Consider the following 57671-nt stretch of genomic DNA (forward strand, 5'->3'; position numbering starts at 1 on the left):
CTTATTAACCCCAGCAGAACATGATACATTACCAATAGATAGTGTAAAGTGCATATGGACAAAGGCAGAGAGAGCGGATTGGTATAAAATATATAGCCATTCCTATGCATTAGATTCTTCTGGGTGTTGGGCAGGCACCATACGTAATATTGATACATTTCTTTTTGATACCACTTTCACAATTCCACTCAGTTATTTTTCTGTGCCGAATGCAATCTATTACCAAATACAATTAATGGTTGAACCTTATGCCGGTCCCCAAATGATACCCAATTCAGAAGGCAATATTTCCGGCGATATCAAAGGATTTTTATATGGCATAGGAAATGCTGGCGGTAGTAATTTTTGTGTGGACACACGATTAAAAATGTTAAGATTAAACGGTTCTAATATAAATAATAAGGAGACAAATAATGTTAACCAAAAGTAAACATTTAATTTTAACACTTCTATTTATGGTCCTTGCAGGATGCGTTAATGATAAGGCCTTGAATAAAAGCAATGATCCCATTATAAATAATAATGGGAAAGCAGGATTAACTGCTACGGGTATGACGGTAGATGTGCCTGGGCCATTGCTTAGATCTGAGATAATACTTGACGAAATGCCCGAGTTAGATAAATGGACCAAAGTAACGATAAAGGTAAAACTAAACCGCGATGCTAAGACATATTATACAGAGCCACATACCGAAGATTTTCCGGAGGGGCCCGAAATAATTCTTACTGGTAGTGAAGGAGTTGAATTAAATACTGTAAGCAAGGATAGAATAAATAATGGCATAAAAGGTCAGGAATACCGTGCCAGTTTTAAAATACGGCCATTTATGGTGGGCGGATTAGAAATCAATTCTAACGGAGCAAGTATAAAGTTTACCTTAGATGACAATGGAAAAACTGTTTTTATGAAAAGCCGGGAAGAATGGGAAGTGATGATAGGACCAAAGCATGCTGCCGTGAAGAATATGGGCGAGGGCATAGATACTATGACGATATATCGCTATACGCCAGAACAGAATGAAATGATTAATAAATTATGGCCTCCAAAGTATCTTGCCCCAAAGAACAAACCTATTATTATTGTTACTCCAGAACGGATACAATTGGGTGAAATAGAAATAGTACCCGCTCCAGCCATAGGACACGTTTCCAAGGTTATCTGGACGTTGAAGGCAAAGGATAGAGGAGAACTTCCTAAAGTTGAACAGTTAATGTCCTTTAAAAGTGTAGTCCACGCTAAGCCTGGCCAGGAATATGTTACCAAGGATCAGATTGAGGAATACAGAGACGCTTTTAAGTGTTCGGATATATCAGCTTGGGAAATAATGAATGATAGTACGTATGCCTTATCATTTACCATAGAGCCTTTGATGATTATAAAAAATAGTGAAAATGGACGTCTAAGGATTTCATGGTGGTATGGTATGCCGCCTGAAAACAAATATGGAAGATATAAATCAATTTACTTTGTTATCGGCGAAGATGGTAAATTAAAAACAATAGACGGCCATGAGATGAAGGAAACGGAAAAATGAAGACGATCAGATTTATTAATCTTTGCCTTTTCTCTTTGGCGATATTTACTGGTTTTGCCATTGCAGAGAAAAAGGAAATAGAAGCTAAGAGAACCGCTACATCTAAGGTATTTAGAAACGACGACGGCACGCATACATTTCAGATTTATACAGAACCAAAGCATTATTATGAAGGGGGCAAATGGAAGGAGATAGATACCAAAATAGTCCCATACGGCAAAGATGGGTATGATTATGCCTGTTTGACAAGTGATATAAAAACATATTTCAAAGGCAACGAAGGCCTATTTGGAGTAACTGATAAAAAATATAAATGGAACTTGATTGAAATAACTGATAATGATAAACATAACTTTAGATATATAAAAGCTGACCTCAAGCAGAATAAAGACAACAGTATAATATATAAATACGGGCAGAATGGGGCTTTAACTTGGATCACTACAGCTAAAGGATTGAGTTGGATATATAAGGGTTCAAATCTTAAAAAAATAATATATCGTTTGAGCATACCAAGGGAATATTCTTTATATCAAGGGAAAGAGAGAATAAATTCTAGAATAAAAATTAAAAACAACCTAACAGCTTGCGATTCTTTAAGCGCATTTATGGCTGGGATTTCAATCCCTTTTGCTTTTCGGGAAAATAACGAAAAGATGGGGTTGGTTCTAGAAAATACAGTGGAGATGATAAATGCTGGCGAATATGAGTTTATATCGGAAATCACTGACAGCAAGACCGATGATTCAATATCAGTAAAATCTCAATCATGGTTATTCACAGCCGGTAATGACGCTTTCATTGCATCTGGATATCCGGACAGCTATAATAACACTTATAATTTATGGGTGGGATACGATTCAACCTATGGATTCAAAAAGGAGCGAAGTTTATTAAGATTTGATGTGAGTCCGCTTGCCGGTGGAGCCAGTGTGACTTCAGCAACATTTAGCGCCAGGGTAAAAGGTTATACCGGTCCGGCAAATACTACATGCAATGTTACCGCCTACCGAGCGACTTCGTCATGGACTGAAGGTGGAGCTACTTGGAATAATATGTCAAGTTATTATTCAGAAAGCTATGGCACGCAGTCTGTCGGAGATACGGGTCGTTACAACTGGGATGTAAAAAACCTATCTCAATATTGGATAAGTGGAACTTACAATAATTATGGCTTAATGTTGATCGCTGCCAATGAAAGCGGCGGGGATAAGGAGCGTTACTTTTATTCGGACGAAAGTGGGACGTATGTGCCGTCACTTAATATTACATGCAATCTTCCCGATTTGATAACCTATACTCCATCGGGTTGGGACGATAAGATTGTTGCTTCATCTGTTACCGGCACTAATACTACCAATACGTTGTATGCCCAAAAACCAACTTATATTGATTTAGCCATAATGAACAATACTTCGGTTTCAGTTATTAAGGGGTTCTATGTTAAAATATATTTGGACGGTAGTGAAATAAATACGCAATATTGTAGTAGCTTAAGCGGCAATACCAGTAAAACATGGTCAGATATAAATTACACCGTATATACACCCGGATGGCATAAGATTAAAATTGTAATTGATACTACCGGCGATATAACAGAAGAAAGCGAAACAAACAATTCGTATGAAAAGTTATTCTATTGGAAACGGCTACCGGATTTGTGGCCAGGTGTTATTACCACTTCCTCGCCACTTATTACAAACGAACCTTGCACTATTTACTGGAGCGTGTGGAATACCGGCGATACAATTTCAGGTGGATTTTATACCGGGCTTTATGTTGACGGGAATAAAAAAGATAATCAATATTTAAGCAGTTTAGCGGCCGGCGGCTATCAACCGTTTACTACAACTTATACCGCAACGACTGGCGGAAATCATACCATAAAAGTTATTTGCGATTCTTCTAATCAGGTTATGGAAATTGACGACAGTCCCTCGGATAACATACTTACATATACTGCCAGTTGGAATACAAGGCCCAATGCGTGTACAAATCCTTCGCCTGTCAATGGTGTTACAGGAGTTGATTTAAGCGTTATCCTTCAATGGTATTGCACTGATCCTGATGGTCAGGCAATTACAAAATACCGTCTTCAATTATCCACAGATTCAACATTTACCTCTACAGTGTTTGACGGTGAAGTTACCGCAAATTCTTATCAAGCCACCAACCTGTGGCGCGCTACTAAATATTATTGGCGGGTTAAAGGTTATGACGGTAGCCTTTGGTGCAATACCTGGAATACTTGGCGATTTACCACGGCGGATAATCAGTTTTGGGTTAGCGGCCATGTTAAGTATAAAAACCTTGATGATAATACTATAAAAGGCATACCCCAGGCTTGGGTGGTATTGTATGACACAAACGATGCAACACCAAGATATATAGATTCTGTAAAAACATTAAGTGACGGTAGCTTCAATTTTGGTTTTGTTACCGCTGCTTCATTTGACCCAAAATTTATAATCCATACCAAACTAATAAACGAAATTTGTGTTGTAAAAGATACAGTTCCAAGTATATATACCGATATTTCAGATACATCAAGTTGCCAAATATATCCCTCCGGTATTACCACGATATATCGGGGAATAAATGAAACTGGTAAAGACAGCATTTTTAACCAAGCATGCCATATCTTTGATGCCATTAACCAAACGTATAATTGGGTGGATAACAACACCAGTCCAAACTGGAAAAGGTCACAGATAACCGTATCGTACAATTATACGAATACCGATAGCACCAGCAGGTTCAGACCTGTCCCGGTTGGAATCGGTAGTATCATTATTACAGGCAAACCTCAAGTATTGTTGAGATCGGGTTTAATAGTGCCCGGTTACAGATCGGAGAGGCCCTATCACGAATATGCCCATGCTATAATGTACAAAGTTTATGGAGATACTTTCCCACCGGGCTATGGCGTTTCTGAACATTACCCATATAAGGTAACTAACCCTGGCAATGCCACAACCGAGGGCTTTGCCGAGTTTCTTCCTTGTGCAGTAAAGAACAACAAGGACTATCTGGTTTATTACAAGAGCTCTTATAACACCACGATGCAAGATGTCGAAACCAACCAGTGGCATTATACCGGTGATGCAGTAAGCATTGAGGGTGCAGTGGCTTCAATCTGGTGGGATATGCAGGACACCTTTACCGACTCCGACGAAGATTCTGGAGGACTATCAAACAAGTTCAGTAATATATTTAGTATTTTGAAAGATAATAAAATAAGAAACATAAGTCAGTTTTACAGTTATTACCGTTCTAATCCCGCTTTAGCAGGGGATACTTCAAAATTAAAGAGGATATATTATAAGCACGGTATAGATTATTACAAGGCAGTTTTAGGATTTGAAGTATGGCAATCACCGCCAATAAACAATCCAGTGCCGAATCAAAGCGGTTGCGTGAATATCAATAGCGATACTACTGGAATAGAAAACGGCGTATATCCACACAACGGCGATTACATGTATAGATTATCAGGCACAGATGCCAGCAGTGATAACAGTTATGCCTTTGTTAATTTATTTGACGTTAATATACCACTAATACCAGGCCCCAACTATGCTGCAAAATATTTATCATTTTGGGTATATATTGTAGAATCACCTGGCGCTGGTTGCATAAGCCTCGAACTTGTTACAGCTAAAAAAGGTGCTATACGGGATTACAACTATAAAGGAATGTATATTTCTGATCAATTCGGCCAAAGATTGCATCCAGCCGGCCGCAATGTCCCGAAAGGTCAATGGGTAAACTATATATGTGACCTTTCGATCCTAAACCCATCAATATACGCTGACGATACACTTAGACAAATACAGGTGGCATATGATGATGGGAATTCAGCCGAAACAGGTGATTATTTGGCATATATAGATGATATTGAAATAAGTGAGTTTTCATATCCGACATTTGCCTGGGGTTACGTGGAGGATCCCACAACAGTTAAAGTAAGTTGGAATGATAATAATATTGACGAAGATGGTTTCCATGTGTGGTGGAAAAACCAAAGTGACAGCACATTTATCAATCCGCCACTTTGGGTTGATTCGGTTTCAGGTATGGGAGGGAAAGGATATTGTACAATAACCGGGCTTTCAACGGGGAGTAGCTACAATTTTATGGTTCGCTCCAAACGAGGTGAACAGGTATCCGCATACGAATGGAGATACGCAACATCAAAAATAGCGGCTCCCGAAACACCAGCTCCACCAAGTGCGAAATTCCATACTCCCTCTTTAGAAATAAATGATACTATTCCATCTATTAATGTAAATAACGCACACTACGACTATAGTTCCAATATATTTGAATGGGAAAGGAAGATTGACTCGACAGGCGTATGGACAAAAATAAAGGAAACGCCTTCTTGGTATGTTGTCGGCCATACTGATGCAACAAATATTATTGATTCAAACATTATTTTTAATCATGATTATTATTATCGCTTGAGAGCCTATAATGGTTGTGGCAAATCAGAATATTCGGTAGAAACAAAAATACCGATATATTTTAAACCCCCAACAAACACAAATGCTATTGCATATGAAGCAGTAGATCCTTTATCCGGAACACATACATTGAAAATTGATTTATCATGGGGGGATAATTCAACCATCGAAGCAGGGACATTAGTCTTTATAAAAAAAGCAGGGGGTGATTCATTTGTGGTTGCATTAGGCCCAAATATCACTAGTGCTTCAATAAGTGGTTATTGGGATGGTCAATGGCATTCCATTGAACCACTTTCCACCTATTATATTAAAGTAGCTCAGTATTGGATGTATTATAATGGATATAGAAGGACCGAATATTCCAATACGGTTGAGGTATTTGTTCCCAAGATCGGCTATACCAATAATAACAACGCCCGCAAGCTGTTCCGTGGTGGCGATGACAAACTGAACGCAACATTCTATGATGGAACACAGATTTATTGGGCCTCGTCAATCAACAATGGTTTATCGTGGTCTGTAACGGCGCCAAAAACCGGCGGCAATCCGACCGTTGCCGAGAAGAAAAGCAACAGCGCAATCTACTCGGTGCGGGTGAAGAAAGACAGCCTGTTGTTGGACAGCCTGGGCGTAACTTCGGGCTTTGGCAAGGTCATAAAAACCGGCGCTAAGATGTTCAACCCGGCCATTGCCACCGATAGTCTGGGTAACCTATATTGCGCTTGGGCGGAAACGGTATTGGCTATTGAAACAAGGTATGATCCTTTTGGTAGGTTTATAGAACACCGTTGGACATATACAATGAAGGTTCAATATGCAAAAAGAACAGGAGGTGTTTGGTCTTCACCGTCCGTGCTTCAGCCAATATCTGTATCTACGACGGGGTGGCAAGATTTCCCACCTTCGCCTTTCGATGAATTTATTGACATATCAAGTCCATCAATAGCGGTAAATAAATCAGGCAATAGTATTTTACCCCATATAACCTGGGAACATAAACATGGAAGTTACAATATGTTTTCCGGGTGGTCCTTGGATACTTCAATAATATATCATTATAATGCTGGAACATCTATTGGCATGACAGTAAGCGCCACAGGCGTTCTGGCAAGCTCTCCCTGCTTGGGAGTGAATAACGATGGCGCATTGGTTTTAGCATGGCAGCAAAATGGTGACATTTACCGAAGCACCAACAACGGAAGTGCCTGGAGCACGCCTTACAACGTTAGCAACAATACCGGGGCTTCGCAGATGCCGACAGTGGCCTGCGACAAGGGCGGCACGTTGCATTTTCTCTGGTATGACGACAGTGACAGCGGTTTTGTGCAAAAGATATCAACCTTGCCTGTCGGAACCGACGCAAAATTGGCTATAGCAAAACTTACCGAACTACCGCAAGGTGAGGAGTCGATAGTTTGGGAAGATGTACAAAAAGTAGAGATTGATAGTCTGAACCAAGCATTAACAAAGGCTGCGGCGGCAGAAGACCTGACCGGGACAATCAATGAGAATCAGATATTCTACCGTAGGTATAAAAACAACGCTTGGTCGCCCATTTACAGGCTGACAGCCAGCGAAGATATTTCAGTTTACCCGGCATTGCCGCTTACCGATGACCCGGCTCAGATGGGCTTTTTATGGACCGAGGGCAATTATGTAAAATACAAACGTCTTCCCGATTTAGATGGACCAACTGTGGCGGTAACATACCCCAACGGCGGAGAAGTGCTTTATTCCGGCAGGAGGTATAATATAACTTGGTCCAGCACCGATAACCGGGGTATAAAATCGTACGTTTTGTATTACACCACTAACTATATTGCACAAGACGATCCAACAAGCACGGATGCAGTTACACTTTGGCGTTCTGTGGCGACCATAGTGGGCGGACTTAATTACTACTCCTGGCGGGTGCCGTATAATGTGGCTTCAACCAACTGCCGGTTCAAGGTCGTGGCTTACGATTCCAGCGGCAACACCGCAACAGACATCAGCGACAAAAACTTTACCATCAAAAGCCGTGATATTATAGTGGTGGAAACGGACAAAGCCATAGCCTACAATAACGCCGGGAAAATAGCCCGATCCAGCGACGGATTGTTGCATGTTTGCTATAACAGCATAGATAGTGTGCACTATCTCTCCTCGTCGAACGATGGACAAACCTGGGCAACCCCGCTTAACTTAGGTAAAGGATCTTTACCGACGATTGTAACTGACAGTAAGAACATGCCTGCCCTGGCCTGGATAAAACAATGGGACCATGATACTGGTGGCGGAGTATTCTTTAGCCGTCAGACCGCAACCGGCTGGTCTGTACCCGAAACCTTGGCTTATATGCAAGGTGTTCCCTGGGATTATATAGGAGGGTATTCACCCCCGGCTATGACCATAAAGAACGACACCATCTCGCTGGTCTTTGAATACTCCTATGGTGGGGGCATACCGCCGCATATCGCAAAAGGATGGGCTTTGCACCATACCCGGTTTGCCATAAATAACATTTCTGGCAAAAAAGATACTATCCTTGACGCATACACCGAAACAATAGATCCCCCGATCTGGCAAGCTCCAGCCTCAGCATCAATTGCCACCGACTATAAAGGCTATGATCATATCAGCTGGCACCGAAAAGACAAGGTCTATTACCGGATGAGAAAACCGGATGGCAACTACGGCAACATTCTCCAACTCTCTGGTTCAGGAATAGCCCAAAACCCCTGTATCAGCATTTCCGGGGTAGCTTCAGCCGTTTGGGTGGAAGATGGCGACATTTACCAGCGTACCGGATTTGATCAGAAGTGGGAAACAGCCGTAAACATCAGCGCATCCGGGGCAAGCTCCATGATGCCATATATCTGTGGTAGCGATGTGCTTTGGACCGAGGATGTTTTAAGTGATTACGAGGTATATTTATCGTCCTATTCTACAGCCAAGATGACCTACGATGTGTCCGAAAACCTGTCTTGCACCGATTACGCTTCGATCTTCCCCCACGAAACTAAACTGCAAACCAATGAGGGGACGAAAACCTATCGCATTTGGGCGGAGGAAATTGAGCCAGAATTACTGTGGGGGCTAACCTTTATGGCAGATACCACGGAATTGGAGCCCACCTACGCCTTAGATGCCGGGTTAGCGGAGCCGTCAATATTTACTGTGCAAAGAGATGGGTATATAACTTACGGCACGGCAGCCAAAGCCAAAAACACAGTTACCGAACCCTTTAAAACCGTGGATTATGACACTACTGCCCTGATATACAGCTTTGACAACTTTGATCCGGACAAGAAGTATAAAATCACTTTGAGCTTTTATCAGGAAACCGGGCAGGAGATCAAACTTAAGCCAATCGTCAATAAGCTGCCTTTGGGTGAGATAAAGGTAACTTCAGGCGAAGAAGCGATTTTGGACAAGCCTTTGCCCGAAGCCAGTTATAAAGACGGGCAGATCACGCTAACCATAGAAAAAACAAAAGGTCCGATTGCAGTTTGTGGCAAGATACTTATTTACGAAAATCCGACAGGCCAGGGACACGGTGGGACGCAATCGGAAGAGATAACCAGTATTACACCCAATTACATTAACAAACTTTACCAGAACTGCCCAAATCCCTTCAGCCATAAAACGAGTTTCATGTACCAAATCAAAAACCAGGGCCAGGTAACGTTTAAAGTGTATAATGCCCTGGGGCAGTTGGTAAGAACCTTGGTTAATGAAATTAAACCGGCCGGGACTTATCAGGTGGAATGGGACGGGAAAGACGGGTGCGGTAGGCAGGTATCTTCGGGAGTTTATCTTTACAATATTAGTACCGGAGCCTTTGAATCAACCAAGAAGCTCATAGTTCTTAAATAGTTTTACAAACCAAATTAAAAAGCCCTGACTTAGGTCAGGGCTTCTGGTGATATCGCATAATCTATAATTATAGTAATTAAACTATAAATAAAGGAGATATTCCCATGAACATTATAAAATATTCTATGATGCTTGCTTTAATTGCGTTGCTTATGTCTGGTTGTGCAACTGTTAAAATTTACAGCGACCAATCTTTGAAAACAGAAACTGGTCTGAAGTTTTATTCTGCAAAACCATATCTCTTGGTTGAACATAAGGCCAGCAACGACACATCATTCCGTATCGTTTATCTGCCTGATCTATCCCGTCCACAATATGCCAAGATTATACCCGGCTTGGGGACCAGCGATTTAAATATAACTTTAAATAACAGCATACTTACAACGTATGGCTCGAAAACCGATTCAAAGATTCCCGAGACAATAGCTTCTACCGCCGAGTTACTAAAGGAAGTATCTTCATTTAAAATGTTGGGAAACGCAAATGAAGCGGAAAGCAAACCAAAGCTAAAATATACCTTTGAACTATACGAGATTATCATGAATGCAAGTGGCACAAAATTAGTGAGAGTCACTGAATGAATAATTGATAAGGACGAGGGCGATAGATATTTATAACATACTATTCATAAAAGGCGGCATTTGTTATGCCGCCTTTTCTTTTTGCCTACAACCCTTTAAAACCCTCTTTAGCATTCTTCTTAATGGATTCCCTTCAACGGCCTAATTATCCCGACCTCGAGAACACCGTTCTATCTATTCTTTCCTCCGACGACAAACCTGCATCAGCTCTCGAAAGTATTTTCACCAATAAAACCAAAGTCCTTAAATCGACGATAAAACAGCTTTTTAACGAGATAAATTTGAGATTACAGACAGACAAGGACATTTTTCAAGACATCACCGACGATATCTGTGCCTGTTATACCTTTCTCGAGGAGATCAAACTGCATATCGGGAGGGGCTATGATATGGAAATGGTTTTGGCCCTGCTGCCACGACGGAGCCAACTGGAGACCCAGATATTCGATCTCAAAAAGCAGAAGAGGACGGAGGCTTTGGAATGCTGGCGGGATATGATGTTTCTTAAGAAGTATATGATGAGCGCCCTGTCGGAATACTGGCTATTGAGCAAAAGACAACAGCTTTTGTCCTCGGATCTAACCATTGACGAAAATGAACAGCATTGAAGTATTCAAGATTTGCCAGAAACTAAAGCCCCTTATCGGGACTAATGCCGAAAGGCTCTGGCATATGTACTTGGCCGAGGACGAATACGGTAGGAAGGACATCGCTCTGGATATAGAAATTCTGGCCGAAAAACTGCTTAGAAAAGAGCCGTTGCAGACCGAGCCGATATGCTTAACCCCGCCCTCGCCAAGCAAGGCGGAGGGCGACATCCTATTGGGAGATATCGTCTATAACGACACCAAGATGGACAAACTCCATATCAGGAAAGAAGACTTTATCAAACAATTGGGAATATTCAGCATCACCGGCGAGGGAAAGACCAATCTGGCCACTTTATTGGCCCTACAATTATTGAGACAAAAGATCCCTTTTATCGTGGTGGACTGGAAGAGAACCTGGCGAAACATCCTTTCCCTGTCAGACCAGTATCCAGAGCTCAAGGAACTTCAGGTTTATACCGTTGGTAGGGACATTTCTCCCTTTTTCTGGAATCCTTTCAGAGCTCCGCCCAATATCCATTATAAAAGTTGGATTAACGTAGTAACGGAGGTCCTTGAAAAGTCACACCTGGCCGGAATGGGTGTGGCTGATTTTTTTATCAGGATATACGAGAAACTGTTTCGGGATTTCGGATTCAAGGAAGGACATCACGGGAACATGTACCCCAATTTCTTCGACGGGGTGTACGAGTTAAGCAAGCTGAAGGTATATGCCAGGGAGCTTCTTTGGAAACAATCGGCCGGCAGGGTTTTTAAAAGTTTTACTTTCGGTCCCAGTAGCAAGGCCTTTAACGCCCGGCAACCGGTAAAGCTTGAGGATCTTCTTGAAAAACCTATAATATTAGAACTGGACCAGGAAATGAGCAAGCCACTGAGAACCTTCTTTACCGAGATGATATTGAGGTTCATCCATCTTTACCGTTTGGGCCAGGGCGAGACGGATAGTTTAAGGCATGTCTTATTCCTCGAGGAGATTCACAACCTTTTTCCAAAAACCAGGATAGAACAGGAGAATTCCAGCAGCTTGGAATATGTCTATAGGGAGATCAGGTCATTCGGCCAGGGGCTGGTCAGCATCACCCAGCACCCGTCGCTGCTGCCCATATATATCCTCGGGAACTGTCATACCCAGATATTTTTGGGGTTACAGCATGAAAGGGATGTCAGAGCGGCCAGGGAGTCATTATTTATAAAACCTGAAGAGGAGAACTACCTCGACCGGCTTAAAGTGGGTGAGGGCATCGTCAAGGTCAAGGGCAGGATTTCGCCTTGTTTGGTGAAATTCCCACTGGTGCCGATGGAGAAGGGGATTATCACAGATGACAGCATCAGATTAAGGTTGGGACTTTCCACGCTTTCCCAGCCTGAATACCGTATAAAACCCGTAATCAGACACTTTCCAGAGAGGGAAGATAAGCAGGTGGGCAGGGAGATTTTAAGGTTTTTAGAGGATATTTTGGCCTTGCCTTTTTCGCCTTTGGTTCAGCGTTACAAGAGGTTATCATTAAGTATGAGAAATGGCAATGATATCAAACAAAAGTCTTTTTCCGAGGGCTTTATAATTCAGCGAAACATCATTACTAAGAAAACACAACTTGTATTACTGGAGCTTACCGGTAAAGCCAAGGCTGTTTTACGTCAGGAAGGGCATATTGTCACGGATACCAACGAGGGGGTGGAACATCTCTTCTGGAAAGAGAGAATAGCGGAGTATTACCGGAAAAAGGGATTTAACGTCGAGGTCGAGAAACAGATCAATGGGAAACCGGATATAACAATTAAGGCCGAAAACAAACTGGTTGCCGTGGAGATAGAGACTGGTAATTCTGATGCTGTGGCCAATATTCAAAAGTCTTTAAAGGCTAACTTTTCGGCGATAATAACCGTAGCCACCAATATCGAGGCTAAAGAGAAAATAATGAAGCAATTCCGGGAGGAAGGTTTTGATAAGGACGATAGGATCAAAGTAGTCTTAGCCCAGGAATATGATACCGCAGAAATATAATTCCGATTGCTGACAAACTATATTAATAAGGGAATATAGTCAATATTACATAATAACACACGTAGATTTACATTAATAACAATTGCTTTTTAAGCACTTTCCATCATCAGAATGATAGGACTATTCATACATCTAAAACAATTCTTTAACTAAATAATACGTATCGTCAATAAGGGAAGCAGTCTCTTTTTCGCTTTTTATCTTTTGGGGGATTTGGGCGAGATTGAGTTTGCTTTCCTTTTTTATTTTTAACAAAGAAAGGAGTCAAAATGGAAACAGCACTATTGTTCAAATCATCACCGATCAGATTATTGAAGCATTGGAGAAAGGCGCCATTCCCTGGAAGAAACCCTAGAAAACAGAACTACCTATGAACCTTATCTCCAAACGCACTTATCGGGGCATCAACCTGATAGTGCTCTCAATGTCTCCCAAATATGTCAGCCCTTATTATCTTACTTTCAGGCAGCTGGCATATTTGGGAGGCTCGGTCAAACCGGGTTCAAAGGGTTTTAAGGTTGTTTACTGGAAAGCATTTGAATCAAGTGGTGAAGATACGTCCGAAAGAGAGATTTTGGAAAAGCCATTGCTCAGGTATTACACAGTATTTAACAGCGAGCAATGCATCAATATCCCTAAAGATATTTTTCCCGACGTAAACAACAGCTTGAATCCCATTGCCGCCTGCGAAAAGATAATAGACAACATGCAGAATATCCCGAAAATCAAAGTGACCAAGAATGCCTTTTACGACATGAAATCAGATATCATCGGTTTGCCGCCCCGGAAAAACTTCATATCCCAGGAGGAATTTTACTCGACTGCCTTTCATGAACTGACTCACTCGACCGGACATCCTGACAGGCTTAACAGGAAAAATTCCTCCGGGGGATCTGATTTCAATGAGAATTACTCCAAGGAGGAACTGGTGGCCGAGATCGGCAGCTCATTCTTATGCGCCCATGCCCGTATCGCCCCAAAAACTATAGATAACCAGGCCGGGTATATCGCCAACTGGCTTTCGGTGCTCAAAGGGGACAAGAGGTTTATATTTTCTTCTTCTTCGCTGGCTCAGAAAGCGGTTGATTATATTCTGGGGAATCTTTCTCCCGCTACGGAGAACTACGTTTCCAATGGTGACGGCCATGAATGATTCTGAAGAATTAGGAGAATGCCCGATTTGCGGGCATGTGGCTGTGATCCTGATGGATAAATACAGCCGGGAGAAAACGATCCTCTGTCCCGATAAATACTGTGCAAACAATCATGATAAACCTTAAACCACAAAAGAGCTGCTCCTATGACGGGCGGCTCTTTTTTATTTGCAGAAAGGAGTTATATGGGCAAATACAGGAAATATCCTCTAAAAATACTGAAGGTATCGGAATCGATCCACGGAATTCCCATGACCAGCCCAGACAAAGTATATGAATACATGAAGGCCGAGGCCATGGCGGACCGGGAGATATTTTGGGTGTTGCACCTGAATACCAAGAATAAAATAGTCCGCAAAGAAATGGCCGCTATGGGGGCAGTGGATCATTGCGCGATAGTCCCCGGTATCGTATTACGGTCGGCAGTGGCTTGCGGAGCGCCCAATATAATGACCGTCCATAACCACCCTTCGGGGGATACCACTCCATCACAGGAAGATCGTGTTCTTTGGGAGGTATTAAAGTCAGGGTGCAAATTGCTGGGGATCAGAATTCTTGACAACATCATCATCGGAACCAGCAGTTATTATTCGGAAACCGCAAACAGGGAAAGGAGTTAACATGGAACCAATTTCAATCATTTTAGTGAGCATCTCATTGATGGCGTATTCCTTTTTGATCATGCTGTCGATGCTGACTGTGAAGCAACGGCAGAGAAGGGAAATAATGCCCGATATCATTCTGATTCCAGGCAGGGTTTATTTCTACTGGAATTATAAAAACGGGTTCCTGTTTCCCGATCTGTGGACCGCCAACCCTAAGGAAAGATTTGAGCCTGACAACAGGTTGCTGAAGGGCATCAATATCGGAAAAGGGCCGGCAAAGAACATCCATATCCGGTGGGATTTCGATATTATGGGATTCGCCAATCTGATAATGGAAAACGACAAGGATAGGTTATTGCGAATAAAGCATAGCAAGGATCATATTGGCATAGATTTTCTGTTTCCCAAGGATAAATACCCCGCTTTTCCGGAAAAGTATTCGATGGCCTTTAGTGAAAAGCCGGATGGGGAAATAGCCTATCTTTTACCCGTCAATATCATGAAAAACCAGGAGAAAATATTCGTGCCGAAAATGTACCTGACCCTGATAGCCCTTTTATTCTATCTGCGGCATTTAAACCAAGCTTTCGGAGATTTTAACCATGCCAAAATCCCGGTATGCAAATTGTTTCTGGACTATGGCGATATAGAGGGCGGGTTTTATCAGACCAGGTATTCAGTTGGCTTGCGCGAAATCGAGCATTTTTCGGGAGATACAGGACCCAACACCCTGTTTTTCAGCGCCACGTTTAACGTTAATCAGGAATAAAGGAGATGACCATGGACAGATTAATTGAAGGTCTTGAGCAAATCACCATTCTCTTAACCTGCCCGCACTGCCAGGCTGAGGAGTATTATCCCACCTATATTCAACCACAATCGTTCGAATGCGTTCATGTCTCTCCGGGCGGAACCATTCACGCCTGGCTCTGCAGAAAATGCCAAAAACACTTTTACACTAAAAACGAATAAATATTATGAAAGGAAAATATCATGGGAAGAACGATTCACTATGAGATCACCGGGGCTATTAGCGACGATCAATGGGACAAAATCGATGCTTTGCAGGATCGATATAACATTGACCACCGCTGGACCTGCGAGTGCTTGTCGTTGACCAGGATTCCTTTTTGGTATCCCCGGTGGCCAAATCAGTTCAAAGATTCGAAGCTCGATAAGGGTATCACGGCAAACGAAGCCTGGAAGATCATAAACAGGCAATTGGACGGCTTGAGCGGGGTAGCCCTGGAGAAGAAGGTGTTTGACCTGGTCGACGAAAAAATCCTTGTCTTAGGAGATCGTAGCAAGAAGGATATAACAGCCTCCGGGTTCACCAAGGTGGCGGATAACGAATGGAACGCCCAATTGGTAATCGATTTCCTGACGGAAACAAGCAAAATCGCCAAGGATTCCGTGGTCAAAATATACGATGAAGGCGATTATAGCCTGTGCCATTATGTCATCATCAGGAACGGGGTGGTAAGCCTGGACCATGAGCGGATCAGGAATTACCTGGCTGGCTTGAAAGAGAGACAGAAGGATTCAGGAATGGAAGACTATTTTAAGGAAGAGATCAACACCATGAGAGAAAATCTTGTCCTGTCAGGGAAAGGCATTTTCTTCGCGAAAGTCGATCCAAGGGAATACCAGGACCATCCCCAATTCAGGACCTTAACCCTAAATCTGGAGCAAGTTTCATGATAGACCACATATTCATTAAGGCCAAGCAGGAGATCAAATGCCCCTGGCTTTCGGTCGTGGACAGCGGGGCCGGGGGATACCTTGACTGTCTTGGCGGGATCTTCGATAAAAAGGATATTATCAGCTACTGCGGGGGCTGGGCGTTGGAGAAATGCTTTGCCTGCAAGTTCGGATCTCCCAGGATTGACCCCTTCGGTCTGGAAAAATATCAAAAGAAAATTATGGAGGATAACTATGACTGAAAAACAAAAAAATACGACGGCCGTTTATCTTTCAGCAGGTGTTCGGGATCTGGCGCAGAAGGACAGGGATTTCGCGACCTTCCTGTTTGGGATCTTAAGAAAGCACTATGGAGGCAACAAAGGCGATTTGGATCTTTGTGATGAGAAGGAAAAAGAATTATACCTGGCTAATTGCGACCGGATGGTTTCCGCCTACATCTACAAAGCTGGGAAAATATGGATGGTTACAGAATCCGACCGCTCGGTAACCATAGTGCTTCTGCCCAGGGAACATATCAAATCATCAAGTATAGGTGTTTTATGAACTCAAAAGAAAACAGGCTGGTAGTAGCGGATGCAGGCTGGGCCGAAACCATTCCTTCGTGGTTGCTGGACGAGATTCGGAGCGAGAGGCTTACCCTGGGTCTTTTAAACATCCTCGATCCCGGATCCAGCAGCGTCGGAGACGCCGAGCTTTGCGCCTATCTCTATACCCTGAGTTTAAGGCAGCCTTTGACCACGGACTATACAGGGATATACATCTATCTGACGGCCACCCTGATGAAACGAAAAGACAAAAGCCTGGTGGATTTCATGGAGGAGAAACTAAAGCAGGGTTTGACCAGAGAGGAAGTCCGGAAACTCGACGAGCTTCGCAATACCATCCACAGGATCAGGGGCGAGATCAATCATCCGGTGCTCGATGTCTTGAGGAAACTCAAAAAGGGTTTTAATGACCAGGAAGAAACGGAAAGCACAAATCAATTAACCATTTTGTGAAAGGAGGTTAATATGGCCAAGGGGCTTCCAATGACCAACCTTTTTCTTACAGCCAGGGTTTCTGAAGTAATGAAACAGGACAATGAGTTTCAGGAGTTTGTCACCGCTTCCATCGAAAGGCATTTTGCAGGCGATTGGGGCGAGGTCAGCGAGAATTCCAAGAGGGAGAACGATATCGCGCTTTCAGACGGATCAAGGCTGCTTTCGGCCTACAGCAAAAACGAAAGAAGAATCTGGATAATCACCGAGGCTGACAGGTCCGCCACCACGGTGTTGTTTCCCGAGGAATATTAAAACAACACTTAAAAAAGGAGAGACCCATGAAAATAACCATACCACGACAAAAAATAGCCGAGGCGCTTTCATTAGTTTGCCGGGCTATTTCCAAGAGTGCTATTCCCATACTGCAATATGTCCATCTGACTATCGAGGATAATATCCTCCGCCTCCGGGCCACCAACCTGGACCTGACCCTTATCAGGACGATAAAACTCTACAATTCCCCGGAAATTATGTCTGAAAATGTCAGCAAATTGCTTCCAGGCCCCTACGTTTTGTCCCTTTTAGCCAAATGCACCGAGGATAGGGTCACTTTCAGCTGGGAAAAGGGGGATAACGGCGAAACCTTTCATCTCCAGTTCGGGAATCATAAAAGCCAGATCAACAATATTCCGGCTATGGATGATTTTCCAATGATCCCGGAGGTGGGCCTGCACGATATCTTCATAAGTGGCATGGACTTGGGAAAACTGCTAAACCTGACACTGCCTTTTACCTCCAATGAGACCCCGGAGAACGTATTCAACGGCGTTTTTTTGAGGTTTATTGAGGACAAAATCACAGCTACCGGTACCGACCGGCACAGATTGGCTATGATAGCCCTAAATATGGACAATGCAACAGGTAATCAGGAAGCTGAAAGGGGCTGTATAATACCCAAAAATGCCCTTAAAACTGCCATGGCAGGGCTGGAAGGCGATAAAGTGGAGATTTACCTTAATGACCAGCTTATAAGCTTTAAGGGGCAGGATTGGCAGACGATAATCAGGCTTATTCAGGACAAATATCCCGATATTTCCAGGATTATACCGGAATCCCACCTGCTAAAGGTCGAATGCGAGCGGGAATCCCTTATGACCGCCTTGAAACTGTGCTCCCAAGTCTCTGATTTCGATCAGGGGGTGGATCTCCACATCGGTGAGCAGTTCTCAGTTTCCAGCCGGGGGACATTAGGGGATGCTTCCCAGCCATTCGAAGGAGCTGTTATCGAGGGGGAAAACCTGACTGAGAACAGATTGGACACCATCAGGCTAAACTGGCGGTATTTGTATGATCTCTTGAAGCAGGTGTTCTCGAGGTACATTGTGCTGGAAACTGGTGGCTATGCCCAGGCGGTTATCATCTATGGTAAGACCCAGCCGGCCAATTGGAATGAAACCTATTTGTTGATGTCCTTGAGAAGGGAAGAGATTGAAGAGGCAAAAGGCGATGTTTCGGCCGAAGCCGAGCCCGGATCGGAAAGCCAGGTGGCGCCGGAAGAGTCTCCCGAGATGGAATATGTCTGCGGCAACTGCGACTTTTACGAGTCGGATCTGTGCTTTGGGAATAGCCCCCAGCCGGACGAGCCCTGCTGCGAGAATTTTCACCAGAAAACAGGGCCAACAATTGCAATGCCGCAGGAGGTGTCTATCCCGAGTGCACCTGAGGCTGTTATCCCGCCAAACAGCGAAGAAGAACATTTTTGTGGGGATTGCGCTTTGTTTGGCACAGAGCAATGCGAGAGCAAGATGGAATATGATGAAGCTCCGGCTTGCGACGGGTTCAAGGTGGTCAAGGTGCTGGAAACGGTTTCTTAAGATCAAATGTTCAACCAAAATCAAAAAGAGAGCTGGGTGCAAACACCCGGCTCTCTTTGTTTAAACGAAAGGAAAAACCATGAAACGCGTGATACTTTTCATTCTGTTGGCTCTTATCATGATCTCATGCTATGAGTATATCGAGACAAAACCAGAAATTGAGCCAGAACCAAAGGCGATTGATGTACCGGTAATAATTCCACGCGACCTGATAAATGAAGCTATCAGGACCAAAGGAGAAATAATAGGGGTTACAATCTCTTTGCAGGATCCAACAGTCTCTCAGGCAATTGTAAATTCAATTATAAGGCATTTTAGGAATGAAGGCATTAATATGGCCAGAGTATCAAAGAAGACCATTTATCGGATATTAAGCACAATACCACGTCGGGCATTCAGAAGTAATAATCGAAACATAGTCTCGGTAGGAGAAACTTTCACCTATAAGCTGCCGAGGGTGATATATGTAAAAAAGAGGGTAGACGATTATTACTTGGTTCGCGATAGAGTATACGGTCTGGAGAATTTAAAAAAGGCTTTAGCCATCAAGTGGCTGAAGCCTTACGAAGCACATGTCTTCGACTGCTCAGAAATGAGCGCTTTTATGGAATATTGGCTGGAAAGAAACGGTTTCAACGCCGACATAGTTTTGGATTCAGCACACAGCTGGAATTTGGTTGAGGTCGAACCAGGTAATTGGATCCATGTTGAAGTTACTGGCAACAGCCCGAGTATTATGCCTCGTAGGAAATACACCTACCGTTTTAAGGACATCTATGAGGCTTTGGAATATTTTAAGGCAGAATATGATTGGTGGAAGGAAATAAAACCGGGAGAGGGGGTGATTGGGGGGTGAAGTATATAATGGAAAATGTATGTAATAACAAAAAGGCGATGATATAAGCCCAATTTGGTCATTGCCTTTTTGAATAGTCTAATTTAGTTATGGGGTACTGAAGGGAATTCTTTACTACGCTCATCTGATAGCCATTTGGGGAAGTATTTAAAAAAACTATAGATTAATATGCAGAATACGATAGTTTCTATAGCAAGTAAAGAATAACAAATAATATTACAAATGGGTGCATATTTACAATCAATTATTTTTGGTAATAATAATGTCAATGTGTAAAAAATAAAGATTGTAAAAACCAACATAACAAATAAGCGCACACATTTATACCAATCAAAATCACATTTAGGTGACTCATAGTTGATTGCATCAAAAAGTTTTTTGTCTTTCAGCGCGTTTAATCTAATCGTAAAGGTAGTTCTTGTTTTATTCTCTGGGTATAGATGTGGTATCACAAATACGTATATAGCAACGAGAATTGCAACATAACCAAGGGAAAGCATTGCAACGGGAATTAGTTTATTAAAAAGAATATCCACTTCAATGTCCTTGTTGTTTTTCTTGTCTTTGCTTCATTTCATTGATGCTAACATATTTTATGTATTTTGATGCATCAGCGGCTGAAGGGTTCCACAGTATTGCTTCTTTGGATTTTACTAAAAAATAAAAACGTTCACGCAAGTCTGAATATATTGTAGCACTATCATTTTCTATAAATACTGGGGATTTCTGCAATTCGGGGTGCCCTTTTTCAATAACTGATGAGGCCGATTCATTGTCAGAACAAAAACAATGTAATTTTTCTCTATCTGTTGTTTGCTTAATATATAGCTTTATATTGTTTGGAAAGGCATGAGCTAAGTCCACATATGGGTGTGCTTTCCAGTATTCATCACTATTTACACCATTTTTTACATACTTTTCGTAGTCTGCATCTTCAACAAGAATATGAGGTCCGCCCAGGAAAATGCATTGACCATTATTAATGGCTAAATCGTGTAATTTATCTCTAATAGATCGATAAAAATCAGGACTGAACTCTCCAGCTAAACCCCATAAAGTTCCATGTTTGCTTTTATCTATAATATCACTGATAGTATCCCAAACCGCGTGTCTATCTTCGTACACCTCGTATTCTTTTGGGGTTGGTTTACTAAGAATGTTATATATCTCGCGGGATAATATACCACCTATAAGGAGTAGACTAATCCCCCCCGATATAATTTCAAGATTTTTCATATTTTAAGCCTTAATTATTAAGGAATGTTTTCCTTATAAAGCTTGCTCCTATTCGTTTGTGGTTTAGTTGTTTTGGTGCATATATTAACAATAGAATAACATAAATGTCCTTGTCCGGTCAATATTGTCAAGAGAAAAATTCAAATAAAATAAAAATATTTATATTTTTTAATTAACCTATAATTATAGCACAATATATTAAATAAGCAAGCATTATTTTTAATATTATTTGCTTACAACCCTTTTATAAATTCCCTTCCAGAATATTGTATGGCACCACAATATCTAAACAACAACAGAAAAGACAGATCACCGATAATACAAACACGAATAAACAAAAGCAAAGACGGGAAATGGTTCATCATTAGAACAGAAATCGTCGAGATAAAACCAGTCAGTTACATCCAGGAGATCCTTCGGTCTGAAAATAAAGGGGGTACAGAATGGCAGGAAGAAGACCAGGTTTAAATAAATGCGAAAGATCTCTACGGCGATGTGAAAAAAGGCTGGCGACGATTTCAGATGTTCTACGCGATATCGACATGAAACTCAATCATGTTATCGAGCGGATGAAGAACCATAGCAATCAAGTTGGTATGGATTATCGATAAAATGGCAATAGATGACCGTGTATTGTCAAATGAATGCAAGGATAGCGACACGCCTAAAAAAGAAAGACCAAAAGATATATACCGTTTGCTTGATTTATTCGAAGAATTATATGACGAAGCGAAAAAGAATTATAGCGACAGTAACATTTATTAATTATGATACCCTGATTATATAGAATAGGCCTTTCCGATGGGGTTGAGTTGTTTCCTGAAAACGAACAAAATTGTTCGGGGTTTTCCAGGGGCGTTGAACAGATTTGTTCGAAAATTGGAAACATTCACAAAAATAATTGTTTCCAAAAAGTGAACAGACTTACCTGGATTCTTCCAGGGGCGTTGAACAGATTTGTTCGAAAATTGGAAACATTTATATATGTGTGATTAATAGTTTATACTATGACAGCATCTATACCCGTCGGAAAAATTGATATCCATGATAGCATTCATAAATATGAAGTTGCGTTACGAACTCTGGCTAAAGACAAATATATTATTCCAGAAAACAAAAAACTCATTTTGGCATTTCTCCGAGATTGCGAAGCCGGGAAAACTGTAAAAAACAGGAGTAAGAAAAAACTTTGCCCCAGTCGGTGTAACAGACTTCTTGATATGTTGAAATTGTTTTCTCATTTGATGAATAAACGCTTTGATAAAATAACACAGGATGAATTTGAAACATTTGTCCTTGCATTTGACAAGGACAAATATCGGAAAAGGGATGGTAGGAAATACAGCGATTCTACCAAAGTATATTATAAAAAGGGTTTTAGAAAATATGGCAACTGGATGAAAGGAAAAGGTCTCAGCAATCTTGATTATTCTTTCATGGAAACAATTGATCCGGTAAAAGAGGTGCCCGCGCTTACCCGGGAAGAAATCGACAGGATGGTCAATAAGGCGGCATTGATCAGGGACCGGGCGCTGGTTATGTTACTGTTTGATTCCGGTGCCAGGATTGAGGAATTCCTGAACATACGGTTGAAACACCTAATCAAGCGTGACAATTATTATCAAGTAAGAATAGAATTCTCTAAAACCAAGCCACGAACAGTTAGTCTTCCTATGTGTACGAAGATATTGGAAGAGTGGCTTCTGGAGCATCCTGAGAAAAACAATCCCGAGGCGCAGCTTTTCCCTATAAGCTACGATGGCGTGAGGATGGTGATCAAAAGACTCGCCAGAAAAGTGTTGAAGAAAGGTGTGCATGTCCACCAGTTAAGGCATTCTTCGGCCACTTATTACTGCCACAAATTATCGTCCTATCAATTGTGTTATCGTTATGGATGGAGCATGTCGAGCGATCAACCCGCCAGATATATTGACAGGGAGGGCATTAATGAGGAGGAAACGGCCGAATTGGTTGCTACGGATGAAGTGCTTAAAATTAAAAAAGAAAACCAGGAGATCAAAGAAACCATGACCAGACTTAAGGACGAAAATAGCAGCATCTGGAAACTTATTGATAAATTGAATATCACCAGTAAAATCACCCAGGAGGTGATAGAGAATCACCCGGAAGTAAAGAAGGAAATTATAAAGGTAATGAAAAAGATGATATCGAAGTCTGATATGCCATTGAATATCTCTTTTAAAACTGACTAAACTGATAAAAGCTCGCTTATATTTTCCCCTGTCTCGGTCAACTTATATCTAACTCCTCTTTTCCCATCGGGAATTCTTATCAACAATCTTTTATTAAAAAATTGTTTTATCGCCCTGTAGACTTCGGTCCGCGGGGTGCTTTTTATTCCCTCGTATCTGAATCTGGTAAAAATATGACTTGCTTTGAATGTTCCGTCTTTGATCTTAGAGTAATTATTCATTATTTTCAGATATTCCTTTCGACCCTTGCCGGCCAGTACCCAACCATATAAATTCCAATTGATTCTTCCTGGAATTAAATAGTCATTTGGAATGTGATCATCCTTTTCTTCCGATAGAATCAATTCCTTTCTTAATGCTATTCCCGTTGGAGAGAGTCCGTAGATCCTGCCTGTTTTGGCAGAAGGAATGAAACATTGAACCAGTTTATGCTGTGTTAATACACGCAAGCAATAACTGATATAATTCTTTTCAAAGGCACATTGCTTGTTCAGTTCGGATGGGCTCATCGGCTTATAGAAACAAAGAATCAATTTCTTTTGCTTCACCCCTACAATACCATTAGCTGCCACATTTTAGGGCCTCTTTTGCTATTTATTGGAGTTGTAAGCAATCAGTATAGTGATTGCCCAGAAAAGAGAGATAATGGTCAAATAAAAACCTTTTGTTTTTTCGTCACTTTAGAGTGAAAACACAATTAGTGGGATGCAAGGGCCTATTTTGGGCATTAGATACTATATCTTGTTCTTCCACTATCCCACATTAGAATATATAGTATCAGCATACTATTCAACAGGTTACAAAAAAGAAACAGAAAACAAATAAAAGAAACAAAAAGGCGCCCATCAGGGCGACCTCCTGCCGAGCTGGAAGCCGATCTTGATTGCCCAGAACATGGTATCGGGCAATCAGAGCCGGAAGGCTGACCTCGGCGAGCGGAGCAGCTAATAACAGAAACATAATATGGTTTTCATATTGCAGTATGAAAAAAATAACACGGGTTAAAATCTATTATTTCAAAGGAAATAATATTAAAATTGTAATTGACACAGATATGGTAATTTGCTACTATTCTCTTATAAGAAGCCATGCGCTATGCCAAGTCTCTTCTTTATCTTTGATAAAGCTACAATCTGGGAAAACGCCACTCTTACGTTAAATAACGTGAAAAGGTTATTGTAGTATTTTGTGTCGCGAAAAAACCAGTTATTACGGTACAGGTAGTATAAACACAAAAGACAGTGAGAATATTATGGACTATAATATACTGACAACAGATGGAAATATCGCCTTTTATAAGAGTTCTGAAGTGACTGAAATATTCTTGTACAGAAAGGGAGATGGGGCTATTTTTAATTTTTTTACGTTAGTCGTATTGGAGGAAAAACCATTTGATAAAACCAATCATCATTATCTCTGCAAGCCCATACCAATTAACGATGAGTATTCTTTAGGTATTCATAGATATTGGTATACTAAAAGTGATAGTGAAAGTAATTTCCGCAGTCTAAAATCACAAAACAAATGGATCTTTAATGGTGCAAGTTCTTCCCAGTTTCCGCAATTGAAATATCTACCGAAGCAATTTATTCAATCGGGCGATAATAATCGTCTGAATCATGTCCTTAAGAATAATTATCACAATGGTTCATACATTTTAGAATTTTTTGATGAAGATAAAACCAATGTTGCCTTTCTTCTTAATATGAAAGCAATAAATGAATTAAATAATCTATGCCATAAGATAAAACAATTTGTCCCTATTGATTTATCAGTAGTTAGGGATAGAATTGGGAATTTTATTTTTCAGTTTCCAGTTACAATTCTTGAAACTGATTGCAAAGCACTTCCAACATGGGATGGTATCCAATTGGATATATCCTGGCACCCTTTAATCCAACAACCGCCTGATTGTTTGCTGCAAGTGGAATCCACTATGGATAAAATATACATGGGATTAAAAATTGAAGAATATAATAAAACCAATAAGCAAGTTGTCAATATTGGCAATTTGGACCAAATTGACCAGGTAAATATCTGGCGTAGGGAGCCATGTTTGATGCTGTCCACATTCAGTGGAACATTTGTTAAAGAGTTTGATTTCGATGTTGGCATAATCAGCCATGAGCCAAGAATATTTGAAATTGATGGGCATATTGAAAATATCCAAATCACAAGTAACGATAGAAATAGAAGGAGAACTTCGAAAGCAAACTATACCAACTATATCACAAACAATTTGTACGATGCTGAAAAAAAGCATTTAGAAAAATTATTATCATTTAAACAATATAATAAAGGTATTGCTAACAGCTTAAATGACCTGCGACATCTTATACAGACAAAAGGAGAGAATGGGGTTTACTTATGGGATCCATTTTTAAGTCCTCTAGATATTTTAAAAACGCTGTATTTCTCCACATCGGGTGGAGTGCAATTACTGGCGATTGGTTCAATTAATGATGCTGTAAAGATTGTTTACCATAAAAAAGGCAAAGATGTTACTGACATTATTACAGAGTACCGGAGAGTATTTAACAATCCCCAAAATAATAACCACCAGCTGAATCTCGAATTCAGAGTTCAGCATACCAATTATGGATGGGCATTCCATGACAGGTTTCTTATTTTCCCGAGTAATAGTAGTTTGAAGCGATCACAGGTATATTCCTTGGGAACATCTGTCAATTCTTATGGCCAGAATCACCATATATTGCAAGAGGTTTCTCATCCGCAACCCGTTGTAGATGCTTTTAATGAATTGTGGAGTGAATTGAATCACCCGGAGTGCATTGTATGGAAATACCCGAAGCCATAAAATCTAAATCATTACAAGTTAGTTGTTCATCATCGGGGCATGATGAATTGAACAGATTGTTACAGGCGTTAGCAACAAAAGACATTGAAGACATAATCAATGGAGAGAAGAAAGAGGATATAAGAGCATTAAATCATAAGATTTATCAGGTGTGTTTTAATGCAGTTAACCCTGGACATAAAACAGAAAAAGAGATAATTGAAGAAACTGCGCAACTAATATTTACGGAGAGTTATTATCTAAAAAAAGCCATTGCTGCTGCTGATATAAAATCAGTTCTTATCTTTTTAGTCGTGAATAGCTTTTTGAATATTGAAACAAATTATTTATTGTCCGAGCAAGAATTGTCAGAAACATGTTTGCAACCGTTGACGCACTCTATATTGGAATTGCTGATTGGATTTAAGTTTGAAATTCAAGCCCTTCCCGATGCACCCTATCACGAGAAGAAAATGATGATCGAGGCAGAAGAAGGTTATACTAACAATAATATAAAGCGTACCTACCAGCTGATTGAAGCCATTGAAGCTGGTGGACGGGGATTCCATTTCAATTATTTGCTTGAGAATTTAATTGTATTATTTGCTCGATTGAATATCCAGTATTTCCTGAAAGTGCTTTCAGCATTAAACCACCCACAGTCATTTATCTTCTATTTACAAAACATTGGGAAGGATGAGTTACTACAGTTAGCTAATAAGTCCACATTGAATAATAAATGGTTAAACTTTGAATTGATTCGACAAATATTAAAGCGAAAGAAAAAAGATTGTTTTGATGATTCTGAATGTTTAACTGTGAAAAATACTCTCGATAGGATCTGTTCGAGTGATTTTAAATACTTTAAACAAGCAATTCAGTATTTCAATATGGATGAATTGCTGAACGCTTCATTGGGTGAGCTGTTGCCCCAATTGACGGATTCACAAATCAGTGAGATTATATATGAATGTTTTGAAATAGATAAAAATGCAAATAATCATAAGGCTAGAAACCTATTACTAGAACACTTTACACCCATTGCATCAGAGCAACAATTCAAATTATTACTTACAATTAATTTTGTAAAATGGGAAGCGTTTATTAATTCATTATTAGTGTCTGACGATGCCTTTCAGAATGAAATACTGTTTACCGACTTTTGTGATTTCATCGTAGCATACTACACATCGTACGTATCGGATGATGACATACTTCTCCAAATGAAAGATCTTATTAACAAAATAATGTTCATAGACTCAGAATGGTCAATATCAAAATCCAATCAAATGACTAAATACTACTTATATTATTCAAAGTTATACCTTTTAAGCTATGCATATCGGAATAAGAAGTTGCGTGATGTCCATATTGTAAATCAGTTTGCAGAATTGAATAATAATGGAATTCATTCCCAAAGATATTTTAGCGATGGAAATATCCAACAATTAGACAGGGTAACGGTGAATTTGAATTGGGGAACATAAAGCAATTGATAAGTTGTGTATAATGAAGAGAGTGAGAAGGAATATTTATAATGATTAATCCAAAATATAGTTCTTCCATTGATCGATTGCCCGGTGATGATTTATGGGCAAAAATGGCCAATTCATGTACAACTATAGAGGGTCTATCGGAGAAAGAAATAAAAGATGCTCAGGACGCATTCAGGACAGTGAAAGATGTTTTAGGTGAGCATTTCTTGGATATGGTGTTTAGTGAAGACCATCCAATCTTCTTTAACTTAATAAATATGGTTGCTTATACAAGACGATGGATAATATGGGTGGCAAATGCATTGAAAGGGTCTTTGATATATGATCAAAGAAAAGTCTTAATAAAATATTTCAAGTCACCAGATAGGTACCATGAGGCGCTATCTTTATTAAAATATTCAGATAAATTGCATAAGGCGGGATTTAAAATTAAGATCAATCCTCCCGTAGGCAATAAAATAGCAGACATTCAGATTGTCAATGAAGAAAATGATGAACTGATAATTATTGAAGTATCCATACAATATGAAAGCGTGCGGGAGAAAGAGGCTTTTAAGACAATGATTGCAATTAGTAGGAGTGTTATTCAATTTACGCCTGGAATAACCTTCTCGGGTGCGGTGTATAGAATTATGGCGGAAAAACATCTTTCCGAAATAATAAATCAGGTGCAGGTATTTGCTATAAAGGCTAAAACTGAAAATATATTTAGCCAGTTGAGTATTCCGCATACATTGGATATTGCAATTGCACCCAATGATAATAATCCAAAGCTAATACAATGGGCGAAAGAACGCGGGATGCAACCGGGGGATTTTGCAGGCCCAGATGCCGAGGTAAACCATATCCATCGGTTAGAGGCAAAAGTATATACGGAACAAAAACAATTGTCAACTGATAGTCCAGGTATAATTATCATTGAGGATAACAATTTTATCTTTAGAACAAGCGATATAACAGAGATTATTGCAAAGGTAGAGAATATTGTTTATAAATACAACAATATATCGTTGTTAATAATATCGGGAGGATTTAGAGGACGTAGTACAGATGAAACAACGAAAGTGGGTGATCACTATTATGTTCGAGTTGTAGACAATGACATGTCGGTCGATCAATATATTATCATGGTAAATAAATATTGTGATCATCCGGTATCCCAGGATACCTTTGATAAAATAATGTCATCACTTTATATGTGATATTAACCGGGCTGCTTATGCAGCCCATTTTGTTTATGGGTTAATTAAGGAAGCAGAAACCAATGCAAAAAGACAAGCGAATAATATTATCTTATATCCCGCATCAGTTGCATCAAAAGAAATATGATGATGCAATCAAGTCGTGCCATAATGCCATAATGCAAAATCCTAAAGATTATTCATTGTATTACTTGAAGGGATTGCTCCAGCTCTATAAATATGCGTGCACGAAAACATATGAAGATATGAAGAATAATCTAGTGGTGCGTACGGCAGCCCAAGAGATGATCCGTTGTTATAAAATGATGCCCAAACACGTAAAACAAGACGATATTGAGTTGGGGCTTCAATTTCTTTACGAATATCAACAATATATTAAAAATCACAATAATATAATCTATGATTTACTGGACACAACGTGGGACCTAAAGAAAGCAAACAGGATCTTGTCTGGCATATACAGTACACTTGCGAACATAAAGATAAAGAGTAAAAACAGGGATCAAAATATTCTTGAAGCAGAACAAGCTATAAGTCTTAATATTAATAATCATAGCGCCCACCAGTGTTTAGTTGAGATATACAAGGAGCAAAACGATACGAAGGAATACATTGAGAATATGGTAAAATGGAGCAAAGCAAATCGAGGGCACTATATTCAATTATTATTCCCCCATTTGACATTAGCAAAGCAATATATATCCAATAAGCAATATTTAGAAGCGGGTTGCCATTTATTACAGGCTGTACGCAGGGCAAATAATATTCTTTTGGCAAAAAAGAATAACGACTATATTCTGACATATGATCCCGGTAAAGGAATTGTAATTAAAACGGAAATATACCATCCCTTGTCGTTGGATATTGCTATTTATAAAAGGAATGCTCATATATTATTAATGCTGGCTCTCTGGCGTAAATATGATTTTGTGAGAGCGAAAAAGCACTCAATCACTTCTTGTGAATGGGCCTTAGTCCAGCACGTACTTGCACAAAAAGGAAAAAACTTGAGTGGTGAGAAAAAGGCAGATGATATTTGGAACAATAAATATTGGGGATATTGGATAATCCATAAAGGTATTGATACAAACGAGAGCCTGCATAACCTTCTCGAATCTGATATACGTTCATTTGAAGATATTTACAATAAAGTACGAAATATTGAAAAAGACGTGCAAAAGGAATTTAATAACAAAAGCTATTCTAAATGCAATAATATTATTGATTGTCCTGAATTTATTGGGAGCCATTCTTTGGCGTATGCATCACGCTTGTATTTGCTAACACTCTATGCGACATTGCGCAGGATTATGATCGATGATTGGATGTTGATTGATTACGTAAAACAGAATTATGTTACAATGTTTATAAATCTCCACAATGACACTTTGAAAATATTGGGGATAATAAACGAGAGCAGGGAGATAATGGATATTCTTGATCGATATGATGACAATTCACACGAAAAATATGAAACATTACTTGTCAGCCTTTGTGCTTTGATCAAAAAGATTTATCAGCAATATGATTTTAGGAGCGGTATTTTTGCCGCAATGCGTTTAGAGTCTTTTGTGACATCCGTTTATCAATGCAAAAACAGGGAAGAAATAAAGGCTAAGCAATATGTTTTGCTGAAAGTATTAATGCCCGACAATAATGACGAACTAACGCTTCAAGATAGTGAGCAAAAGTTGGTGTATAAAGTGCTAACAAATGAAGGTCCGATGATAGAAAATGATATACCGCAATTAAAAAAGCATATCAAGCAATATGCGCTCTGGATGGATGATCGCGATACATTCTGTCATGTAGGGGGTAATCTTGTGAAATTTGCCCACAGAGAAAAGGCAGTTTTGAAAGAATTGTTTATTAACTATAAAAGGGAAATCAAAAGAAAAGAGTTATATAAATTATCTGAAAAAGAAAATATTGACGATGAAAATGTAAATCGATGGATATCCAACATTAGGAAGAAAGCTAAGTGGAAAAAAGACGATTGCATTATCAGCGAATATGGCAAAGGCATACAAATCAAACCAGGGATAAAATTCTGCATAATATATGTAAAAGATTAATCCATTCTTCTGTGATTATATCCTATTATGCGATCCATGTGATAGCCTAAAAATATACTCCAGGCGTCATAGAAGGATTTATAGTCGAGATAGGTTTTATCTTCTTTAATTGCGAAATTCAATGTATTTATCCAATTATGTATGCAATACTTAGGATCAACGGTCTTGTGAATTTCAGAATTGAAAAGAATAATATTTTGTATATAGTGTTGTCCCGGATGTAATTGTCTGTCGTGAGCATATTCTATTTTTAATGTTATAACTGAACTATGTGGCAGTTCTTTTACTTTCCGATGTACATTGCTTTCAAGGCTTGAAAAATTCTTGCCGCTTGTATAATACAGATTAATGCATTTAAGCTTACCGGGACTATTTGCATGGCAATCTTGGGTTAGCGCGCAATTATCATTTAAGCATGATAATTTAAACTTCTGGAATAACATGAAAATGCTATTCTCGGTCATACCATCAGAATGTGCATATTCTAAATTATTTTCCAGGTTCCGTGCTTCCTTCGTCGATAGACCACCATGTTTGATCATTTTGTAAGCCGTATTTATTAGAGAGGGCTCACCAGGCGTATAACCATCAACCATATATCCCTTATATTTACCCTTAGTTAATTCGACCCATGTCATAAAAGACATGGGTATTTTTGTTTTATAAAACTATTGTTTGATAATTTGTTCACAATTGTTCACTTTTCAGTCATGGCTAAATATCTATATAAATTCTATAATGCAGCTAAAGAGGGAATGGAATTATAACAATGGTTCCCTAAAAACGAGGAGGGAGTATGGATCTGCTGGTACAAATAAAAGACCTGGCCATCCGTCTGACCTATGATATGAACCCTCATATTTCGTCATTTGTCGTCCGAATGAGCTTCTTGTTGCTTAGTTCCTACCTAATGTTATTGTTCTCATGGTCCTTCCTTCCCTTTAGATCAGAAGCTTTCCAGAACATTGTCTTTCTCATGGGGATTATCCTGGCCATGAACATTCCCCTGAATTGTCTCAGATTCAGTGCCGGGTTTTATACGTTTCTGTTCCTGATAGCAGTGATCTGTATTACTTATCTGCCCCAGCAGATTCCGGCGTTGCTCGTTCCACGATATGGGACACAAACCAAGCTGAAATATATCTTGTATGTAGCAATATTGGTCCTCTTTATTATACAACTTATCGTTGGATAGGAGCAGTATAATGAAATACATCAATGATTATTTTAAACCTATCAGCAAAGAAACGATCTTCAAAAAGCCAAAATCCGTCAGTGATCAAGGCTTTGCAAGCAAAAAAACCGTCATGAAGGAAACGAAGGACGGCATCGAACGGCACGTTGAGGAAAGCATCCTCCTTTCCGCTTGCGGTGAGGTAATCAAGGAAAGCGAGATCAGCGGACGTTGTGATGTTTGTGGCGGATACACTTGCCCAAAGCACATCTACCATTGCCAGGCATGTCAAAAGACGTTATGCCTTCGGGATGTCCGGTTCTTAAAGGACAATGAAAACGAAAGCGCGTACTGCCCCGAACATTATACTATTGCTGTATATAACTATGACACCTGGACACGTCGCAAATAACGAAGCAATATAACTGGTTATTTATAATGCTACTTTCTGAAAGAAAATCAACGTTCGATTCGGATCCTTGCCTGCAGGCTGCTCTCCACATCATGGAACTGGCAAGGCAGACAGGTACAGAACGTGAGCTTTTCATCCTGCAGGCCCTAAAAGTGATCCGGGCATTTCCGCAAAACCTCGGACTGATCCAGGGGTATGTCAGGAGCGTGGAGCGGAGGCTTTTGCCAAAGTTGATCAATGAAAAGTATCAAAGCCAGGTGCCGGATTCAAGGGTTTTTGGCGGGAATATCCACCTGGGAAATGTAGTTGAGAACAATGTTCCCGCCAGGATCACGACGGGACAGCTTAACCAGAACATCCTGATTTATGGGAGGACAGGATCAGGCAAGTCGAATTTCAATATGCATGTTATCCCCCAGATTGCAGGGCTTGGGATAAAATGTGAAATATTTGATTTCAAACGGGAGTACCGGGACCTTTGGACATTACAGGATTGCCAGCCCATGATAGTACTCAATACCAGCAATGACAAATACAACCCGCTGGAACCAGTCGGGAATCCCAAGGGGTATAACCAGTTTTTCTGGGACATCTGCCAGCAGGATTTCAACATTCGCCCGGAAACTAAGCAAATGTTGATAATTTGTACCGACGAGTTGTATGCCCGTTTCGGGGTATACAACAATGGGAAATACTTTCCCACCTTATATGACCTCTATGATTACCTTAAAGAGAAGGCTGAAACGGCCAATCCCAAGATATTCAGGGGAATGGAAGTGATTCTGTCGATAATAAACCGGCTGGGCGCTATGGTTGATTGCAGTTCGGGATATGACCTCTCCGGTTTTAAAACGGTGTGCTATGAGGTGGATAACCTGAGTGAGGATTTAAGGTCCTGGATTATGAAACTGAGATTAAAAAAAAGCTACGAACAGGGTCTGAAATACAATCAACGGAATATATTGAGAAAAATTCTGGTTTTCGACGAGGCGAAGATGGTTTTTGGACAGAGCCGGATCGGGGAAGCGACCAACTATTTTAAGGATGCCATTACCCAGCAACGGGCATTGGGTACCGGACTGCTTATTTCCGACCAGAACCCGTCGGAGTTGGCCGACTTCATCAGGAATAATGTCTATGGACAGGTCTGTTTTCATCTGGTCCATCCTAAGGAAAGGCGGAACGCCGCACAATCTTTGGGTGGCACCGAGGACTTTGAATTGAAGATTGCGCGTTTGGCAATTCCCAACGCATATATTTCTCTGGGGCATTACCCGTACCCATTCCTGATGAGAATACCCAAAAGCAGGGTAACCTGGCATATCGGGGATGGAGAATTTGATCGTCTTATGCAGCCGGTAATATCCAGATTACAGTATATCCCCAGATACAAACCCGTTAAACCCGCTATTGTAATAACCCCAAAAGTCAACATACCGGAGAAACCAGCCAGCATTCCCAAAACAGACTCTACCGGAGATCTGTTTGAGCAATGGATAAATCTTTTAAAACATATTAAGGCGAATCCTGAAGACAATGTTTCGAAAATATACGATAAGCTGGGGTTGTCCAGAAGGAAGGGCAATTTGATCAAGGAACAGCTTTTGGAAAATTGTTTGATTGAAGAGGAGGTTGTCCATACCAAGGAGAGGAAACGGCCCCAAAAGCGACTAAAGCTCACTCTAAAGGGGGAGGAATATGTCAAAAGGCAAAGGCGGGCCTGAACACCAAAAGGCACAATGCCTTATAAGGGATTACTACCAGGCCCGGGGCATGGTGGCCGTTATAGAGGCTTTTCTTGGAAACAAGAATATAGATGTGTTGGTGCAGGATCCAGAGACTGGGCAGATCATAGCCATAGAATACCAGACGACGATTAAACATGCTTTGGAGAATGTTCTGCTTGACCATGTTTTTTGTGACGAGGTGATTCTCGTTTCGGCCGATATCCGGGTGCTTGGGCAAATGAAGCGGAAGATTGACGGGAACGGGGCAATTAACGGACAAAAAGTAAAATATAGGCTACTCAAGGAGTTTATTCCACAATAATGGTAATCTGGTCAGTAGTAATAACCCGGAATAAAATATGGAATTTAACCAACGGACTAAAATCCCAAAACGAAAGGAGGTGAACAGTATGCAAAGAAAAACAATATCCCTGATTGTGGCAGGCAGTGGGGTGATCAAAGACCTGGCGATTTCTCCGGAAACGACGGTCCATGACATCATCAATCAGAACGGACTATCTGGCTATGCTCTGTCCAAGGGCAACGAACAGAGTCTCAGTCAGGAGGATAACATCTTCAATTCGGTCATGGATGGCGACGAGGTCTATGCATCGCCGGAGGATGTTTCTGTAGGCAGACAACCCCCTGCCTCCCCCTTCGGGGGGAAACCGTCCTTCCAGTTTGAAAAGATAACTGGCATCCGGCAAACGGTAACCCACTCAGGAGTGACGGAGACCCGCAAGGTGGAGGTGGTCCGGACTAGAACGTATGATAAGACCCTATTTCTCAAAAAGCGGTCAGGGCTGCCCTATTGGATGAAGGCCGGTTGGTTTCAGACAAATGATGGATACAATGGGTGGTACCGGACTAAATACGGAAGTTGGAAGGGTTATATCCATCGGGATTATCAGGATTCCTACTCGTATTTCATCATCGATCCTCCGAGTGAAGTAAAAAATGGATCCCATGGAGCTTGTTTTTCCCACCGGGGAAACGGTAAATATCAAGTGCATTTTAGTGTCAAGCCGACGGATATCGGGGATGGTATTCTAACGGTTGAGAGACTTATTAGCGAATCATTCGGTCAAAAGAACCACAAGGCACATAGAGGAGGCTTTATATCATGTTTACGAAAACTGGGGCTTTTGTGATGAGGTTTCAATGACAGCGGAGAAGGAAGATGATTGAGCAGCAGATTGAGGCCCATATCACATTGTTAAAGGTAAAAGTAATTGCTCACAGCGTTGTGGAGGTAAAAAACCTATGTGCTTCCATTTTAGACCTGCTGGAGCTTCACCGGATAGCGGCCAAGTATGGTTCGGTTGAGGACGAAAAAAGGATTGTTTTTATAATTCCATCGCTTTTCCTACGGGATTGTTTAGATTACTTGAGGCAACAGGAGGAGGAATCGCTTCATTTCGTAACCGGAGTCCATATAGATAATATTGTGATCCTTGACCGGCTTGTCAAACTGGAATTTGAAAAGCAGACTGTTGTCTTTGCCAAGGCTGATTCTACTTCGGTTAAAAATGCCTTGCTGGAACTGACGAGAAACGGTTATCGGCTTTTTGCATACTTTCATATCCATCCGGGCACCGGAGAACCAGCCACGCATCCTTCAAGTATCGATAAAAAGCTTGATGAGCTGTTGCAACGCGGAAAATATCAGGCAGTCGGTGCGATATTTAGTAGGGATGGTTACGCGCGGTTCTTCACCGACGGCAATTATGAAGTCCAAATATACGGAAGGGGGGTGCAACAGATTGATGATAGAACTTTTAAGGTCGTTGAACCGGCCAAAACATAAGACTTTTCATACCCCAGGCATGGCCATGAGGTGTGAAGAAGACCGCAGGAATCTGACGGCCAGACAGGAAGTCGTTTTAGGTTTTGACCAGAATGTTATGAAAAGATTGTCCATATTGCAGATTGGAGCAGGTGGGCTTGGTGGAGAGATATGCCAGGGGTTGGTCCGAAAAGGCGTAGGGACCGTGAAGGTATTTGACGGGGATGTCGTCGAGCCATCAAACCTAACGCGACAGAGGTTTTATCCAAAAGACCTTTACAGGAATAAGGCGTTGTCATTGGCTGGCAATCTTATGAAAGAGGCGATCATTAAAACTGAAATTATTGCTTATCCTTTCATGTTCCAACGGGCATTGGAGGAGGGGATGAATATGGATTGTGATATCGTGATTTGCGCCCCGGACAATGACGAAGTCCGGCGTTTTACGGCGAAGTATTTTCTCAATAAAGTGCCGGTTATATTTACGGGATTGGACCGGAAGGCAAATACCGGCTATGTTTTCATTCAGGAACCGGGCAAAGCTTGTTTCGAGTGTGCGATACCGTCTGCAAAAAGGAATAAAAGAGAACCGTGCCCGAATACTCCGGCAGTCATTGACTTGGTCAAGATCATTTCAGGTTTGGTCCTTTTTGCGGTTGATTCGACGGTAATGCATAGAAAACGAAACTGGAACTACAGACAAATATTCCTCTGCGGGTATATCCCCGAAATTATATGGACGGTTAAAAGAAGTAATAAATGTCAGATTTGCGGTACCAAATGGTAACAGACCCCTATCGAATAAGGCGAAGTAAATTAAGGCGAGATCTAAAAACGAAGGGTTTATCGAAGCCGCAGGCTATAATATATGAAACCGCCATTAAGACAGGGAAGTGCGAATGACTTTCAGACACCAGCCCAAGCATTGCACCCGTTATACCAATATTTGAAAAAAGATTGGACAATATGGGAGTGTGCCCAGGGTAAGGGGAATATTGTCAGAGAATTACGGGCACGAGGGTGGAAAGTAATAGGCACAGATATATTAGATGGTCATGATTATTTATCTTATCTGCCGTCGAGATTCAATTGTATGATTACTAATCCTCCATATAGCATCAAGCAGCTGTTTTTAGAACGTGCATATTCTCTGCAAAAACCTTTTGCGTTTCTCTTGCCCTTGACCACATTTGAAACGAGAAAGCGACAGTATCTTTTTGAAAAATACGGGTTGGAGGTGATATTTTTCGATAAACGAATAAATTTTGAAACACCGAGCGGGAGAGGAACGGGAGCCTGGTTTGCGACGGCGTGGTTTACATGGGGTCTGAACATTGGCAAACAAATGACGTTTTGTAAATATGAATAAAGTGCGTACAATGGATCAACTAATTGACATAATAACCTTATCAAAACTCTTGAGCGTCAAGCCGATGACCATATATGGTTGGATACACGAGGGTGTAATTCCATATATCAAGCTTGGCCGGCTGGTGCGTTTCAGTGAAAAGGAAGTTCAAGCCTGGCTTAACAAGAAGAAACGAGAGGGACAACCAGTAAAAGCAACGGATATAGATTTAACTTAACTTGACATGGCAATAGGGTATAGGTTAACCCCAAAAGGTAATAATTCATTCATAAAGGAGGGAAGTGAAATGCGTATATATAAAAGAAATGAGATTTGGTATTTGGACTACAATTATAAAGGCAAGCGATATCGTAAACGCGTCGGTAAATCCCAGAAAATGGCAGAACTGGCACTTAAGAACATTGAGGTGAAAATTGTTAAAAAAGAGCATCTCGGCGTACAGGACGACAAAAAGATACTATTCGAGGATTTTACGACAAAATATCTCGACTACGCCAAAGTAAACAAGTCCCCTAAATCATATTACCTCAACATAGGTAATATGAAAGCCATGCTGCCGTTTTTCAAAGGGAAATATCTATCCGAGATCACCCCTCAGGACATCGAGAGATATAAAGCAGAACGATCTTCGACGGTAAAACCAGCTACCCTTAACAGGGATCTTGCCTGCCTGCGGCATATGCTCAATAAAGCCATCGAGTGGGGATACCAACAGGTGAATCCGATGAAAGGGGTAAAACTCCTGAAGGAGCCTCCGGGGAGGTTGCGTTTCTTGTCCGAGGAGGAAATCAAAATACTACTGCATGAGTTGCCAGCAGGCTCAAAACTCATCGTACTGGTCGCGATGTACACCGGGATGAGAAGGTCTGAAATCCTCAATCTCAATTGGAGCAATGTGGATTTGAAGAACAGGATCCTTGTCGTCGAGAAAACCAAGACCAATGAGCGGAGAATCATCCCTATCAACGATGGTTTGTATTCTCAGCTACATGAACTGTCCACAAGGAAAAAGAGCGAATTGGTATTTGCCGAATGTAGGATCAATTTACGGAGGAACTTCACAGATGCTTTGAAGAGGGCAAATATCAGAAATTTCAGATTTCACGACCTTCGCCACACCTTCGCGAGCTATCTTGTAATGAGCGGAGCCAGTATCAAAGTGGTCCAGCAGCTTCTCGGCCATAAGGATTTGAAAATGACGATGAGATATTCGCACCTTTCAAACGAACACCTCCAGGAAGCTGTTGGAAAGTTAAATTACACAAAACAGGATAAGATAGAACCGCAAACAGTAAGAGAAACCAGGAGCCGATATAAGTACAATCATATTATGTCCCTAAGGTAACAAAAATAGCCCAGCTTTTTAAGCTGGGCTATTCTACTCACAACGACAATAACCTAAGGAGGATAAAATGTTAATTTATCATTTATTTGCACTGATATTCATTGCAGTGATGGCAAGAAAATATTCTGCCAAGGAGATCTTGCGGGCAGCAATTAAGGCGGGAATCATTGCATATATAATCATGGGTCTGGTATTTGCTCATGGAATTATCAGAAAAATAGCCTTCCGTTCAGTTATTCACCTGCAACAAAATAATAACAATTCCTACAACAATAACCCCCTTATCTAAATTAAAGGAGGTACACCATAATGAGTAACATGGCTAAAATCTACATTCCCGAGGATGTCCTCTATTATCTGAAACTTGTTGGTTTCGATAAATTTGTATATTCGAACATTGACAAAGTGGTTTTCCGGACTGATCTTTCAACTGGTGGTTTAGCGTTTATTGGGAGCCGTCCCCGGCTGGTGCACATTAAATTACGTTCCCCACCCGTCAATAATACAGCATGGAAACAATTAACCGCCATATCCAATGCAACAACTTATGTACATGAAGCCGCACATCATTACAGATGGGAGAATTATCATGATCGTGGAGAGTATGCACCAAAATGTTATGAATGGCGGTTCTTACGGGCATTGCAACCTCTGATCGAACCTCAAGGAAAAATCCGAATTGTTATTCACAGAACGTGGTGGGGTGGCTTTAAGGGGTGCAGTTTATTAATCGTTTGAATGCTCGGGTCCCTGATGGAATAATAAATACATTTTAGTGCATTTGAATGGGCATTTACAAAAAGCCGTTAGGAAGTTAAGCTTTGCTAAAGAGAATAGCCCAGCATAGTAGCCGGGCTATTCTTTTCTGTTGACAAGGAGTATATCGGATGTTACTATTATGTGAGTAAAAAAATCTAGTATTAATTGCAGTGATTTATATGAGAAAAAGCATAAAACATAAGTATTCATCTCTACTTATCATTGAATGCGATTCAAATAAACTTCAGAGACAAAACATTGATATAGCAAGTAAGATTAACGACCTTTTTCAAAAATTACCATTTTGTAAGCACAAATACATTCGTACGTTTGAGAAATCAGATTTATGCTTAAAAATAAATGAAATCTCTAAAGAACATTACGATATTATTGTTTTAACAGGCCATACTTTTACTGATGGAGGGGGTAGGCCTGTCCGTTTCGATTTTGCAAGTGACTATAAACCAGAATTATCAGTCTTACCTTCTTTTTTAAATACATTTAAACCTAAATGTTTGATTATGGCTTCGTGTAAGGGGTCTCATTTTATTACCACGGATGTGATGTTTAATGGGATGCCAACACTAAAAGAAATATATGGCTCTCCGGTTTTGACAAATTCAAAACAACTTCAAATATTATTACTATTGATACCATATATTATATTCAGCGATAAATATGATGACGGCATTTTATTTTTAAGCAATATTGTTAATTTTGTACAATCTGGAGGATATATTGTTAGGCATACACGTGCGGAATTTATAAATAAAAGACCGATTAAATATATTCAACAAGAAATGTATGATTCTCTAAAAAGTATTTTAAGTAATAGTCATTAATAAAGGCACAACACATATGGCACATTATAGATATAATTCTCTAGAAGATTATTTAATATCTCAGCCCCTAACGGTTGATGGTGTTTTGGATGATGGATGGGGTGCCTCGTTTCCAGTTAAAGGGCGTGAAGTAGAGGCAACAATATTATTTTCTGACATTTCGTCATTCACTCGACGCACTCTTGATTTAACCCCTACGGAAACATTAATATTTGTCAACAATTTTTTCTCATGGATTACAGCTGAAGCTTTAAGGGATAAACCAGCGATTATTGACAAGTATGTCGGTGATGAGATGATGATTGTATTTTCAAATGAGTTTGGGTCTAAAGATCATTTTGTCGATGCTATTCAAACCGCAAGGTGGATGGGAGAATATGACATACTTGATTTCCGTCCTCACATAGGAATAGCAAGTGGCCCCGTTATTATTGGCTATGTTGGTACACCTGTTAAATATAATTGTTCTGTATTTGGTCATACCGTCGCATTAGCGAAGAGGTGTGCAGGGGTGAAAATGAGCGATACTAGTCCATATATGGTTTTCCCGACACGATCATGGCAGGGTCGTTCGTTTGAAGAAATAATTCCACTTGTGAAAATGAAGAAATCGGAAAGTGAATTTGTTGAATTACCACAAAGCTGGAAATTAGCCCCAAGTCGTAAAGTCAGCTTAAACAATATTGGTGATGTTGACGTAATGGGCATTATAAATATGTTATTAACAGAACCATCACAGTCCGCAGTGGAAAGAGCAAAAGAATCGTTAACTATTCTTAAAGCCAATGGCAGTTGCAGACAATAATGATTATCAATTAGACACTACTGCATCGTTAGGCACAAATCCGACACAACAGCATTTTATCAATAATAGTTGACTTATAACCTATTGTGATGTAAAATAGTCCAAGTGCGTTGAAATAATAGTGGCAATCTCTTAATCAGCGGGTCAAAGGTTCGAGTCCTTTATGGCGCACCAGTTTTTAGCAGCACAGTTAAAATACTGTGCTTTTTGTTTGGGGTCCGCAGGCCTTGACAAAGGGTGTTAATATTGGTATCTTTATACAAGCGATCAAATAAAAGGGGGGCGTCCTTCGGAAACAAAGCAAGAGGGACTACCTCAGTATGACGAAGCAAACAAATAAAAGGGGGGCGACCCCGCATCAGGCATAATACAAGCAAACAATTCCTGCGGGGCAGGGAAGGCATCAAATAAAAGGGGGCGACACTTCGACAAGTTGGGCAAGGGGCGTTTCTCAGTGCAAGGAAGCAATCAAATATTAGGGGGCGACAGGTTTCGACGGTAAAGAAAGGGTTTAAGTGGCATGCCGAGAAAGTCAGAGGGCTCGTTAAAATACTGGCAACGTCATAATTGACACTTACAACTACGCTCTGGCAGCTTAATTTTAGCTGCCATGCCGCTGCAGGTCCCCGCCTATCGGATCTGCAAACGGCATCGCAAAGATGGGCTGGTCCGAGACGCCCGGCCCGGGCATTTCGGATGAGATCTTAGGGCTGCTCTCTTAAGGGATCGTGTTTGTGCGAGACTTTTAGGGAAAAGACCAAAACACAAAACAAGCATGTAGAGGCTTAGGTTCTTACCTTATCGGACGTGGGTTCAATTCCCACCGCCTCCACCATTATTCCTCCGTGCCGGGCAGTAGTCCGCCGAAGCTTTAGCGAAGGCGGGCACCACACCAAAATCCAGAGCTTGGCAATAGCCCCGCCAACGGCGGGGCACCATCTTGGATCAACAGCCGTTCCGCAACAGCGGGACGGCTGTTATTTGTTTGAGCCTCTTGACAAAATGCTCCGGCAGGATTATCCTATATCAGCGGGCGGTAGTTCTCAAAGGGTTCCATCAAGGACAAACCATAACTAGGAGGTTCTGCCATGAATAAATACCTGATCATGGCCGGTCTTATTCTCTGCCTGGTCCAGCCGGGCCTGGCCCAGGTTATTGCCAACCGGGATTCCCTGGCCCTGGAGCAGCTGTTCGACAGTTTCTTCCGGGCATATGTGGCCCAGAACCCGGAGACGGCCACCCAGCTGGGGCTGTCCCGCGGAATGGGCTATGAGTATGACCGGTCAAGTCTGGACGACATCTCCCCGGCCGGAGACCAGGCAAACATAGGGCTGTTGAAACAACACCTTAACCGGCTCAACAAGATCGACAGAAAGGCCCTGACCCCGGCCCAGCGCCTGGATGCCAGGATCTTTGAGTGGTGCCTGCGGTCCACCCTGGACGGATATAAGTTCATTGATCAGGGATACCTGGTCAACCAGATGACCGGGCCGCATTTCCAGCCGGTGAACTTTTTGACCGGATATCACACCATCGAAACCAGACAGGATGCCGAAGACTACCTGGCCCGGATGGAAAAGATACCCCTCAAACTGCAGCAGGCCGGGCAACGGGTGGAGTCTCAGGATAAAAAGGGCATCCGCTCTCCGGTTTTCATCGCCGACATGGTGATAGGGACCATCAACGAACTGGTGAGCCCCGGGGCGGAAAAGAACATCCTCTACCTTGACTTTGCCGGCAAGATAAAAAACATTCCGGGCATAGGTTCCTCTGAACAGGAGAGTTTAAGGCAACGGGCCGAAAGGATCATCTCGGAAAAGATCTATCCCGCCTATCGGAAATATCTGGAGCAGGTCAAGGCCGTCCGGGCAAAATCCACCGATGCCGCCGGGGTCTGGAATCTGCCCCAGGGGGAACAGTATTACGCCCATTGCCTGAAGCAGAACACCACGCTTTCCCTGAGCCCCCTTGAGGTCCATAAAATGGGACTGGCCGAGGTCGAGGCCCTGCAGAAAAAGGGGCGGGCCCTGCTGGAATCCCTGGGAATAAAGGAAGGGGACAATTACGGGGACCTGGTGCGGCAGTACTGGGCATACTTGGACAGGTCCGAGATCAAGAACCAGATAGCCTACAACGCCTCCGGCCCCTGGAAGAACCAGGTGATCAGGGATTACCAGTCATTCATAGACAGCGCCCTGGTAAAAATGCCGGAGGCCTTTGACTACCTTCCCAGGACCAAGGTCCAGGCCCAGCCTGTGCCGGAATTCAAGGAACAGGGAGGCGTCACCTATTACGAGCCGGCCTCGCTGGATGGCAAGCGGCCGGGGGTGTTCTTCGTCAACATGATGAACATGCCCAACAAGGCTATGATGAGGTCCCTGACCTACCACGAAACGGTGCCGGGCCACCATTACCAGCTGGCGGTGCAGCAGGAACTGGGAGGCAACAGGATGTACCGCAATCTTTTCTTCCTGACCGGTTTCGGCGAAGGCTGGGCCATGTATGTCCAGGAGCTGGCTTACGAGCTGGGCTGGCTGCCGGACATCTACTCCCGGATCGCCGAGGTCAATTCCCAGCTGTTCCGGGCAGTGCGGGTGGTACTGGACACCGGGATCCATCTCAAGCAGTGGAACCGCGGGCAGGCCATGGCTTACATGGAGCAGAACCTGGGCTGGGCCTCGGGCACCGAAGTGGACCGCTACATCGTCTGGCCGGGCCAGGCCTGCTCCTACACCCTGGGCCGGATGCACATCAAGCAGCTGCGGGAGAAGGCAAAAGAGAAGATGGGGCCGCGCTTCGATCTGAAGAAATTCCACCATCTGGTGCTGGAGAACGGCAGCATGCCCCTGGACATACTGGGGAAAAAAGTGGACGATTACATCAAGGGCGGCATTTAAGAGAGGTTGCGCCCGGAAAAAATACCGTCCAAAGGACCTGCCGAAACAGTTTCCCCCGGGTTGCTGTTTCGGCTTTTCTTTTTGCTTGTAATTAGAGCTTAAATTATATACAATTAAATGCTTATCTAACTTGCTCAGGAAAAGTAGATAAAATAAACAGGTTTGGTAATAACGTAGATATTGCTCAATTATGTTCTTTTCTTTTTGCCCCGCCAAACAGAAAAGAACCAAAAGAAAAAGCTCGTCGCTTAAAACTTGTGGTGAGCGGGGTCGAACCACTCTCCGGGCCACGCTTACGCCCTGCCTACGTATAGCTTCGGCGGGCCCGCGCTGCGCTTCTCGTTGCCGGCGGGCTTGTCTGAACTCGGGTTTTGGCTAAGCCCTCAAACATGCAGACAAGCTTTTTCCGCCATCAACTGCGATGCTCACTGATCGTGATTCGATAAACTCATCACAAGTTTTTAACGCGACAACCGGGGTTGGCACCGGGTATACAACCAGTTTTCTTAGCTAATTGGACAAACATATACAATTAAATCATAAACAAAAATTACTGATACCAAACGTTATGTTAGCTCCACTTTTTACGGTAAAGAAGATCAAAAACAAAGGCCAGGGGCTTTTCGCCAGGGAATTCATCCCCCGGGGAACCATCGTGTTCTTTGAATGCCATAACTGCAAAGTTACGCCCAAGGCCAGTTTTCAAAAACTATTCCCCGCCCAAAAGGAAAAACTGCTGTTCCATGCATACACCGTCAAGAACGGCTCGGTGGTGATGCCCTGCGGCGACTCCAAATACATGAACCATTGCTGCGATTCCAACATCCTGGACACCGGGAAGGGATACGACATCGTGGTCCGGGACATCAAGAAAGGCGAAGAGGCCACCTACGACTACCGGGTCTTTTATGACCAGGACTGGGGATTCCAGTGCGCCTGCGGCTCCAAGAACTGCTGCGGCACTTTCCGCTGCCGGCACCCGCTGCCCCGGGGAGTGCGGGCCTTATGGGACAAGAAGATCAAGCCGGCCATAAAGCTGATCAACAAAGTACCTCAGCCGTTAAAGAACGAACTGATCTTGCATAATTCAAAACATAAAAGGCTGTTTAGCAACATGTCATGATCATAAACCTTAAGATCGTCCCCAATGCCAAGGCCGAGAAGCTGGTAAAAGAAGCCGGCCGGTACAAGGTCTATGTCACTGCCCCGGCGGTGGACGGCAAGGCCAATCAAAAACTGGTGGAGTTCCTGGCCGGGCATTTCAAGGTCAGAAAAACAGCCGTCACCATCCTCCGGGGCCAGACCTCGCGTCTGAAATTGGTGGAGATAAAAACCGAATGAAGACCATCAAATATTCCCGTCTTATCCTGATCTGCCTGACCCTGCTGGACGCAGGCTTCATCCTGCTCAGCGGGTTCATCATGCAAAGCCCGGTCCTGCTGATCAAACTTCTGGGTATCGTTGTCCTGTTTGCCGCCACCATGGGCGCGGCCCTGATCAGCCGGGAGTGGGTACGGCCGTCACAGGTCCGGGTCGAGGATGACCAGGTCATAGTTCAATGGAACAACTGGGAACTGCGGGGCCGGCTGGCGGAAAGGTCGTTCTCAGAACAAAAGCCCAAAATGCTCAGGCTCAAAGTCCTGGAATACAAGATCACCCTGTACCCGGTGGGGCCGATGTTCATCCTGGCCGGGCTTCTGGCGGAGCCCATCAGACAGCGGCTGCCCCGGCTGCTGGATAAGACGTTTTTTTATAACCGCGATAAACTGGTCTCTCAATTATCTCCAATCCCGGGAACCGCCGGGGTAATGCTGGAAATTCCGGTGATTTTACTGGGAAAAAGAAAGGTGAAAAAATGGCTTGGCTGAAGAACATCTTCCAACGGGCCAAACCCCTGGCCTCAGGGCTGTATCATTACCGGGGACAAGAGGGCGACCGGTTCTTCCGGCTGCACCTGCGGATAGAGCCCGACGCCCGGGGGGTGCTGGTGATCAACGCCTCCAAGATCCTGCACCTGAACCAGACCGCGGCCGAGCTGGCCAAGCACATCATAGAAGGCGACGACGCCAAAACAGCGGCGGAGCAGATGGTAAAGCGCTACCGGGGCGTGAAATCTTCGGTTCTGGAGAACGATTTCAACCAGCTCAAGCAGAAGATCTTCGCCCTGGCCTCCACCGACGACGTCTGCCCGGTGACCTATCTGGACATCAACCGGATCGAGCCCTTCGAGACCCCGGTCAGCGCGCCCTACCGGATGGACCTGGCCCTGACCTACAAATGCAACGACGCCTGCGGCCACTGCTACCTGCCCAAGGACCGGATGCCCCAGGAACTCACCGCCCAGCAGTGGAAGCAGATCCTGTCGAAATTGTGGGATACCGGGATCCCCCACGTCTGCTTTACCGGGGGCGAGGCCACCCTAAGGCCGGACCTGGTGGACCTGATCGCCTATGCCGAGGAGACCGGCCTGGTGACCGGCCTTTTGACCAACGGCCGGAAACTGAAGGACAAAAAGCTGGTCAAGCAGATGACCGAAGCCGGCCTGGACCATTTCCAGATCACTTTGGAATCGCACCTGGCCTCGGTCCACGACAAGATGGTGGGCAGCAAGGGGGCCTTTGAGGACACGGTCAAGGGAATAAAGAACGCCGTGGCCTCGCCGGTCTACACCATCACCAACACCACCCTGACCAGGCTCAACGCCAAGGGCATGGAAAAGACCATGGAGTTCCTTAAAAAGCTGGGGATCACCACCATGGCCTGCAACGGGCTGATCTATTCCGGGCAGGGAGCCTCTTGCGGTCTGGGCTTCACCGAAGCGGAGCTGGTGCCGCTGATGGAGAGGATCCGGGAAAAGGCCCGGCAGCTGGACCTCAAACTGATCTGGTACACGCCCACCCAGTACTGCCAGCTGGACCCGGTGAACCTGGAGCTGGGTGTCAAGACCTGCACCGCCGCCCGCTACAACATGTGCGTGGAGCCGGACGGCTCGGTCATCCCCTGCCAGAGCTATTTCGCCCCGCTGGGGAACATCCTGACCGACAGGTGGGAGAAGATCTGGAACGCCAAGCCGGCGGTGGATCTCCGCAACAAAACCTATTTGATGGACAAATGCAAGGGGTGCCAGAAACTGCCGCTGTGCGGGGGCGGGTGTCCGATATACAATACCCAGAATGAAGTGATATGCGTGGACAGCAAGTCTAACGCATAACTGGGGCGAAGAAAAAAAGGAGCGGTTGTTGACCGCTCCTTTTTACGTTTGTCTGTTATCAGAAATTCCAATTCACTCCAGCGTAAGGCCCATGCAGGGAAGGCCCTCGATAGATCATGGCCGCATGATACCCGAATTTCAGCTCGATCCTTTTCACAAAGTACGAGTAATAGGCGCCGCAGTCGTGGTAGGAGGTTCCGGTCTCGGGGAAATAATTATAATCGTAGCCCAGGGTAATGGCCCCGCGATTGTCGGTGAATATCTTCCATTCGGTCCCGATCAGGGCTGCCGATTGGCCGTAGGCGCCCTTGAGCCAGCGCCAGCCCAGGTGGTTCCGCCAGATCACGTATTCTCCCAGGGCCTTGCGCAGGCCGAGCTTGATACTGGTATTGTGAAATTGGTACAGTCCCCCTCCGGACAACCGCTCCCGGTATTGATCATACGAAGCCCCGAGAACGAAGCTTCCGGCGTACAAGTCAAACCCCGTCACCGCGGTCGGGATGTCACGGTAGGTGTGCTGGTATCCCGTATTGACGGTGAAATAAGCGGCCGGCTGGCAATCCATCATTGCGGTAAAAGAGGAAACGGAATAATACGGATAGGGGCCGTAATTGGGCCCGGGCAGGCTGCAGTATCCGGCCACGCATGCCTTGAGGATGATCTTGGGAATGAAGAAGACAAGCTCGCCCCAAAAACTTTCCCCTTCATTGCATTCATCGGTGTCCGGGGACCGCTCTTGGCCGGATGTACTATCCCTCTTGCTCAGACCTTTCTCAAAACCGCCCAGCTTGCTGCTGCTGGAGTCGGGGCTCTGGGCAAAGGCCGCCGAGGTGCAGATAAGGAAAAGCCAGGTCAGTATCAGTATATGTCTGTTTGTGTTTTTCATATCTTTCTTGGGCAGACAAAGTGAAAGGCGGGCAAACACCGCCTTTCATTGTCATTGTTCGCTATGTTATTCCAGCCTATGCCAAAGCCTCCAGCGCAGTAGACCTCTGCCCCAGTTCCTTCAGCACTGCCAGCCCCGAGGCCTGCTCCATCCGGCGCTTGACATCCCGGAAATCGGTCTGATCCAGGTAGATCATCCGGTAGGCCGCCACCGCGGCGGCGTAATTCCCCAGGTACTCGTAGCACTGCCCCAGCAGATAGCAGACATCCATCTGGAAGCGGCTGAAGGGGTGCTCGGCCAGGGGCACGGCCCTCAGCACTTCCAGGGCCGAGACCGCCTCGCCCCGGCCCAGGAAGGCCCGGGCCAATAGCAGCAGGCGGCGGCCGGCGGTCTCCTTGTCCTGGGGTTTAAAGGCCAGCAGGTTGATGGCGGTATCATGCTTGCCCACCCCCACCAGTTTTCCGGCCAGGTCCAGTTTCCGGAACTCATCGTCCGGGGCATCCTGCAGGGCCTGGTAGGATTTGTCCACCTCCACCTGCATCCGGCGCAGGTTGAAGCGGCGCAGGGCCCGGAAGACCTCGTCGGCATCGGGGTTCAGCTTCCGCACCTGGTCCATGATCTCCTCGGCCTTTTCCTCCTGCCGCAGGGCCAGATAACTTTCGGCCAGATAGAACAGCACCCTGGTCCGGCGTTCCGGGTCCTCCACCATCTTCACCGCTCCCGAAAGCAGGTCCTTGGCCTGGGGGAACTTTCCCATCTCAAAATATATAATTCCCAGGGCCTCGTGTATCTCCGGCATGTCGCGGTGCTGGGCCATCATCCTCTCGATGGCGGCGGCGGCCACCACCCGGCGGGAGGGATCCAGCTCCGAGACCCGCACCAGCCCCTCTATAGATGATTTTATGTCGCCGGCCTCGGCCAAAAGCCGGGCCCGGAAGAAGATCACCTCGGCCTGGTTGGGGTTGTGCTCCAAAACCTGGGCCAATGATTCTAACACCTTGGGCCGGTCCTCAGGGAGCAGTTTGACAACTGCCTCATATTCTGCCAGAGCCAGGTCATAATGACCGGCCCGGCACTGGAGATCGGCCAAAAGGTAGCGGGCCGGAGCCGCCTGGGGAAATTGGTCAATGATGGCCTGCAGTCTGGAGGCCACCTCCGCCGACTGATCCTCCGTTAGATCCAGTATCTGTTTCAGCATTTCCACGCTCTGTTCGGAGGCGTTCCGCTGGGCGTATATCCGGGACAAAAGGTAAAGGCCGGCGACATTTTCCTTGTCCCGCTGCAGCACCTGGCGCAGCAACCCCACGGCCGGCTCGGCCAGGGCGGCATCCTTGGACAACGATTGTTCGATCAGCGCCACGGCCTCATCCAAAGAGTCCTTGACCACCAGCGACTTGGCCAGGGCCATTTTCACCTGGGGCTGGTCCGGGTTTTTGGCCAGCATCTGGCGGTAAAAGGCCACCACCTGGTCGGCTGTCTCCGGGGCCAGCTCCAGGGCCTGGCTTAAGGCGGATGCGGCCGGGCCGTAATTCTGTAATACCATGTTTATCTGGGCATCGGCCATCAGCGCCCGGTGATTGACCGGGTCGGCGGTCTGGATATCCTTGATGTCTGCCAGTATCTTTTCGGCCCAGCGCGGCTCCCGCTGGGTCACGAACAGCAGTTCGTCCAACGATCTGTCGTATTGTTTAAGATGCAGCATGACCTTGGCCCGGGCATAATGGCCGGGCAGGCTGGTGTTGTCAACCTCCAGCAATTTATTGATGTTCAGCAAAGCTTCATCCGACAGGGTTCCGTCAAGTTCTGAAGCCTTCATCAACCCGCCGCCGGCCTTGGTCAGCTCGCCTTTCTCCAGATATATCTGTCCCAGCCGCAGGTAGGCCTTGGCCGAACCGGTACCGGGCCACTTAGCCACGATAATGTTGGCCTGGTCAAAAGCCTTTTCCAGAAGGCGCTGCTGGTACAGAAGCTCCATCTGCAATAACTGTAATTGCAGATCATCGGGCTGCTGCCGCAGGAGCTCCTGCAACTTTAGGCTGACCTGGGGCAAAAGCGATTTGTCGCTGGAAGCGGCCGCCAGCAAGGCGGCGGCCATGGGCGCCGGCTCTGCATCGCGCTGGTGCATTTCCGCCAGGGTCAGCTGCAGCTGACCTGATTGGGGAAACTCCCGGGCCAGTTCCACCAGTGAAGCCTTGGCCGGGGCCAAAAGCCCCGGCTGTTGGTGAAGCTTAAGGAATAAAGCGACGGCGGCCGGATGATCGCCCGACCTGGCCCAGGCCGCGGCTTTGACTAGTTGAACGGCAGGCTGGTCCTGTCCCTGCTGTTCCAGGCTTTGGCATAGCTTGGCCAGATTCTGATTGAACTGGAGATCGGCCTGGGGCGATACGGAATCCAGCAATGGCAGGAATTCCGGCCAGCCGGCGGGGTTTCTTTTTCCCAGCTCGGCGCCCAGCATCACCGCTTCCGTCAGCCGTTTGTTCTTTATCAGCAGTTCCATCAGCGGGGGGGCCAGGGCCGGGTCAAACTCTTTTGCCAGCAAGCCCTGCATTTTGGGCAGGGCTTTTTCCAGCCACTCACTCCCCAACCCCGCCAGATACTGGTAAACTCTGGCCGCCTTCAGCAATTCCGTTCTCAGCAGGTAGCATTCGGCCAGAAACTCCAGGGCCAAAGGCTGATCCAGATTCTTTTGCAGCAGTCCGTTCAGTTTTTCCAGGGCCAGGTCCACCAGGGTGGCATCCTTGGAAACCATCTCTTTCAGCGACTTTACCACCTGATCGGTCTGTCCGGCTGCGGAATAGGCGTCTATGATCCGGGTGGCAGCCTCAAAGTTCCCCGGGGATTTTTCCAGTATCATATGATACCGGGAAAGAACCTGGGACAAGAGCTCCGGGGCTAGTTCGGCCACCCGGGCAAATGAGGTCATGGCCAGGTCGGTCTTGGAGGCCTCCAGGGCACAGTCGCCCATGAACATGTAACCATCGGTGTTCTGGGGATCAAGTTTCAAGATCTCCCGCAGCTGGGCCAGGATGGTCTCCCGGTGGCGCAGATCCAGCTTCCACAGCCTTTTGGCGGCTTCCAATCCGGGCAAGGCCTGCTGTTTCTTCAGGTAGAGCTGGATACTCAAGGCCAGGGCGCCGATGTTGTCAGGTTCTTTTTCCATAAGGTTCTTTAACCGGTCTATTACCGGCTGGGGGTCCTGGGCCTTGGCCGCTTCGGAATAAAGTTCCAGGGCTTTTTCGTTCTGGCCGGTCTTCAGCAGAACGTCGCCGTAGCGCATGGCCACTTCGGTCACACCGGCTCCGGTGGCGGCTATCTGAAAGGCGGCCTCGTTGACATGGGGATGATCTTCCGGGGATTGTGCCGCCACGGCATCCAGCAGGTCAAAGGCCGGAATAGGCTGGCCCTTGCGGTAATAAAGCAGGGCCAGGCTTAAAAGCACCCCCATGTCCTTGGCCCTGGTGCCGGCCGGTTTGGCCGGTCCCTGGTAGCGGTCCAGGGATTCCTTGATCTTGCCGTAGCGGGAAAGCATGGCGTCGACATCCCGGTCGGGCAGGGTCTTGAGAATTTTAACGGCCGGCTCGATGTTGCGCCGGGAGACGTTCATCTCAAAGGCCAGGTCGCCCAGATCAGACGAGCGGGTCCCGTTGTAAAAAAGTTCCTCGGCCGATGCCAGTACTTCCTTGGAACGCGAAGGCACCAGGCTGACGGCGTTCTTTAAGGCGGCGGCGGCATCCCGGCCTTTTTCATCGGCTTGATGAGCCCCGGCCAGGGCGGTAAGCAGTTCAAAGTCCTCGATATTGTTCTTGAGGCCAGAGGCCAGCAGTTCGGCTGCCTTGCCGGGCTTGCCTTCGGTCCGCAGTTTGTCGGCCTTCTGCAGTATCTGCTCCTTGGAAAGCAGGAAAAAATCGGCTAAGGGAGACATGTTATAACGGCTCCGTAAAGGGTGAAATTTGTCATTTTATGAATGGTCTTCAAACCAAAGATTAATATTTAAACTTAACACAAGCCAATTTTAAAGTCAAGGATAAATCGAGGATTTATTGAAATAAAAAAGGGATGAACTCTACCCCTTTATCCCCTTCTCTTGCCAAGAGAAGGGGAGGGGGATGAGTTATAAAGTGTTCATTATTATAAAAAAAGGAAGCCCAGGTCCATCGGGCTTCCTTTTTGAAAGTAAACTTGTTTCGGTCAGATCAATCCCAGTTCCTTGCCGGCGGCCTTGAATTCTTCCAGCACCCGGTCCAGCTGGGCATCGGTGTGGGCGGCCGAAAAACTGGTGCGGATCATCTCCCGGCCCTCGGGCACGGCCGGGGACATCACCGGATTGGCGAAGATTCCGTGGTCCATCAAGTGCTTCCAGAAGGCGAAGGCTTTCTCCCGGGAGCCGATCATCAGCGGGATGATGGGGGTGCAGGCCGAGCCGGTGTCATAGCCCAGATCCTGGAATCCTTTCAGCATCTTGTCGGTGTTGTGCCAGAGCTTTTTAAGCAGCTGCGGTTCGTCCTGCAGCACGTCCACCGCCGCCGAGACGGCCGCGGTCAAAGCAGGTGGCAGGGCGGCCGAGAATATCATGCTCCGGGCAAAATGCTTGACATAGTCGATCACCTCAAAATCCCCGGCCACCACCCCGCCGATGGCGGCGAAGCTTTTGGAGAAGGTGCCCATGATCAGGTCGGTCTCCTTTTCCAGGCCGAAATGCTCGGCGGTGCCCCGGCCATGGGCTCCCAGCACCCCCAGGGCGTGGGCGTCGTCCACCAGCAGCCGGGCCCCGTGCTTTTGGCAGATCTTGGTGATGCCAGGCAGATCGGCGATGTCGCCCTCCATGCTGTATACCCCGTCCACGATCACCATCTTTCCCTTGCCGTGGTCCAGGCCCTGCAGCACCCGGTCCAGGCTCTGGGCGTCGTTATGCTGGAATCGGCGCATCGGTGAATAGGACAGCCGGCAGCCGTCCAGGATGGAGGCGTGGTCGTATTTGTCGGTGATCAGGATGTCGTCCTTGGTCCCCAGGCAGGAGATGACGCCCAGGTTGGTCTGCATCCCGGTGGAGAAGACCAGGGCCGCCTGCTTGTTGAGGAACTTGGCCAGCTTAGCCTCCAGCTGGTTGTGCATGTCCAACGTGCCGGTGAGGAAGCGGGAGCCGGTGCAGCCGGTGCCGAACTTTTCGACGGCCTTGATGGCAGCTTCCTTGACCCGGGGGTGGGTGGTCAGGCCCAGGTAGTTGTTGGAACCGATCATGATCATCTTCTGGCCGTCGATGATCACCTCCGGCTCCTGGGCCGAGGACAAGGGGTGGAAATAAGGGTAAAGACCGGCGTCCCGGGCATCCCGGGCATCGGTGAAGTCAACGCATTTTTTGAAAATATCCATTAAGAACCTCTGAAGGGGTGAAATATTTGATCTTTAATGACTATATAAATAGTGGATATGGTAAAACCCAGATTTAACCAGGTTATGTTCTTTTCTTTTTGTGCCGCTAACAAGAAAAGAACCAAAAGAAAAAGCTCGTCGCAAAGAACCATCCGGGCGCTGCGCTTCTCGTTGCCGGCGGGCTTGTCTGAACTCGGGATTTTGCCAATCCCTCAAACAGGCCAGACAAGCTTTTAACCGCCGTCAACTCCGATGCTCACTGATGGTTCTTAACGCGACATACCTTGGTTGGTTGACGGTTGATCATCCTGTTTCCTGAGCAAACCGGATAAGCAGTTAATCTTTTATTATACTAAAAAAATGCAGGCATAGCAAGAAAAAATCCCCTCCGGAAGATGTCCGGAAGGGGCATAATGCTTTCGGCGTGGATCCCAGAATATCAAACGGGACCCTTCCCCACCAGCAGCTGCACCAGCTCATCCCCCAGCTTTTGGGGCCTGTCCTCTATTATCTGGAATCCCGCCTGCTTCAAGGCCCTCCGCCACTGGGCCAGGCTGAAAAGCCCGGCGGTGTGGGTGTCATGCTCGACCCTCAGTTGCTTGCCCCGGCGGATCAGGTAGACGAAGGCCATCTGATAGGTGCTGTCCTTTGGATCGGGGTCGTGGTCGTTCTCGATGTAGGTGATGTCGTATCCCCCGGACCTTGAGCGCCAGACCGAGGTCTTGCTCTGTTCAAAGCGCTCCTTGCAGTCCTCCACGTACAGTGCCATCACTCCGCCGGGCTTAAGGTGGCGGCGGGCGTTCTTCAGGGCCTTCAATAGGTCCTTTTCGGTCTGCATATAGATGATGCCGTCGTTGAAGAACACCGCGTCAAACTTTTTCTTCAGGTCAAATGACCGCATGTCACCAACGTGATAATCGGCCCCGGGGTTGAGCTTGTTGGCCTGGGCGATCATTTGGGGGCTAAGGTCCACCCCGGTCACCGCAAAGCGCTTTTTAAGCCAGTAGTCGTTCTTGCCGCCGCCGCAGGCGATGTCCAAAATAGTTTTGGCCTTTGGGCAGTGCTTTTTTATGAGACTGATGAACCGGGCGCTTTCGGGCGCATAGTCCTCCACCTTTTCCCATAGCGGCCACAGCCAGCTTAGGTCTTTGTACAAACGGTTTTTCATTATTCTCTATGTTATTAGTAAGCTTTGTTAAACACATCTTTTTACTTCAAGCGATACCATGAATGATATCGCTGGTAAAACATCAACCCCGATTAATCGGGGTCAACATAGGCCGCACTTGCGGCCTTGATGATAGCCAGCGATAGACTTCAGGCTATCGCTATTTGGAAGGATTCTTCAAAAGCCAAACAGGGTGCCGTTCTCAGAATGACGGGGGACGGTCATAGCCAGTTGTTGGCGCGGTACCACTCCGCCGTCTCCTTCATTCCCCGGGCCAGGTCGTATCGGCACTGGAAGCCGAAATCATCCTTTGCTGCCTGCGAGGAAATGGTCCAGAATTTTTGCGACATTTCCCGCACCTTCTGCCGGGTAATCATGGCCGGCCGGTTCAGGGCATGGGCTCCGGCTTCGTTGAACATGGCCGAAAGGTGGGCCAGCTGCAGGGGAACGTGCAGTTTAACTATTCTTTTTCCCAGACATCCGGCAATTATCTCCGATATTTGGTCCCAGGAATATGATCTATCTTCGGCCAAAAAGTATGTCTTTCCTGGAGAATTTTGGGAAGCGGCCGCCAGCAGCATTCCATCAACCAGGTCTTTTACATAAATCAGATGGGCGTGGCGGGTACTGAAGCCCGGCAGAATAGCAAGACCCTTCCGGACCCACCTGAAATACGACAGTACTTCGGTGTCCCGGGGGCCGTAGACCGATGGGGGGCGCACAATGGTCACCGGCAGTTTGCCCGAAAGCTCCATCAGCTCCTGCTCGGCCTGCAGTTTGCTCCGGCCATAGTCGGACAAAGGCCGGCATTCATCCCGCTCGCAGACCGGTCTATCCAAACAACCCGCCGGGCCGGCCGTTGCCTGGCTGGAGGCAAAGAGGAAACGCTTTAAGCCCGGAGCGGCTGTCAGAGCTGCCCGGGCCAGGTTCATGGTGGCCCGGGTGTTGTGAAGATAAAAATCCTTGGGGTCCCTGGCCTTGACCGCTCCGGCCAGTTGAAAGATGTAACCTGCTCCGGAGACGGCCTGCTCCAAAAAACTATTGTCCTGCAGGCTGCCGGTCATAAGCTCCAGCTCCAGGTCCTTGATCCATCTTAGGTCGCTGGTGGGGCGGACCAGGGCCCTCACCCGGAACCCCCGGTTCAGTAAGGCTTCGGCCAGGTGGCTGCCGATGAATCCGGTGGCGCCGGTAAGCAGGGCCAGGGGCTTTTTGTTTTCAGAAATTTTGTCGGGCATGGCTCAAGTTTAATGTAAAACAGGCCGGTCTGTCAACAGAAATCACAGGACAGGGAATATCGCCGGGAAAGCTTTCGTGGCTTTAAATAATGCTTGACATTTATGCGTTTTGTGTTAAATTATAAGGTTTAGGGACAGAAAAAACATTCTTCACTTTAACATAAAATACCAATTGACGGACCAGCATGATTGTTGCCATCGGCACCGACATCGTCAAGGTGGAGCGCATAGAACAGGCCTACAAAACCTACGGCCGGCGTTTTCTGCAGAAAGTATTCACCGAAGAGGAGGCCCGGTTCTGCCTTTCCCGCAAGCACCCGGCCCCGGCCCTAGCCGCCCGATTCGCCGCCAAGGAGACAATCTCCAAGTGCCTGGGGACCGGCTTCCGGCGGGGTGTCTATCCCAACCTGATCGAGATCGTGGACAACGAGAAGAGCCGCCCCACCGTCAAACTGCACGGCAAGGCCGCGGAGTTTGGGAAGGATTACATCTTTCATCTTTCCATCTCGCACGAAAAAGAGTTCGTGATCGCGGTGGCGGTGATGGAGGCTTCCGTCCACTAAGAAAAGAAACGACGATTTCCCACGAAATACACGAAACTACGCGAAATATTATTTATACTATTTTAGTGCTTTTTAGTGGGCAGGAAATAAGGAGGAACCGATATGCTAGTCGTCACACCCCGGCAGATGCAGGAGATAGACGCCCGGGCCATCAAGAAGTACAAGGTGCCGGGCCTGACCCTGATGGAGAGCGCCGCCCGGGCCCTGGCCGACAAGGCGCTGGAGATGCCGGCCCAAAATTCTCCGGGAACGGTCTGCATCGTCTGCGGGCCGGGCAACAACGGCGGCGACGGACTGGCCGCGGCCCGGCTGCTTAAGGAGCAGGGCTGCGAAGTTCAGGTCTTCCTGCTTGGTTCATTGCCCCGGCTTAAAGGCGACGCCAGAACAAATGCCCAAAAACTCAAGGCCGCCAAGATCAAGGTCAACGAGATCAAGGGCGGGGCGGGCCTGACGGCGCTGAAGGCCGGCCTTAAAAAAGCATCACTGGTGATAGACGCCGTCTTCGGCACCGGGTTTCATGGAGCTCCGGAAAAGCTCGCAGGCCAGGTCATCGAGGCCGTCAACAGCTCTGGTGTCCCGGTGCTGGCCGCCGACATTCCCTCCGGTGTGGACGGGCTTACGGGACAAACGTTTGGTCCGGCCGTCAAGGCCGCAGCCACCGTAACCATGGGGCTGCCCAAGACGGGACTGCTGTTTTATCCGGGGAAAACTTTGGCCGGGGAGATAGCGGTCGCGGACATCGGTTTCCCCCCAAAGGCCATCGATGGGCAAAAAGTAAACATAAACACCATCGATCCCGAAAGCGTAAGACAGCTTCTTCCCCGCCGGGCTCCCGATGCCCACAAGGGGAGCTGCGGCACCGTCCTGGCGTTGG

General features: G+C 44.9%; 52 protein-coding genes and 1 other RNA gene (2 of these 53 cut by a window edge). 45 read left to right on the forward strand and 8 right to left on the reverse strand.

Features of this window, described 5'->3' with window-relative positions; translation table 11 throughout:
- The 17 genes from HZA73_09435 to HZA73_09515 all read left to right on the forward strand — a co-directional run.
- Positions 1–430 carry the final stretch of a hypothetical protein gene (locus HZA73_09435; GenBank protein MBI5806255.1) on the forward strand. It extends 509 nt beyond the left edge of the window, so only the last 430 of its 939 coding nucleotides appear in the window; the start codon falls outside the window, past its left edge; the stop codon is at positions 428–430.
- Positions 414–1535 carry a hypothetical protein gene (locus tag HZA73_09440; protein MBI5806256.1) on the forward strand — a complete coding sequence of 374 codons (1122 nt, stop codon included), beginning with the start codon at positions 414–416 and terminating at the stop codon, positions 1533–1535. Before HZA73_09435 ends, HZA73_09440 begins: the two co-directional genes overlap by 17 nt.
- The gene (locus HZA73_09445) at positions 1532–9862 is read left to right on the forward strand and encodes a DNRLRE domain-containing protein (protein ID MBI5806257.1); all 8331 of its coding nucleotides are present in this window, start codon (positions 1532–1534) and stop codon (positions 9860–9862) included. Before HZA73_09440 ends, HZA73_09445 begins: the two co-directional genes overlap by 4 nt.
- Positions 9863–9966: 104 nt before the next feature.
- Positions 9967–10443, forward strand: coding sequence for a hypothetical protein (locus tag HZA73_09450; GenBank protein ID MBI5806258.1), 477 nt, complete (start codon positions 9967–9969; stop codon positions 10441–10443).
- A gap of 281 nt (positions 10444–10724) precedes the next feature.
- Positions 10725–11051, forward strand: coding sequence for a hypothetical protein (locus tag HZA73_09455; protein ID MBI5806259.1), 327 nt, complete (start codon positions 10725–10727; stop codon positions 11049–11051).
- Entirely contained in the window at positions 11038–13056 is a 2019-nt protein-coding gene (locus HZA73_09460; GenBank protein MBI5806260.1) for an ATP-binding protein, read from the forward strand. Before HZA73_09455 ends, HZA73_09460 begins: the two co-directional genes overlap by 14 nt.
- Before the next feature lie 370 nt (positions 13057–13426).
- Positions 13427–14209 (forward strand): DUF1738 domain-containing protein, encoded by a 783-nt coding sequence (locus tag HZA73_09465; protein ID MBI5806261.1) that lies wholly within the window; start codon positions 13427–13429, stop codon positions 14207–14209.
- A gap of 186 nt (positions 14210–14395) precedes the next feature.
- Positions 14396–14830, forward strand: coding sequence for a hypothetical protein (locus tag HZA73_09470; protein MBI5806262.1), 435 nt, complete (start codon positions 14396–14398; stop codon positions 14828–14830).
- Positions 14766–15584, forward strand: coding sequence for a hypothetical protein (locus tag HZA73_09475; protein ID MBI5806263.1), 819 nt, complete (start codon positions 14766–14768; stop codon positions 15582–15584). Before HZA73_09470 ends, HZA73_09475 begins: the two co-directional genes overlap by 65 nt.
- Before the next feature lie 11 nt (positions 15585–15595).
- Positions 15596–15787, forward strand: coding sequence for a hypothetical protein (locus tag HZA73_09480; GenBank protein MBI5806264.1), 192 nt, complete (start codon positions 15596–15598; stop codon positions 15785–15787).
- Between the two features lie 21 nt (positions 15788–15808).
- The gene (locus HZA73_09485) at positions 15809–16516 is read left to right on the forward strand and encodes a hypothetical protein (GenBank protein ID MBI5806265.1); all 708 of its coding nucleotides are present in this window, start codon (positions 15809–15811) and stop codon (positions 16514–16516) included.
- Complete coding sequence (locus HZA73_09490) at positions 16513–16758, forward strand: hypothetical protein (GenBank protein MBI5806266.1); 246 nt, start codon at positions 16513–16515, stop codon at positions 16756–16758. The genes HZA73_09485 and HZA73_09490 overlap by 4 nt, the downstream gene beginning before the upstream one ends.
- Positions 16751–17062: a hypothetical protein gene (locus tag HZA73_09495; protein ID MBI5806267.1), complete on the forward strand. Its 312-nt coding sequence runs from the start codon at positions 16751–16753 to the stop codon at positions 17060–17062. Before HZA73_09490 ends, HZA73_09495 begins: the two co-directional genes overlap by 8 nt.
- Positions 17059–17517, forward strand: coding sequence for a hypothetical protein (locus tag HZA73_09500; protein MBI5806268.1), 459 nt, complete (start codon positions 17059–17061; stop codon positions 17515–17517). The genes HZA73_09495 and HZA73_09500 overlap by 4 nt, the downstream gene beginning before the upstream one ends.
- A gap of 30 nt (positions 17518–17547) precedes the next feature.
- Positions 17548–17811: a hypothetical protein gene (locus tag HZA73_09505; protein ID MBI5806269.1), complete on the forward strand. Its 264-nt coding sequence runs from the start codon at positions 17548–17550 to the stop codon at positions 17809–17811.
- Positions 17812–17837: 26 nt separating this feature from the next.
- Positions 17838–19373, forward strand: coding sequence for a DNA polymerase III subunit beta (gene dnaN / locus HZA73_09510; GenBank protein ID MBI5806270.1), 1536 nt, complete (start codon positions 17838–17840; stop codon positions 19371–19373).
- A gap of 79 nt (positions 19374–19452) precedes the next feature.
- On the forward strand, positions 19453–20229 hold the full coding sequence (locus HZA73_09515) for a hypothetical protein (GenBank protein ID MBI5806271.1): 777 nt from the start codon (positions 19453–19455) through the stop codon (positions 20227–20229).
- Between the two features lie 537 nt (positions 20230–20766).
- On the opposite strand, the gene HZA73_09520 is transcribed toward HZA73_09515, so the two are convergent.
- Complete coding sequence (locus tag HZA73_09520; GenBank protein MBI5806272.1) at positions 20767–21465, reverse strand: hypothetical protein; 699 nt, start codon at positions 21463–21465, stop codon at positions 20767–20769.
- Positions 21466–22077: 612 nt separating this feature from the next.
- Here HZA73_09520 and HZA73_09525 point away from each other — a divergent pair.
- Together HZA73_09525 and HZA73_09530 are read left to right on the forward strand one after the other, a co-directional pair.
- The gene (locus HZA73_09525) at positions 22078–22230 is read left to right on the forward strand and encodes a hypothetical protein (protein ID MBI5806273.1); all 153 of its coding nucleotides are present in this window, start codon (positions 22078–22080) and stop codon (positions 22228–22230) included.
- A gap of 242 nt (positions 22231–22472) precedes the next feature.
- Positions 22473–23678, forward strand: a complete 1206-nt coding sequence (locus HZA73_09530; protein MBI5806274.1) for a tyrosine-type recombinase/integrase — start codon at positions 22473–22475, stop codon at positions 23676–23678.
- On the opposite strand, the gene HZA73_09535 is transcribed toward HZA73_09530, so the two are convergent.
- The gene (locus tag HZA73_09535) at positions 23675–24250 is read right to left on the reverse strand and encodes a hypothetical protein (protein MBI5806275.1); all 576 of its coding nucleotides are present in this window, start codon (positions 24248–24250) and stop codon (positions 23675–23677) included. The genes HZA73_09530 and HZA73_09535 overlap by 4 nt on opposite strands.
- A 680-nt stretch (positions 24251–24930) precedes the next feature.
- Between HZA73_09535 and HZA73_09540 the strand changes: the two genes are divergently transcribed.
- The 4 genes from HZA73_09540 to HZA73_09555 all read left to right on the forward strand — a co-directional run bounded on the left by HZA73_09540 (position 24931) and on the right by HZA73_09555 (position 31248).
- Positions 24931–26496 carry a hypothetical protein gene (locus HZA73_09540; GenBank protein ID MBI5806276.1) on the forward strand — a complete coding sequence of 522 codons (1566 nt, stop codon included), beginning with the start codon at positions 24931–24933 and terminating at the stop codon, positions 26494–26496.
- Positions 26475–27962 carry a hypothetical protein gene (locus tag HZA73_09545; GenBank protein ID MBI5806277.1) on the forward strand — a complete coding sequence of 496 codons (1488 nt, stop codon included), beginning with the start codon at positions 26475–26477 and terminating at the stop codon, positions 27960–27962. Before HZA73_09540 ends, HZA73_09545 begins: the two co-directional genes overlap by 22 nt.
- A gap of 50 nt (positions 27963–28012) precedes the next feature.
- A complete protein-coding gene (locus tag HZA73_09550) occupies positions 28013–29173 on the forward strand; it encodes a hypothetical protein (protein MBI5806278.1) in 1161 nt (386 codons plus the stop codon).
- Positions 29174–29235: 62 nt separating this feature from the next.
- Positions 29236–31248 carry a helix-turn-helix domain-containing protein gene (locus HZA73_09555; protein ID MBI5806279.1) on the forward strand — a complete coding sequence of 671 codons (2013 nt, stop codon included), beginning with the start codon at positions 29236–29238 and terminating at the stop codon, positions 31246–31248.
- Here HZA73_09555 and HZA73_09560 read toward each other — a convergent pair.
- Positions 31245–31886 (reverse strand): hypothetical protein, encoded by a 642-nt coding sequence (locus HZA73_09560; GenBank protein ID MBI5806280.1) that lies wholly within the window; start codon positions 31884–31886, stop codon positions 31245–31247. The two genes, HZA73_09555 and HZA73_09560, sit on opposite strands and share 4 nt — an antisense overlap.
- A gap of 158 nt (positions 31887–32044) precedes the next feature.
- On the opposite strand from HZA73_09560, the gene HZA73_09565 reads away from it, so the two are divergent.
- The 20 genes from HZA73_09565 (at position 32045) to HZA73_09660 (ending at position 47575) form a co-directional block, all read left to right on the forward strand.
- Positions 32045–32443, forward strand: a complete 399-nt coding sequence (locus HZA73_09565) for a hypothetical protein (protein MBI5806281.1) — start codon at positions 32045–32047, stop codon at positions 32441–32443.
- A 10-nt stretch (positions 32444–32453) separates the two neighbouring features.
- Positions 32454–32834 (forward strand): hypothetical protein, encoded by a 381-nt coding sequence (locus HZA73_09570; GenBank protein ID MBI5806282.1) that lies wholly within the window; start codon positions 32454–32456, stop codon positions 32832–32834.
- A gap of 26 nt (positions 32835–32860) precedes the next feature.
- Entirely contained in the window at positions 32861–34558 is a 1698-nt protein-coding gene (locus HZA73_09575) for a DUF87 domain-containing protein (protein MBI5806283.1), read from the forward strand.
- Complete coding sequence (locus HZA73_09580) at positions 34533–34883, forward strand: hypothetical protein (protein MBI5806284.1); 351 nt, start codon at positions 34533–34535, stop codon at positions 34881–34883. Before HZA73_09575 ends, HZA73_09580 begins: the two co-directional genes overlap by 26 nt.
- A gap of 88 nt (positions 34884–34971) precedes the next feature.
- The gene (locus HZA73_09585) at positions 34972–35712 is read left to right on the forward strand and encodes a hypothetical protein (GenBank protein ID MBI5806285.1); all 741 of its coding nucleotides are present in this window, start codon (positions 34972–34974) and stop codon (positions 35710–35712) included.
- Between the two features lie 29 nt (positions 35713–35741).
- Positions 35742–36368 carry a hypothetical protein gene (locus HZA73_09590; protein MBI5806286.1) on the forward strand — a complete coding sequence of 209 codons (627 nt, stop codon included), beginning with the start codon at positions 35742–35744 and terminating at the stop codon, positions 36366–36368.
- Positions 36328–37134, forward strand: a complete 807-nt coding sequence (locus HZA73_09595) for a ThiF family adenylyltransferase (GenBank protein MBI5806287.1) — start codon at positions 36328–36330, stop codon at positions 37132–37134. The genes HZA73_09590 and HZA73_09595 overlap by 41 nt, the downstream gene beginning before the upstream one ends.
- 81 nt (positions 37135–37215) lie before the next feature.
- Positions 37216–37716 carry a tRNA (adenine-N(6)-)-methyltransferase gene (locus tag HZA73_09600; GenBank protein ID MBI5806288.1) on the forward strand — a complete coding sequence of 167 codons (501 nt, stop codon included), beginning with the start codon at positions 37216–37218 and terminating at the stop codon, positions 37714–37716.
- A complete protein-coding gene (locus HZA73_09605; protein ID MBI5806289.1) occupies positions 37709–37933 on the forward strand; it encodes a helix-turn-helix domain-containing protein in 225 nt (74 codons plus the stop codon). Before HZA73_09600 ends, HZA73_09605 begins: the two co-directional genes overlap by 8 nt.
- A 159-nt stretch (positions 37934–38092) precedes the next feature.
- Positions 38093–39061 (forward strand): site-specific integrase, encoded by a 969-nt coding sequence (locus HZA73_09610; GenBank protein ID MBI5806290.1) that lies wholly within the window; start codon positions 38093–38095, stop codon positions 39059–39061.
- Positions 39062–39128: 67 nt separating this feature from the next.
- Complete coding sequence (locus HZA73_09615) at positions 39129–39350, forward strand: hypothetical protein (GenBank protein MBI5806291.1); 222 nt, start codon at positions 39129–39131, stop codon at positions 39348–39350.
- A gap of 29 nt (positions 39351–39379) precedes the next feature.
- A complete protein-coding gene (locus HZA73_09620; protein MBI5806292.1) occupies positions 39380–39799 on the forward strand; it encodes a hypothetical protein in 420 nt (139 codons plus the stop codon).
- Between the two features lie 200 nt (positions 39800–39999).
- Positions 40000–40662: a hypothetical protein gene (locus HZA73_09625; GenBank protein ID MBI5806293.1), complete on the forward strand. Its 663-nt coding sequence runs from the start codon at positions 40000–40002 to the stop codon at positions 40660–40662.
- Between the two features lie 16 nt (positions 40663–40678).
- Positions 40679–41467 carry an adenylate/guanylate cyclase domain-containing protein gene (locus HZA73_09630; protein ID MBI5806294.1) on the forward strand — a complete coding sequence of 263 codons (789 nt, stop codon included), beginning with the start codon at positions 40679–40681 and terminating at the stop codon, positions 41465–41467.
- A gap of 478 nt (positions 41468–41945) precedes the next feature.
- Positions 41946–42302, forward strand: a transfer-messenger RNA (tmRNA) gene (ssrA, locus tag HZA73_09635).
- Between the two features lie 253 nt (positions 42303–42555).
- On the forward strand, positions 42556–44364 hold the full coding sequence (locus HZA73_09640) for a DUF885 domain-containing protein (GenBank protein MBI5806295.1): 1809 nt from the start codon (positions 42556–42558) through the stop codon (positions 44362–44364).
- Positions 44365–44932: 568 nt separating this feature from the next.
- A complete protein-coding gene (locus HZA73_09645) occupies positions 44933–45487 on the forward strand; it encodes an SET domain-containing protein (GenBank protein ID MBI5806296.1) in 555 nt (184 codons plus the stop codon).
- Positions 45484–45705, forward strand: coding sequence for a DUF167 domain-containing protein (locus tag HZA73_09650; GenBank protein MBI5806297.1), 222 nt, complete (start codon positions 45484–45486; stop codon positions 45703–45705). The genes HZA73_09645 and HZA73_09650 overlap by 4 nt, the downstream gene beginning before the upstream one ends.
- The gene (locus tag HZA73_09655; GenBank protein MBI5806298.1) at positions 45702–46232 is read left to right on the forward strand and encodes a hypothetical protein; all 531 of its coding nucleotides are present in this window, start codon (positions 45702–45704) and stop codon (positions 46230–46232) included. The genes HZA73_09650 and HZA73_09655 overlap by 4 nt, the downstream gene beginning before the upstream one ends.
- Positions 46220–47575, forward strand: coding sequence for a radical SAM protein (locus HZA73_09660; protein ID MBI5806299.1), 1356 nt, complete (start codon positions 46220–46222; stop codon positions 47573–47575). The genes HZA73_09655 and HZA73_09660 overlap by 13 nt, the downstream gene beginning before the upstream one ends.
- Before the next feature lie 58 nt (positions 47576–47633).
- On the opposite strand, the gene HZA73_09665 is transcribed toward HZA73_09660, so the two are convergent.
- From HZA73_09665 to HZA73_09685, 5 genes are all read right to left on the reverse strand, one after another.
- Positions 47634–48461 carry a hypothetical protein gene (locus tag HZA73_09665; GenBank protein MBI5806300.1) on the reverse strand — a complete coding sequence of 276 codons (828 nt, stop codon included), beginning with the start codon at positions 48459–48461 and terminating at the stop codon, positions 47634–47636.
- A 76-nt stretch (positions 48462–48537) separates the two neighbouring features.
- The gene (locus tag HZA73_09670) at positions 48538–52383 is read right to left on the reverse strand and encodes a tetratricopeptide repeat protein (GenBank protein ID MBI5806301.1); all 3846 of its coding nucleotides are present in this window, start codon (positions 52381–52383) and stop codon (positions 48538–48540) included.
- A gap of 266 nt (positions 52384–52649) precedes the next feature.
- The gene (locus tag HZA73_09675; GenBank protein ID MBI5806302.1) at positions 52650–53831 is read right to left on the reverse strand and encodes an aminotransferase class I/II-fold pyridoxal phosphate-dependent enzyme; all 1182 of its coding nucleotides are present in this window, start codon (positions 53829–53831) and stop codon (positions 52650–52652) included.
- A 439-nt stretch (positions 53832–54270) separates the two neighbouring features.
- Positions 54271–54999, reverse strand: a complete 729-nt coding sequence (locus tag HZA73_09680; GenBank protein MBI5806303.1) for a class I SAM-dependent methyltransferase — start codon at positions 54997–54999, stop codon at positions 54271–54273.
- 221 nt (positions 55000–55220) lie between these two features.
- Positions 55221–56234, reverse strand: coding sequence for an NAD-dependent epimerase/dehydratase family protein (locus tag HZA73_09685; protein MBI5806304.1), 1014 nt, complete (start codon positions 56232–56234; stop codon positions 55221–55223).
- A gap of 185 nt (positions 56235–56419) precedes the next feature.
- Between HZA73_09685 and acpS the strand changes: the two genes are divergently transcribed.
- Positions 56420–56797 (forward strand): holo-ACP synthase, encoded by a 378-nt coding sequence (acpS, locus tag HZA73_09690; GenBank protein MBI5806305.1) that lies wholly within the window; start codon positions 56420–56422, stop codon positions 56795–56797.
- Positions 56798–56899: 102 nt separating this feature from the next.
- Positions 56900–57671: the 5' portion of an NAD(P)H-hydrate dehydratase gene (locus HZA73_09695; GenBank protein ID MBI5806306.1), read on the forward strand. The gene runs 782 nt beyond the window's last position; only the first 772 of its 1554 coding nucleotides appear in the window; it begins with the start codon at positions 56900–56902; its stop codon lies beyond the right edge, outside the window.

The organism is candidate division TA06 bacterium, assembly GCA_016235665.1.
Lineage (GTDB): Bacteria > Edwardsbacteria > AC1 > AC1 > EtOH8 > UBA5202.

Coding starts and splice junctions, on each gene's coding strand:
- HZA73_09440 (MBI5806256.1), top strand. CDS start 414: ATGTTAACCAAAAGTAAACATTTAATTTTAACACTTCTATTTATGGTC.
- HZA73_09445 (MBI5806257.1), top strand. CDS start 1,532: ATGAAGACGATCAGATTTATTAATCTTTGCCTTTTCTCTTTGGCGATA.
- HZA73_09450 (MBI5806258.1), top strand. CDS start 9,967: ATGAACATTATAAAATATTCTATGATGCTTGCTTTAATTGCGTTGCTT.
- HZA73_09460 (MBI5806260.1), top strand. CDS start 11,038: ATGAACAGCATTGAAGTATTCAAGATTTGCCAGAAACTAAAGCCCCTT.
- HZA73_09465 (MBI5806261.1), top strand. CDS start 13,427: ATGAACCTTATCTCCAAACGCACTTATCGGGGCATCAACCTGATAGTG.
- HZA73_09470 (MBI5806262.1), top strand. CDS start 14,396: ATGGGCAAATACAGGAAATATCCTCTAAAAATACTGAAGGTATCGGAA.
- HZA73_09480 (MBI5806264.1), top strand. CDS start 15,596: ATGGACAGATTAATTGAAGGTCTTGAGCAAATCACCATTCTCTTAACC.
- HZA73_09485 (MBI5806265.1), top strand. CDS start 15,809: ATGGGAAGAACGATTCACTATGAGATCACCGGGGCTATTAGCGACGAT.
- HZA73_09490 (MBI5806266.1), top strand. CDS start 16,513: ATGATAGACCACATATTCATTAAGGCCAAGCAGGAGATCAAATGCCCC.
- HZA73_09495 (MBI5806267.1), top strand. CDS start 16,751: ATGACTGAAAAACAAAAAAATACGACGGCCGTTTATCTTTCAGCAGGT.
- HZA73_09500 (MBI5806268.1), top strand. CDS start 17,059: ATGAACTCAAAAGAAAACAGGCTGGTAGTAGCGGATGCAGGCTGGGCC.
- HZA73_09505 (MBI5806269.1), top strand. CDS start 17,548: ATGACCAACCTTTTTCTTACAGCCAGGGTTTCTGAAGTAATGAAACAG.
- dnaN (MBI5806270.1), top strand. CDS start 17,838: ATGAAAATAACCATACCACGACAAAAAATAGCCGAGGCGCTTTCATTA.
- HZA73_09515 (MBI5806271.1), top strand. CDS start 19,453: ATGAAACGCGTGATACTTTTCATTCTGTTGGCTCTTATCATGATCTCA.
- HZA73_09520 (MBI5806272.1), bottom strand. CDS start 21,465: ATGAAAAATCTTGAAATTATATCGGGGGGGATTAGTCTACTCCTTATA.
- HZA73_09525 (MBI5806273.1), top strand. CDS start 22,078: ATGGCAATAGATGACCGTGTATTGTCAAATGAATGCAAGGATAGCGAC.
- HZA73_09530 (MBI5806274.1), top strand. CDS start 22,473: ATGACAGCATCTATACCCGTCGGAAAAATTGATATCCATGATAGCATT.
- HZA73_09540 (MBI5806276.1), top strand. CDS start 24,931: ATGGACTATAATATACTGACAACAGATGGAAATATCGCCTTTTATAAG.
- HZA73_09545 (MBI5806277.1), top strand. CDS start 26,475: ATGGAAATACCCGAAGCCATAAAATCTAAATCATTACAAGTTAGTTGT.
- HZA73_09550 (MBI5806278.1), top strand. CDS start 28,013: ATGATTAATCCAAAATATAGTTCTTCCATTGATCGATTGCCCGGTGAT.
- HZA73_09555 (MBI5806279.1), top strand. CDS start 29,236: ATGCAAAAAGACAAGCGAATAATATTATCTTATATCCCGCATCAGTTG.
- HZA73_09560 (MBI5806280.1), bottom strand. CDS start 31,886: ATGACATGGGTCGAATTAACTAAGGGTAAATATAAGGGATATATGGTT.
- HZA73_09565 (MBI5806281.1), top strand. CDS start 32,045: ATGGATCTGCTGGTACAAATAAAAGACCTGGCCATCCGTCTGACCTAT.
- HZA73_09570 (MBI5806282.1), top strand. CDS start 32,454: ATGAAATACATCAATGATTATTTTAAACCTATCAGCAAAGAAACGATC.
- HZA73_09575 (MBI5806283.1), top strand. CDS start 32,861: ATGCTACTTTCTGAAAGAAAATCAACGTTCGATTCGGATCCTTGCCTG.
- HZA73_09580 (MBI5806284.1), top strand. CDS start 34,533: ATGTCAAAAGGCAAAGGCGGGCCTGAACACCAAAAGGCACAATGCCTT.
- HZA73_09585 (MBI5806285.1), top strand. CDS start 34,972: ATGCAAAGAAAAACAATATCCCTGATTGTGGCAGGCAGTGGGGTGATC.
- HZA73_09590 (MBI5806286.1), top strand. CDS start 35,742: ATGATTGAGCAGCAGATTGAGGCCCATATCACATTGTTAAAGGTAAAA.
- HZA73_09595 (MBI5806287.1), top strand. CDS start 36,328: ATGATAGAACTTTTAAGGTCGTTGAACCGGCCAAAACATAAGACTTTT.
- HZA73_09600 (MBI5806288.1), top strand. CDS start 37,216: ATGAAACCGCCATTAAGACAGGGAAGTGCGAATGACTTTCAGACACCA.
- HZA73_09605 (MBI5806289.1), top strand. CDS start 37,709: ATGAATAAAGTGCGTACAATGGATCAACTAATTGACATAATAACCTTA.
- HZA73_09610 (MBI5806290.1), top strand. CDS start 38,093: ATGGCAGAACTGGCACTTAAGAACATTGAGGTGAAAATTGTTAAAAAA.
- HZA73_09615 (MBI5806291.1), top strand. CDS start 39,129: ATGTTAATTTATCATTTATTTGCACTGATATTCATTGCAGTGATGGCA.
- HZA73_09620 (MBI5806292.1), top strand. CDS start 39,380: ATGGCTAAAATCTACATTCCCGAGGATGTCCTCTATTATCTGAAACTT.
- HZA73_09625 (MBI5806293.1), top strand. CDS start 40,000: ATGAGAAAAAGCATAAAACATAAGTATTCATCTCTACTTATCATTGAA.
- HZA73_09630 (MBI5806294.1), top strand. CDS start 40,679: ATGGCACATTATAGATATAATTCTCTAGAAGATTATTTAATATCTCAG.
- HZA73_09640 (MBI5806295.1), top strand. CDS start 42,556: ATGAATAAATACCTGATCATGGCCGGTCTTATTCTCTGCCTGGTCCAG.
- HZA73_09645 (MBI5806296.1), top strand. CDS start 44,933: ATGTTAGCTCCACTTTTTACGGTAAAGAAGATCAAAAACAAAGGCCAG.
- HZA73_09650 (MBI5806297.1), top strand. CDS start 45,484: ATGATCATAAACCTTAAGATCGTCCCCAATGCCAAGGCCGAGAAGCTG.
- HZA73_09655 (MBI5806298.1), top strand. CDS start 45,702: ATGAAGACCATCAAATATTCCCGTCTTATCCTGATCTGCCTGACCCTG.
- HZA73_09660 (MBI5806299.1), top strand. CDS start 46,220: ATGGCTTGGCTGAAGAACATCTTCCAACGGGCCAAACCCCTGGCCTCA.
- HZA73_09665 (MBI5806300.1), bottom strand. CDS start 48,461: ATGAAAAACACAAACAGACATATACTGATACTGACCTGGCTTTTCCTT.
- HZA73_09670 (MBI5806301.1), bottom strand. CDS start 52,383: ATGTCTCCCTTAGCCGATTTTTTCCTGCTTTCCAAGGAGCAGATACTG.
- HZA73_09675 (MBI5806302.1), bottom strand. CDS start 53,831: ATGGATATTTTCAAAAAATGCGTTGACTTCACCGATGCCCGGGATGCC.
- HZA73_09680 (MBI5806303.1), bottom strand. CDS start 54,999: ATGAAAAACCGTTTGTACAAAGACCTAAGCTGGCTGTGGCCGCTATGG.
- HZA73_09685 (MBI5806304.1), bottom strand. CDS start 56,234: ATGCCCGACAAAATTTCTGAAAACAAAAAGCCCCTGGCCCTGCTTACC.
- acpS (MBI5806305.1), top strand. CDS start 56,420: ATGATTGTTGCCATCGGCACCGACATCGTCAAGGTGGAGCGCATAGAA.